The sequence below is a fragment of the Chitinophaga sp. 180180018-3 genome (assembly GCF_037893185.1).
Classification (GTDB): domain Bacteria; phylum Bacteroidota; class Bacteroidia; order Chitinophagales; family Chitinophagaceae; genus Chitinophaga.
Genome location: NZ_CP140772.1, coordinates 634384 through 692054 on the forward strand (window position 1 = coordinate 634384; position 57671 = coordinate 692054).

A 57671-nucleotide genomic window follows, 5' to 3' on the forward strand; every position below is an offset into this window, starting at 1 on the left:
AAGGAGCTGAAAACCAAGCCTACTCAACACTCTGTGCGCCTGCTGAGCGAATACGGTGTACATCCGGATATCATCGTTTGCCGTACAGAAGAACCGTTGTACCGCGATCTAAAGAGAAAGATTGCACTTTTCTGTAATGTACAGGTGGATGCAGTGATTGAAGCGAATGATGTGCCTACCATCTACGAAGTGCCGCTGGAAATGATGCGCGAGAAACTGGATGTTTCCGTGTTGAAAAGACTGAACCTGCCGGTGGAAAAAGAACCGGAGCTGATAAAATGGCGCGAATTCCTCGATAAACTGAAGTACCCGAAATCCAAGGTGACGATCGGTCTTATCGGTAAATATGTGGAATTGCAGGATGCTTATAAATCAATCCTGGAATCTTTCATCCATGCAGGCGCACAAAATGAATGCAAAGTAGTGGTGCAGAATATCCACTCTGAACATATTACTCCTGAAAATGTGGCGGAAAAACTGAAGAATCTGGATGGCCTGCTCGTTGCTCCGGGCTTCGGCCACCGTGGTATTGAAGGAAAGATTGTATCTATCCGGTATGCCCGTGAAAATCAGCTGCCATTCTTCGGAATCTGCCTGGGTATGCAGATGAGCGTTGTGGAATATGCCCGTAATGTGCTGGGATGGAAAGATGCCCACTCCGTGGAAATGAATCCTGATACCTCTCATCCGGTGATCAACCTGATGGAAGAGCAGAAGAAAATAACTGCCAAAGGAGGTACCATGCGTCTGGGGGCTTATGCCTGCGAACTTACTCCGGGATCAAAAGCAGCGGAAATCTACGGTAATACGTCTATCAGCGAAAGGCACCGCCACCGCTACGAGTTTAACAACGATTATATCCGCCAGTTTGAAGAAGCCGGCCTGGTACTTTCGGGTAAGAACCCGGAAAGCGGGCTGGTGGAAATCATCGAGCTGCCAGGGCATCCTTTCTTTGTAGGTGTTCAATTCCACCCCGAGCTGAAAAGCACAGTGGAAAGCCCTGCACCGGTATTCGTGTCCTTCGTGAAAGCCGCCAAGCAATATGCTGAAAGCAAAAACGGTAAGGCGAAAGTGGAAGAGAAAATTGCGCAGTAAGTTATATATTTTATTTTTGTATGATATCAGGGGAGATGAAAGCATATCACATTGCTTGCTTCTCCCTTGATCATTTGAAAAATCCATTCTGATTATCAAGTTGGTATATATATTCATTGCCAAACTATCACTTTAACCGCATTTAACAGTGGTTTCACCTAAAAAGCATGGTCAATTCATAAAATCATGCTTACCTTTGCTGCCTAAATTTTAATTGCATTTCATGGATAGAAATTCGGTCATTGGGTTTTTACTGTTGGGTGTACTACTGGTAGGATATATATTCTTTAACCAGAAACAACAGGCACAAGCCGCAAGAGAAAAAGCCAGGCAAGATTCCATCGCAGAACTGAATAAGCCTAAAACCCCGGTAATGGACACTGCGAGCCTTACAGGCACCACGCCTGGGGCCACGCTGGATTCAGCTCACCAGGCATTGCTGAACGGAGAATTTGGTGTATTTGCTGCAGCTGCCACCGGCAACGTACAAAATACGGTACTGGAAAACGACGTGGTAAAGATCACCTTTACCAATAAAGGTGGCCAGCCTGCCACAGTGCAACTGAAACAATATAAAACATATGATGGCGCTCCACTTATGCTGACAGCAGGTTCTTTCAACCGCCTGTCGATAGAAGTGCCTGCCAGCGTTACTAAAGTGCTGAACAGCTCCGACCTGTTCTTTTCCGCTGCCCAACCCCAGGAACTGGCCGGTGGCGTAAAATCAATCACTTACCGTCTTAATTCCAATAACCCGGCTGTTTACCTGGAATTTGTCTATTCCCTGAAACCCGGCAGCTATGTGGTGGATTATAACATTCATGCCGTTGGTCTGCAGAATATCCTGCCCGGTAATCAGACTTACCTGAACCTTTCCTGGAACAGCCAGGAAGATAAGCAGGAGCACGACATGCAGAACGAGCGCATGAACAACCAGGTGCACTATATGTACGAAGGTGGCAAACATGATTACTTTACCCTGAACCGTACCAGCCACGAAAAACTGGATAATAAACTGAAATGGCTGAGCGTAAAGCAACAGTTCTTCAATACCACGCTGATTGCTAAGAAGGAGCCTTTCATCAACGCAGATGTAAATACCAAAGTGCCTGAAAGCCCGAATATCGTAGGACAGACTTTCAGCACCATCCAGGTTCCGTACAACCGCACCAACGATTTCTCCTTCCCGGTTGAAATCTATTACGGCCCTAACCACTATAAAACGCTTAAATCCTTCGATATAGGTCTGCAGAAGATCATCCCGCTGGGTACTGGTATCTTCGCATTTGTGAAGTATGTGAATATCTTCATCATTATCCCGGTGTTCAACTTCCTGAGCGGATTTATCCACAACTACGGTATCATCATCATCCTGCTCACCATCTTCATTCGCCTGCTGATAGCTCCTTTCACTTACCAGAGCTACGTTTCCCAGGCTAAGATGAAAGTACTGAAACCTGAGATCGATGAGCTGAAAGCTAAATACGGCGATGATCAGCAGGGATTTGGTATGGAACAGATGAAATTATTCAAGAGCGCCGGTGTAAACCCGCTGGGAGGCTGTTTACCTGCGTTGCTGCAGCTGCCTATCCTGGTAGCGATGTATAGTTTCTTCCCGTCTTCCATCGAGCTGCGTCAGGAAAGCTTCTTGTGGGCAAAAGATCTGTCGACTTACGATTCCATCTTCAACCTGCCATTCAACATTCCATTCTATGGCAATCACGTGAGCCTTTTCACCATCCTGATGACCATCACCAGCCTGATTCTGGCATTCTACAACCGTGGCATGACTGATCAGAGTAATCCGGTAATGAAGTATATGCCTTACATGATGCCTATCATGCTGCTGGGTATCTTCAACCGCCTTGCTGCTGCGTTGACTTTCTACTACTTCCTGTCCAACGTGATCAGTATCCTGTTGCAGTGGGTGATTCAGAAATTTATCATCAACCACGACAAGATCCACGCACAGATCCAGGAGAATAAGAAAAAGCCTAAGACTAAATCCAAATGGCAGGAAAAGCTGGAGGAAGTTCAGAAGCGGCAACAAGACATGCAACAGCAAAAAAGAAAGTAGGATTAATACAATCTGAACAATTCAATCATATTTTTTAGCAGAAGGTTTCCCTGAAGGGAAGCCTTCTCTATTTTTGGGCGGATATGAAAAGATGGATATTATTGGTGGGTGCAGCGGTTACCATCACAGCTGCACAGGCACAGGATACCATTCCTGATGCAGCGAGGATACAGGGAATAGTGAATTACCTGGCATCCGACAAGCTGAAAGGAAGAGGTACCGCAGAAAAAGGAGGAACACTGGCCAGTCGCTATGTGGCAAAACAATTTAAAAAGCTGGGGCTCCGGAAATTGAATGACAACAGCTATTTCCAGGATTTTACATTCGACAGGAAAGAGCATCGGAATATTCCCAGCCGGAATGTGATCGGCTTTCTGGATAACGGAGCCGCCCGTACAATCATTATCGGCGCGCATTATGATCACCTGGGTACTGCCGCTTTATTCGACGGCAAATACCCCATAGGAGAAATCCACAACGGGGCCGACGACAACGCTTCCGGCGTAGCCGGCCTGCTGGAACTGGCCCGTCATTATGTGAAGAACAAACAAAAGGAACCGTTTAATTTTCTCTTTATCGCTTTTGGGGGAGAAGAGCTGGGCCTGCAGGGTTCTAAATATTACACCGCCCATCCACTGATTCCGCTCAGCAAGATCCATTTCATGCTGAACATGGATATGATTGGCCGTTATAATCCCGAACGTGGTATTGGCATCGGCGGTTACGGCAGCGCGGAAGAATGGCCTGTTGTTTTTAAAGACGTACAACAGCCTGGCATCAAATTCTTCACAGATGCCGCCGGGAAAGGCGCCTCCGATCATCACAACTTTTATGTGAGCGGTGTGCCCGTTTTGTTCTTTCATACCGGTGGCCACGATGATTACCATAAACCCACCGATGATGCGCCCAAGCTGCAGGCGAAAGCCGAAGCTGAAATATTACAGCTTGAAATACAACTGGTGAATAAGGCGATGGCGTATCCGGTGTTGAAATACAGGGGAGAGAATTAAGAATAGAGAAAGAAGAATTAAGAAATAGCGTGAAGGCCTTAGCGATTGATATATCTGCTAAGGCCTTCACGCTATTTCTTAATTCTTCTTTCTCTATTCTTAATTCATTATTTGCTCTACTTCATAAACCGGGCTAAACAAATACATCCGTTTCGACGAAACCTCCTCACACCGGTACCGCTTCCTGATTTTTTCTCCGCGGCGGAATATACGGCCGTCTTTCGTTCTGAAGAGGCCATCCTGCGGGATCTGTTCTACAAAGAAGTGATTTTCCTTTTGCCGGTCATATCTTTTCAGCACACGCATGAGATTTTCATCGGCACAGGAGCTGGCGGCCGGATTGGCCATGCTTTGCCTGATAGCCGTTTCCACATCGGGCGGCAGCAGCTGGTTACCTACAAAGGCACGTAGTATCCAGGAGAATTCCTGTTTCCATTCCTTTCCGTGTGAGGGCACCTGGTTAGCGTACTTGTTGAAGGTAGTCAGGTGCGCAAATTCATGCAGCAGCGTAAGCAGGAACGCGTACTTGTTAAGGGAGCCATTCACGCTGATACGATGTCCCTTGCCATGCCCGTCGGGGTGACGGTAATCGCCTAAGATACTGGAACGCTCCCTTGTGATGGTGAGGTGCACTTTGAAAGTGGTCAGGTATTCCATTACCTGATCAAATGTGCCCTCGGGTAAATAGGACGCTAATGCATTTAATGGCGCCTCTTTTTTCAATCCGTTTATTTTTTTAGCCTCGTCAGCCGGAACAGGCTGATCGTTTCAAATATCGTATACACCAGGTATAATGATAATAAAAGGAAAATGGTCAGCTTGCTCACATTGGGTTTATAAATAAGCACATAGGTGGCAATACCGATGACACAAAGAAAGAGTTTACTGAGGGTTGAGCCGTAAACCGACCGGATAAAGGCATTGTGGTTAGCGGATGCCAGGCCCTTGCGGCTCATCAGGTAAGATACCAGGGAAATAATAGCCATAATCAGGTTACCGGCCATCAGCACATATACATGCGTGCCGAGGTCCAGTAACCTGGGTTTGAATATGATAATAAGTCCGTTTAAGATGCCGAATACAGCAAATAATCGTATAAAAAATCTGTCACTCATTACGTCGGGTGTCTTTAATAATTTGCCACAAAAGTATGGCTAATGCAATTAAAGAAAAAATGATCAGGAATACCGGAAACCGCCAGCCAATACGCTGGTCCAGTTTATAGCCGGCAAATACACCTAACCCAAGCGTGACCATCATCTGGAAGGCCAGCCCGGCGTAACGCACCAACAGGTTGTTACGGTTATTCGGCTTCCTGGAGGACTGATTTTCCATGTTTCTGATTGTCTGCAGACTGCTCATCCATATAGCAACGGCCATTGAATTTCGCTGTCGGCTCCATTTCAAAATGAGCGGTGTATACATCGCCTTTTACCAGGGCATTACCCTTCAGGAACAACAGGTCGTCTACTTTAATAATACCGGTTACTTTACCCAGTACGTCGGCACTCTGGCACACCAGGTCGCCAACAATTTCACCTTCAGGACCTACCACAATTTTGGCTTTTGTAGATACCAGGCCAGTTACCTGCCCGTCGATACGGATATCGCCTTCACACACAATATCACCCTGGATAGTAGTACCATTGCCGATAATATTAACGGTAGAAGTTGGCAGCATGGTCTGTTTGTCGCCTTTGGATTTGTGACTGCTATTAAACATAGGGAGTAAGGTTTTTCAAGTTTAGTGATGTAATATAAATAAAATATTAAATATTTTAAGATTTGTCGAGATATTACCTTATCCAACTACACACACGTCCACTTGTCTCTTTTAATAGTTAATTAAATTAATGGTGTTTGTTAATAGGTACTGTTGTCTACGGCAGGAACTTTCAGCTTCGTTGTGTCAAGTTTTCCCGTGAAATCGCCGTTGATTACCTGCTTGATGTTATTCAGGTACTGATCCCGGGCATTGATGGCTGTTTCCAGTGAATCCGCCCGCATTTTGAGATGTATGAATTCCTTACGTTGCTTCAGGTCGCCATAGCCGGGTATATAATAACGTAAGGGCGTAAATACTACCGTTGCCACGGTGATAGCCACCAATAATACAAAAAGGGTACTGAAAGCGATATACACACTCATCCGGGAGAGTTTGAATGAGGTGACTTCTTCGTAGGTGTCGTCATTCATAATTACCAACCGGTATTTATGACTGAGCTTTTCCAGGTTTCGCTTTCTGTTTTTGTTCCCCTTCTTGGCCATGTTTAGAGTGCTTCTTAAAAGATTGGTTCTTTTAAGGCGGGCTAAAGTTAATCAATATTGCAAAATTGAAAAACGGGTTTTGCTGTTTGCCGCCAGAATATGTATTTTTAATCTGAAAACCAATATTTTAAAATCTCTGTGAAACAGGAAAAAGCCTCATGCAGGCGTTACCGCCGGTAGGAGATCAATTATTTTATCCTAACTTTAAAATATTTTTTCAAACAATAAGTTATATATATTTAGCCTATACACCCTGGCATCCATGAATTGCATCAAACTGCTACATAAATATCTGGGAATTATTGTATTGTCATTTTGCCTGGGGTTAACAACCGTCCGTGCGCAGATAAGGCCACGAAATCAGCAGCAACAACAGACAAATTCTCAGGCTCAGACCCCGAATCAGCAACAAAGACCTGTTGCCAAGCCGCTGTTTAAACCAAAAGAACCACGTATACAGGACCGCCGTCCTCCTTCTGAGGTGATGCTCGAAAAAAAGAAATGGACCTGGAAACGGAAATTCTTCCAGAACATGGCCACCCGGTTCAACTACTACTATCACGCAAAAGTGAAACTCGATCGGGTAGTAAGAACAGCTAACCGCGACGGGCAGGATAACTACAATACCCTGTTGCCATTTTATCCTTTCAGTTTACAGAGTCAGGGCTTCAGCAAAGGAGAGCTGGATTCAGTGATAGATAAAACCAATATGGCCATTCAGCTGCACGATCCGCGCGGCAAGTGGATCGACGACTGCTTCCTGCTCATGGGAAGGGCATACTTCTATGAGGGCGATCTGGATAACGCCAACAAGACTTTTCAATATGTTAATATCCACTTCGCTCCGAAACAAAAATCTGAATATAAAACGGTAGTAGGTGCACGCACCAACGACCAGATTTCCATAGCTACTCCTGAAAAAAGAAAAGGATTCTTCGGCCGCCTGAAGCACACGAGAGCACGTAACGACGCCTTCCTGTGGCGGGCCAGAACATTGCTTGAATTGAAGGAATATGATGAGGTACAATCACTCCTCGCTGTGCTGAATACGGATCCTAATTTCCCGCACCGCCTCGACGGCGACCTTGCAGAAGTACGCGCTTACAGCAACTATTCCCAGAAAAGATATCCCGAAACGATTGAACCGTTAAAGCTGGCCATCGAAAAAAGCAACAGCAAAATTGCCCGCACCAGGATGGCTTATATACTCGGACAGTTGTACCTGCAGCAACAGCATCCCGATTCCGCCCTGGATGAATTCCGCCGGGTGATCAGCATGAAGCCTGATCCCATGATGGATTTCCAGGCGAGATTGCAGATTGCCAGAACCAATGCAAAGGTGACCGGCGATCCTACCGCCAGCATAGCCGGTTTGAAGCATATGCTGAAGAAAGAAAAATTCTTCAAATTCCGGGATGGTATCCTGTTTACCATGGGCGCTCTGATGTACCCCAAGGATCCGGAAACTGCTGTGAACTACATGAAACAGTCGCTGAAGGTGCCCAGCAATAACCTTATGCAGCGTACGCTGACCTATAAAGGATTGGCTGATATTTACTATGATCAGCGGAATTATCCTGATGCCAAGAAATATTACGACAGCACCGCCGGTATCATGACAAAAGACTTCGAGGACTTCGCCACAGTGAATACCCGCAAGACGGTGTTGACCGAAGTGGTAGCCCGGCTGGAAATCATTCACCGGGAAGACAGCCTCCAGAAGATCGTGGCCATGGCTCCATCAGACAGAAACATCTTCCTGTCTAAAATGGCGGCAAATATCCGCAATGAAGCTGCTGAAAAGAAAAAGAAAGAAAAGAGAGAGGCTGATAATTTAGCCGGATACAGTGGCAACGGCCTTTCTATGAGTGGCTCCGGCTCTTATGCTCCACAGGAAGAAAAAGGGGAGTGGTATTTCTATAACCCGGCCAGCAAATCAGCAGGTTTTTCCGAATTCAAACGGCGCTGGGGAAATCGCCCGGTAGCAGATAATTGGCGCCGCAGCCAGAATGGTGTGGTAAATGCCACTAACAACACACCGGTTGAAATACCCCAGGAAGCTGGTCGTACCGCAGGCGGAGGCCCCCTGGTACATGTACCGCCGGATAGTGTTACCGCTGAGTCGCTCGCAGCAGGACTTCCACTGGCTCCCGAAAAACTGACTGCTTCCCAGCAGGCGCTGAAGGAAGCGTGGTTTGATCTGGGTAAGCTTTATCACGATAAACTCGACAATTATCCGCTGGCAATAGAAACATACGACTCTTTGCTGATCCTTTTCCCGGATCATCCGCGCAAGCCGGAAGTACTGTATTCTCTTTATGTCTGGCATAGCAAACTGAATCACCTTCAACAGGCAAACCAGTATAAAAACCTGGTGTTGAACCAGTATGGCAATACCAATTTTGCAGATATCATACGCTCCGGCGGCCTGAAAGATGTGGGCGCAGACAAGAAGAAAAGTATCAGCCAGGCGTATGATGCCGCTTATACCGCTTATCACGACGGCCGTTACGATGAGGCTATGGCGCTGAAAAAGCAGGCCGACAGCACTTTCGGTATCAATTTCCTGCAGCCGAAATTCGATCTGCTGGAGGCTATGCTGATCATCAAGGCCGATACGATGTTTGATAAGGAAAATGATACCTTGCAATTATCGCGCAAAGCCGTACAACACGTCATTTCCAAATATGCAGCTGATGAAGGGGTGCTGGCCAAGGCTCAGTCCCTGATGGAAGCACTCAATCACCGGAAGGAATTGTCGGCGTACCTGGCGAAGCTGGAGATCAGCAAACGAGATGTAAACAATGCCCTGGTAGATGAAGATGTGTCTATGCGCTATCCCTGGCAGAACCCGCAGCCGGTGCTGGCTGACAGGCTTGGTACTGCTAAAACAAAGGTGGATTCAACAAAGATTGCTACTGGTGTAAATGGATCACTGCCAGGCCCGATTGCTACCATTGCGCCTCCGCCCAAGCCGGTAACCCCGTATAAGATTTCTGCTGATAATCCGTATTTCGTGGTGCTCTCTTTCCAGCGGGTATCGAAAGAACTGATGGATGAGGGCCTGAACCAGTTTGCCAGATATAATGCCGCTAAACACGCTACGGAAAAAATTGAAGTGGGCAGTTTTGTGCTGACGCCTAATGATGTGATGCTGATTTTCAGGCTTTTCCCGAATGAAGATAAGGCCCTGTCTTATTTTGATGAAATACGGGACGAGGCGGCAACGAATATTATACCCCGCATCAGGCCCAGCGAATATAATTTCTTTGTTATCTCAAGGGATAATTTTATCCTCTTAAACAGCACTAAAGATCTGAACGGTTATCGTAAATTTTTCACAGATAATTATGTGACACAATAGCCGTTTTTTTGGAATTTTAAATAGCTTTGTCGGTCAAACTGTTATAAACAGGCTTGTTTATTGCTGTTAACTTTATTGAAAAAAATATATATATCGCCAACAGATAGTAATATATTGCTGTCCGTAAAGGACCGGCAAAACAAATTATATAGCGCATGAAAAAATCGGTGAAACTATTGTGGAGTGTGGCTTTCGGGATACTGGGGTTACTTGTTGTCTTTGTTTTACTCATCAATTTCCGGATAATCGGCAGTATGCCTTCCATGGAGGAGCTGGAAAACCCGCGTGCAGCACTGGCAGCAGAAGTAATCGCCGATGACGGTACCATACTGGGTAAATACTACCAGGTAGACCGTTCCAGCAGTGATTTCAATGAGATCTCCAAAAATGTGATCAATGCGCTGATTGCTACAGAAGAAACGAGATTCTACTATAACTCAGGTATCGATCCCAAGGCAACCTTCGCTATTCCTTTTTACCTGCTGGTGGGCAAAAAGAGGGGATCCAGTACCATCACCCAGCAGCTGGCATTGAACCTTCAGTCCGACGCACAGGGTAAACAACGTGCTAATAATCCCGTCTCAAGGGCCTTTCAGAAAATACAGGAATGGATCATTGCCGTTAAACTGGAACGGAACTTTACCAAACAGGAAATCCTGACGCTGTATTTAAACACCGTTGCTTTCGGAGATAACGTGTATGGCATTGAGAATGGTGCCAGAACTTTTTTCAGTAAAGATGCCGGCCATTTATCGATAGAAGAGGCAGCAGTACTGGTGGGGATGCTGAAAGGTAATACCATTTACAACCCTCGCCGTAACCCGCAAAATGCGCTGAACCGCCGTAATACGGTGATAGATAATATGCAGGCGGCTAATTTTATTACTGCCGGAGAAGCTGCAATGGCTAAAAGTAAACCTATTGTACTGCATTATAATAAGATAGACCACAACAAGGGATTGGCGCCTTACTTCAGGGAAGTGTTGAGAGATGAGTTGAAGTCCTGGTGTAAGGACCACAAGAAATCCGATGGTTCAGAATACAATCTTTATCGCGATGGCCTGAAAATTTATACCACCATCAATCCCCGTATGCAGCTGTATGCAGAAGAAGCAGTGGCGAAGCACCTGGCGGTATTACAGAAGTCATTGTCGGCGCAGGGCGATGTGAAAACCGGGAACGTATGGAAGAAATGGCCGAAATTCCTGGACCAGTATATGAAGGAATCAGACAGGTATAAAGCGCTGAAAGACGATGATGCTTCAGATTCTACGATCGCGCTGGTTTTCAACACGCCGGTGCGTATGAAAGTATTTGGCTGGAAAAGCGCTACAGAACCGGATCTGAACGAAATAGACACGGTAATGACCCCGCTGGATTCCATTAAATACACCCGCGCCATCTTACAGGCAGGGTTTATGGCCATGGATCCGGAAAGTGGTGAGGTAAAAGCCTGGGTAGGCGGACCGGATTTCCGATATTTCAAAAACGACCACGTAGCCAAGACGCGTCGTCAGGTGGGTTCTACATTCAAGCCTTTCCTGTATTGCTTTGCCATCATGAATGGTATGTCGCCTAATACAGTATTACCGAATGAACCGATTTCCATCAACGGGTGGACGCCTCATAACTCTGAAGGTACTACTGGTGGAACTATCACGATGGCCGGAGCGCTGGCCAAGTCGTTGAACCTGGTGGCAGCTTACCTGATCAAGCAGATAGGGGCGAAGCCATTTGCAGATTTTGCGAAAAATAAAGTAGGTTTTACGAGCGATATCCCGGCTTACCCTGCCATTGCGCTGGGAGCCGTAGAGCTTTCGCTGTATGAGCTGATGCAGGGCTATACCATGTTCCCGGGCAGAGGAATCAACACTAAGCCAATCTACATTACACGTATAGAAGACAGGAACGGAAATATACTGGAAACATTTGCGCCAGTGAAACGTGAAGTGATCAGCGAACGGGAGGCATATACTATGGTAAAAATGATGGAAGGTGTGGTTGCCCCGGGAGGTACCGGAGCGCGTATGCGTTCCCGTTTTAATATTCCGGGAGAGATAGCCGGTAAAACAGGTACCACCAATGATAATACGGATGGCTGGTTTATGGGATATACGCCCAAGCTGCTGGCTGGTGCCTGGGTGGGATGTGAAAACAACTTCATTCACTTCAGTACTACGGCGCTGGGTCAGGGTGCTAACACAGGCCTCCCGATCTGGGCTTATTTTATGCAGAAGGTATATGCAGATCCTACGCTGAAAATCAACTCCAGCGACCATTTCCTGACGCCGCCCAATATGAACAGCGACGATATTTACCTGAACTACGATTCCAACTTAACGCCCGACGCACAATCTGATAACGTAGGTAACGGTTCTGCTGATGACTACGGCTCCGGAAACGCCAGTGATTACGCCACTCCGGGTACCGATAAGCAGGAACAACCAGCTCCTGCACAGAAGCCAAAGGAAAATAAAGAAAAGGACAAGGAAGAACCGAAGCCTGCTCCTAAGGCTACCATGCCACCGCCAGTGAAGAAAGAAAATTAAGGATATAGTATTAAGAAATAGCGAGAAGGCCTTAGCAATTAATTACTAATTGCTAAGGCCTTCTCGCTATTTCTTAATACTATATCCTTAATACTTATGCACTCACTGCTTTGTTTACCAGTGCAGCTGCTTCACTCAGGAGAATCGCAGACTGTACTTTCAGACCGCTTTCTTCGATCAGGGCTTTGGCTTCAGCAGCGTTGGTTCCCTGTAAGCGTACAATGATCGGAACAGTGATGTTGCCAATAGATTTATAGGCATCGATAACACCCTGTGCAACCCTGTCGCAACGTACGATACCACCGAAGATATTGATGAGGATTGCTTTTACTTTAGGATCTTTCAGGATGATACGGAAACCAGCTTCCACAGTTTGTGCGTTGGCAGTACCGCCTACGTCCAGGAAGTTAGCAGGTTCACCGCCGCTCAGTTTGATCATATCCATAGTAGCCATGGCAAGGCCGGCTCCATTTACCATACAACCTACGTTACCATCCAGTTTTACGAAGTTCAGGTTGTATTTACCAGCTTCTACTTCTGTAGGATCTTCTTCAGAGATATCGCGGAGTGCTTCCAGATCAGGATGACGCATCAGGGAGTTGTCGTCCAGGTTAACCTTGGCATCAACAGCAATTACTTTATCGTCGCTGGTTTTGAACAGTGGGTTGATTTCAAGCATACTGCAATCCAGGCCTACATATGCATTATACAGGTTGGTAACAAACTTCACCATGTTTTTGAATGCTTCACCGCTCAGTCCCAGGTTGAACGCGATGTTACGCGCCTGGAAAGGCTGGAGCATCATGTTAGGCTTCACCCACTCTTTAAATATTTTTTCAGGCGTGCTATGTGCTACTTCTTCGATATCCATACCTCCTTCAGTGGAGTACATGATAACGTTCTGACCTTTGGAGCGGTCGAGCAGAATAGACAGGTAAAACTCCTTTACAGGATTAGCACCCGGATAGTATACATCCTGTGCCACCAGTACTTTATTCACCAGTTTTCCTGCTTCTCCGGTTTGGATGGTCACCAGGGTGCCGCCCAGTATATTACCAGCGATGGTTTTAATTTCTTCAGCATTTTTTCCTACGGCCACACCTCTCTGTTCTGTACCACGGATCTTACCTTTTCCGCGTCCACCCGCATGTATCTGCGCCTTTACAACGGCAAACTCATTACCAAATTGCACTTTCAGCTGCTTGTATGCTTCGGCAGCCGCTTCAGGGGTGTCCACCGGGATACCTTCCTGTACCGGTACATTATATTTTTTCAACAGTTCTTTAGCCTGGTACTCGTGTAAGTTCATCGGAATAAAATTTGCCGCTAAAATAGGTCATTATGTTTTAAATATAAAACTGCAGTCATTTGTGAATTAAAAAATAACTTTGCGCGGGTTTGTTTTTTAAATCCGACATTTAATTAATGTATAAACAGATGAGCGAACTAACAGCAAAGATTGCAGCGGCAGGTGAATATATCAGTAAACACTGGCAGGAGAAGCCGGTGGCTGGTATTATCCTGGGCAGCGGTCTTGGGAACCTGGCCGGAGATATCGAAGACAGGATTGAGATTCCATACAACCAGATACCGCATTTCCCGGAATCCACAGTAGAAGGGCATTCCGGAAAGCTGATCCTCGGCCGGATGCAGGGTAAGCCTGTAGTGGCCATGGCAGGGCGCTTTCATTATTACGAAGGATTTTCGATGCAGCAGGTAACCTTCCCCATCCGGGTGATGAAGGCCCTTGGCATTCATACGTTGTTCATTTCCAACGCGGCAGGAGGAATGAATCCGGCCTTCCACGTAGGAGATCTGATGATTATACGGGACCATATCAACCTGCAGCCGGAACATCCGCTGCGTGGTAAAAATGAAGATACACTGGGCCCGCGCTTCCCCGACATGAGTGAGCCTTATGCCAGATCTCTGATCCGGGTAGCGCAGAAAATAGCAGCGGATAACAATATTTCCCTGCATACGGGCGTATATGTAGGCGTTCAGGGCCCGACTTTCGAAACCAGGGCTGAGTATAAATACATGCATATTATCGGCGGCGATGCGGTGGGTATGAGCACTGTACCTGAAGTAATTGTAGCCATACATGCCGGTTTGAAGGTGTTTGCCATGAGTGTGATTACGGATATTGGTATCCGTGAGGAAGAGAATGTGATCACACATGATGAAGTACTGGCAGCTGCCAAGGCGGCGGAACCCAAACTGACATTGATCTTTAGCGAATTAATCCGGCAACTATAACACGCTTTTGTTTCTTTCGGATGAGACAACTTTTTATTTTCATAACCCTCCTGTTACTGGGCGGGAATCAATTGATGGCCCAATTTAATACAGGGCGCTTATCCGGTATGGGCGGAGGCGGCGGGGGCAGCAGCAAAATGCAGCGCGATACGGGTAAACATGTGCATGAGCCGGATACCATTACCGTTTCTTACAGGGTACTCGGTGAACCTACCGACTACCGCCTGGATTCGTCTGTAAACGATTTCCAGACAAACTACCTGAGGGTGCCACCTACTTATGCTACATTAGGTAACGTAGGTAGCGCCGCTTATAACATGGTATATACGCCCATCATGAAAGCCGGCTTCGACGCAGGTTTCCATGCTTACGATATTTATTCCAATTCCCATAAGGATGCCCGCTTTTATCACAGCAGTCGCCCGTATACAGAGTTGCAATACCTCGTTGGCAGTAAGCAGGAACAGATAATCGGCGTTTCTCATACCCAGAATCGCACGGAGCGGTTCAATTTTGCCCTGGATTATCGAAAGATCAATTCGCCGGGGTACTATCGCAGTCAGAATACCAACCACGATATCTACCGTGTAACGGCCCGCTATCAGAGCAAGAACAAGCGCGCCAATACTTACATGAGCTTTTATTACAATAAGATCAATGGCGGAGAGAATGGTGGTATAAAGAATGAATCCTATATGTCTGACAACGATTACAAGCAGCGGAAAAATATTCCGGTAAATCTTGGCGGCAATATTTCCACGGTGTATAATTTCTTTGGAGGCACCATCCCGGTAAAAACGAGTTACGGGGAAACAGGCTTCCTTATTCAGCAGCAGTACGACTGGGGAAACGGAAAAACCATTCACGTGAATGATACCACGGATTATTACCAGTATGATCCTTTTTTCCGGGTGCAATACACGTTTAACTACGAAAGTGACACCTATCAGTTCATCGATACACAGGCCGATACATCTGCTTTTTATCCCAGTCATTACAACTTTGGCACCAATACAGTCGATACTGTAATGGCGAAACATAAATGGAAGATTATCTCCAACGACCTTTCGCTGATACAGTTTCCGGTGCGTGGTAACCTGGGCCACTTTATCAGTGCAGGAGCCAGGTTTGAAAGCATGACCGGTACTTTCCTCGATGCGAATGTACATTTTTCCAACCTCGTATTACACGGGGAGTACCGCAATAAAACCCGCGATAAGAAATGGGATTTCTCTGCCAAAGGTGAGTTTTACCTCGTAGGCCAGAATATCGGTGACTATAGCGTACAGGGTATGTTAAAAAGATATATTAATGATCTGTTGGGAGATGTACGTCTGTCTGTTAATAACGTAAACCGCGAACCATCGTACGTTTACAAGTATTTCAACAGCAACCACGATGCCTGGTACAATACCAGCCTGGCTAAAGAAAATACTACGCAGCTCCAGTTTGCGACCGATAATAAAAAGCTGAAGTATACACTGGCAGTGAATTACTTCATCTTTACCAATTTCACTTATCTGAAAGACTATTACCACAGCGCCCAGTATACTTCGCTCTTCAACTTGTTGCAGATCACCTTCAGTAAGAAATTCTCAATAGCGCCGTTTGCATGGTATGTAGATCTTGCGTTCCAGCAGGTACACGGCAACGGGCCACTGAATGTGCCCGCCTTCTGGACCCGCAACCGTTTTGCCTTTGAGAAACGGCTGTATACCAATCTTAACCTGGTAACAGGTCTGGAAATGAGGTATAATACCAGCTACTACGCAGATGATTACTCCCCGCTGATGGGGCAGTTCATATACCAGAACGCCAAAAAAATTAACAATCCATTACCTGATATCGCTGCTTTTGCCGATTTCCGTATCAAATCTTTTTCAGCCTACATCAGGGCAGAAAATCTGAATACTTTCCTGGCTAAAAATAATTACGGCGCTCCGCTGTACCCGTATAACAACTTTGCGTTCAGGGTGGGGCTGAGGTGGTGGTTTATTAACTAATTAAGAATCGGGAATGTAGAATTAAGAATGAAAGCGGAGATAGTAAACGCGAAGAACAAATTCGCTGCTATCTTCGCTTTCATTCTTAATTCTACATTCCCAATTCTTAATTTCTTATCTTTGTAGCAACCATGAAAAGAATCCTTGCCATATTTTTCGCCTTGCTATACACTACTTTAACAAGTGGTGTAGCGGTGAACGTGCATTATTGCATGGGAAAGCTGGCAGGCATTGAGTGGCAGGAAACACCTGATGGCTTTTGTCAGAAATGCAAAAAGCCGGCAAAAGGGATGGACTGCTGCAAAAATGAATTTAAGTTCTGTAAGGTAACCGAGTCGCATCAGGCGGCTAAAACGCTGCAGCCAAACTTTTCACTGTACCAGGCTGATTTGCAGCTGCCCGTCAGAGAATTGCCCACCCCGGTTATCGCAGTAACAGATGCCCCCATTGGTGGTTATCCACATGACCCTCCGGATATTTCAGATACCCCTATTTTCCTCAAGAACTGTACATTCCTGATCTGATGCAACATAGGCGTGCTTTTACCATGAAGCACCTTACTTTATGTTGTCTTTTTAATTATATTATTATTTAATATTACAGATCATGAAAACGATATCCATTATCATATTGGCATTGGGGCTTACTTTTGGCGCCCAGGCCCAGTTTAAGAAAGCCAGCGTACAGGCAACCGGCCTGACCTGCGCCATGTGTTCCAAAGCTACCTATGAATCCCTGCAGTCGCTGCCATTTGTTGAAAAAATAGAAACCGACCTGGATAACACCACTTTTGTACTGACGTTTAAACAAGGCGTGCCAGTGGTAATTGATGATATTAAGAAGAAAGTGGAAGATGCGGGCTTTTCCGTCGGTAAACTTGTAATGACTGCCAGCTTTAACAGCGTGGAGGTGAAGAATGATGCACACGTGGCTTTTGCGGGAAATACACTGCATTTTATGCATGTAAAGCAGCAGCAATTATCGGGCGATAGGGATATCACCGTTATCGATAAAGACTTCGTATCCGCTAAGCAGTTCAAAAAATATAGTACTGAAACCGCCATGCCCTGCTATAAAACCGGCATGATGGGCGACTGCTGCAAAACCGACGGCGCTGTTACCTCTAAAAGGATTTATCACGTTACTATTTAAAGCCAGCCGTGATGAAGAGAATTTTAATGATAGCAGCGGTTTGCTGTACCATCAGTGGTTTGGCATCGGCCCAGGAACTGTACGTTAACACCGAACCGGCCAGTAACATGCCGGCTCATTCAATGGGATTCAGGCTTACCAACAGGTTTTTCAACATGGAGCATTCCGGGGAGAACGGCGTCCGGTTTGAGCCGGAAGTAATGTGGGGTGTCAATAAAAAGCTGATGATACACCTGGCGGGATATGCTTCCAATATGATGCAGCCCACGTTCCGTGCCGAAGGCGCCAGTGTGTATGCCAAATACCGCTTCCTTTCCCTGGATCAGCAACATGCCCATTTCAGGATGGCTGCCTATATAAAGGGCGCGCTGATCGATAATCCGTATTACCCGGTTATGCCGGCAGGAACACATCCCAGGCGGCCTTATAACAACCGGGAACTGGATCTGGATGGCAGCACATCCGGGGTAAACGGAGGAATCATTGCTACTCAATTGTTACATAAGCTGGCCCTTTCCACTACGTTAGGGTATAACCGTTATATGAATAATGTGAAAGATAATATCCCGGACGACTTCTCCCGAAATTCGGTTAATTATAGTCTTTCTGCAGGGTATTTGCTGCTACCGGTAAAGTATAAGAGCTTTCAGCAAACCAACCTGAACCTGTATGTGGAACTATTGGGAAAAACGAATACTGATGCGGCCGGAAAAGGATCCTACCTGGATATTGCTCCTGCGCTGCAGCTGATCTTTAACAGCACCACCAGGCTGGATTTGTCGTACCGCGCCCAACTGGCAGGCGATATGCCGAGGAATACGTTCAATTCTTTTCTGATCAGAGTGGAACATAATATTTTTAATATCAAAAAATAACAAATGCCTGTAACGGATCTGTATATAAAAAACATGGTATGCCCCCGCTGTATCAAAGTAGTAACTGAAGCTATAGAAGCGCAGCACCTGCAGGTAAAGGATATACAGCTGGGTAAAGCAACCGTGGAAGGAACGGTGGATGACACCCAAATACAACAGCTGGCACAAGCCCTGCAAAAGGAAGGGTTTACACTGATAGATGATAAAAAACAGCAATTGATCAACGGTATCAAGAGCATCATTGTGCAAACAGTTCATCATTCTGAGCTGGATGAAATGAGGGAAAATTTTTCTACCTTACTGTCCGGAAAACTACAGAAAGACTATCACTACCTCAGCAACCTGTTTTCAGAATCGGAAGGCACTACCATCGAGCAATATATTATTCAGCAGAAAATAGAGAAAGTAAAAGAATTACTGGTATATAACGAGCTGAGTTTAAGTGAGATTAGCTATAAGCTGGGATACAGCAGTGTAGCGCATCTTTCTGCACAATTCAAAAAAGTTACCGGTCTTACACCCAGTCAGTTTAAACAATTAAAAGCTCCCGGGCGTATATCTATAGACAAGCTGTAGTACACCTTGCCAGCAAAAGTTAGTTGTTTTAGTTTTAGTTTTAAAAAGAGGCTGCTGCACACCGTAGCCTCTTTTTCCAAAAACAGATGATCATGAAAAAAGTGCTAACAGGTATATTGAAATTTTTGCAATCGTTGTTTATGAAGAAAGACTGCTGTCGCTGATGCTGCGTATTTTCACAGTTAAATAATTTCTGCACAGTATTTGTAAATCCCTATCTTTACCATAGCGATTTACTTTAGATGAAGAAAAGAATTTTAACTATTAGTTTGTTGTGCGGATCTGGAGTATGCTTATTGTTAGCCTGTACCAATAGTAAAAAGAAGCATACCGCCCCAAAACAAAAACAGATTGTAACCAACATCAGGCAACTGGATGAAGTGGTAACCGAAAGTATCACTGAAAGACTATCAGTATTGAAAGACAATGAAGGAGAGATGGAAGATAGCATTCCCGCCTTCAGGCCTTCAGCCATCCAGGAATTTTATGGAAAAGAAAAGCCGGTAAGTCATTGGTCTAAAAATGGTGTGGCCAGTGAAGTGGCGGATTCCATGTTGTATCTGATACAACATGCGGATGATGCCGGGCTACCAGCTAACCGTTATCATGAGCCGGCACTGACTGCTGCATGGCAACAGATGAATAGCGATGCCAATGCAAAAAAAGATGCTGCACTTTGGGCAAAGGTAGATGTACTGCTGACAGATGGCTTTATGAAAATGGCTTCTGATCTGCACTATGGCATTGCTCCCAGAGACAGCGTAACCCTTCGAAAAGATTCTGTATTTACCGACGCGCAACTGGTTGCAAAACTGCAGCAGGCCCTGAATGAAAAGAATGTTACCGGTATGTTGCATTCACTGGAGCCTACACATGCAGGATACCTTGCATTGAAAGAAGGTATACAATCGTTTAAAGAGAAATACCGGGATTATCGCTGGGATACACTACCGCTGAATTATACGGATACTGCGGTTTTCAGGCAATTGGTAGTAAACCGCCTGGTACAAAGCGGGCATCTGGACACCGCCGGAAGGGCAATAGATACTGCGCTGATAAAGAGCAGCATCAAAGCATTCCAGAAGGAGTTCAATATCTATCCCGATGGTGTTGCCGTAAAGAGAACAGTAATAGCATTGAACCGGTCTATGCACGACTGGATTATGCAGGCAGGCATTAACCTCGACAGGTGGCGCAAACTGCCTGACTCCATGCCGGTACGTTATATCATGGTAAACCTGCCGGGTTATACCCTGCGGGTAATCGATAGTGGAGAAGTAAGGTTGGAATCGAAGGTGATTGTGGGAGCGCCACGTACACGTACGCCATTGCTGAATTCCTATATGACGAATTTCCTCCTGTTCCCTTATTGGAGAGTACCGTACAGCATCGTATTTAAAGAGATGTTGCCGGCAATCCAAAAGAATGTGGGCTACCTCGCGTCTAAAAACCTGGAGGTAATAGACCGGAACGGAGAAGTGGTAGATCCGCATACGATCGACTGGCACAAGCTTAGCAAAGGCCATTTTCCGTACGTATTGCGGCAGATGGATGGAGAGGATAATTCATTGGGCGTAATGAAATTCAACTTCCGGAATAAATACAGCGTATATCTGCACGATACCAACAACCGTGGCCTGTTTAAGAACTCTATGCGTGCCATGAGTCATGGTTGCGTAAGAGTACAGCAATGGGACAGCCTTGCGAAGTTCCTTGTATCCGCAGATTCCATTGGCCATAAAGCCGATAGTATCCCGGTATGGCTGGCCAGAGAAGAGAAACGACAGGTGGATTTGCCCAGGCATATCCCCATTTATCTTCGCTATTTCACAGCAGAAGGGCAGAAGGGCAACCTGGTGTTCTTTGATGATATTTATGGAGAAGATAAAGTGATCAGGAAGAAATTAGGAATTGGTAATTAAGCATTAAGAAATAAAGCGAAGACCCTGGCGAAATAATTATGAAGTGCCCCCAAAAAGTTAGACACTTTATGGGGGCATTTTTATGGATAAGCGAATCAAATACAGTTTAGCACAAAAGCAAATAGCAGTTAAGTCCGTACTGTCAGGTCATGACACATTTAGCTCAGCTGCCCGCAAGATCGGAGGCACCGATACCACAATTCACCGTTGGGTCAATCTTTATAAGCTTCATGGACAAGCAGGATTACAGCAGCGCCCAGGTAATTATACAGGAACATTTAAATTCCAGGTGCTCCAGTATATGTTTGAAAAGGGGTTATCTTTAATGCAAACAGCCATGATTTTTGGTATTACCCAGGATAATATAGTTGGTCGATGGCTTAAAAAGTATGAACGAGAGGGAGCTGCCGGGTTGTTAAAAGAGACAAGAGGCCGAAAAAGTTCGACGATGACAAAAAAATCGAAAAAGAGTAAAAAACCAGTAACAGATCCAACACAGGCCAAACTAGCGGCTTTAGAGGCAGAGCTGTTGTATTTGCGGGCGGAGAATGCCTACCTAAAAAAGTTGGATGCCTTAATTCAGGAAGAAAAAGCCGCTCAGGATCAAAACAAGCGGCAAGAGCCATCAGAGAATTAAGGCCGCATTATTCATTGGAGTTACTGCTGAAGGTGGCAGGGATGGCTCGAAGTACTTATTATTACTATCTCAAACAAGTGTCAGTACCTGATAAACATGCCATATTAAAAGGAGCAATAACAGCGCTTTACCATCAGCATAAAGGTAGATATGGCTACAGACGCATAACAGCAGCATTGAGGCGATCAGGCAGGGAAATTAATCACAAGACAGTACTGAAAATGATGAGGGCCTGTAATTTGAAAAGCCTGGTCAGGGTAAAAAAATACAGATCTTATAAAGGGCAGCAGGGCAGAATCGCGCCCAATCTGCTAAAGAGGGATTTTAAAGCAGAGAAGCCCTGCCAAAAATGGGTTACAGATGTAACCATGTTTATGGTAGGAGATCAAAAGCTCTATCTTTCTCCTATAATGGATCTGTACAATGGGGAAATAGTAAGTTATAGTCTATCGGAACGCTCCACCTTTCAGCCAATCATTGATATGCTTCAAAATGCCTTCCCCAGGCTGCCTACCGATAGCAAACTGATATTACACTCTGATCAGGGATGGCAATACCAGATGAAACAATATCAAAAGATGCTGATTGACTGCAATATCGAGCAGAGCATGTCTGGAAAAGGTAATTGTTTGGACAATGCTGCTATGGAGAGTTTCTTTAGTGTCCTAAAAACAGAGTTGTTCTATCTTGAAAAATTTGACTCTATTACAGTCTTAAAACAGCAGATTGAAGAATATATTGGCTACTACAATAACGATAGAATCAAACTAAAATTAAATGGCCTGAGCCCTGTAAATTACCGAACTCAGGCCATTTAACTTAATCTCTTTAATTTTAAAAAACGTCTAACCTTTTGGGTTCACTCCAATTACAAGTCGCCAGGGTCTTCGCTTTATTTCTTAATGCTTAATTACCAATTCTTACTTCTGCAGCTTTGCTTTCAGCGCAGCATCCAGTGCATCGAGGAACTCTTCTGTATACAGGTAATGTTTACCGTGTTCTACTTTGTTTCCGTGGATACAAACCGCGAGATCTTTGGTCATTTTGCCGCTTTCAACAGTTTCGATACAAACCTGCTCCAGTGCGTGGCAGAAGTCGATCAGTGCCTGGTTGCTATCCAGCTTACCACGGAATTCCAGACCGCGGGTCCATGCGAAAATAGAAGCGATAGGGTTGGTGGAAGTAGGCTTACCAGCCTGGTGATCGCGATAGTGGCGGGTTACAGTACCGTGTGCAGCTTCGGCCTCCATTGTTTTACCATCGGGAGTAATGAGGGTAGAAGTCATCAGGCCGAGGGAACCGAAACCTTGTGCAACAGTGTCGGACTGTACGTCGCCGTCGTAGTTTTTACAAGCCCATACGAAGTTTCCGTGCCATTTCAGTGCGCTGGCAACCATGTCATCGATGAGGCGGTGCTCGTAGGTTAAGCCGTTAGCATCGAACTGTGCTTTGAATTCCTGCTGATAGATTTCTTCAAAAATATCTTTAAAACGACCATCGTATTTTTTCAGGATGGTGTTTTTGGTGCTCAGGTACAGTGGCCATTTTTTCATCAGCGCCTGGTTGAAGCAGGCACGTGCAAAGCCTTTGATAGATTCGTCGGTATTGTACATCGCGAGGGCAACACCATCTCCTTTGAAGTTATATACTTCATGTTCGATCACTTCACCATTCTCTCCTTCGAATTTAATAGTCAGTTTGCCTTTGCCTTTGGTAACGAAGTCAGTAGCGCGGTACTGATCGCCGAAAGCATGACGGCCTATGCAGATGGGGGCAGTCCAGTTAGGAACGAGACGGGGCACATTACTCATAACGATAGGCTCGCGGAATACAGTACCATCCAGAATATTACGGATAGTTCCGTTCGGAGACTTCCACATTTGTTTCAGGTTGAATTCCTTTACACGTGCTTCATCCGGAGTAATGGTAGCGCATTTGATACCAACACCAACTTCTTTGATAGCATTGGCTGCATCGATAGTCACCTGGTCGTTGGTCGCATCGCGATGCTCCATGCCCAGATCAAAATATTTGATATTAACATCCAGGTATGGAAGTATCAGTTTGTCCTTGATGAATTTCCAGATGATCCGTGTCATCTCATCACCATCCAGTTCTACCACCGGATTAGCAACTTTAATTTTTTCTGCCATTTCGGGTTTTTTAAAAATTAGATTAAAAGCACAAATAGCTGTTAGCTATTATTGGGCTATATCCGTTTCGGGATAATCATGAAAAATACAAATAGCTGTGAAAAAAACAAAATAGGTTTTGACCAAACAAAATACAGCGAAGATTATATATTGTTTTAATACTATATAATCTTCGCTGCATTTACTAAAAGCTGGCAGTTAGTGGCTGGCAGTTACCATTTGTTTTATCACTTCATCCGCAAATTCGCTGGTTTTTACCAGGGTAGCATCATCCATCAGGTTGTAGAAATCGATGGTGACACGTTTGCGCATGATAGCTGTGCTGAGGCCGTGGGTAATGATTGCAGCCGCTTCTTTCCAGCCCATGTATTCCAGCATCATGACACCACTGAGGATCACTGATGAAGGGTTCATGGTGTTGGTGTTTGCGAAACGGGGAGCAGTACCGTGCGTAGCTTCGAAAACAGCATGACCGGTTTTGTAGTTGATGTTGGCGCCAGGGGCAATACCAATACCGCCTACGGCAGCAGCCAATGCATCGGAGATATAATCGCCATTCAGGTTCAGCGTGGCTACTACGGAGTAGTCTTGCGGCGCGAGCAATATCTGTTGCAGGAAGTTATCAGCGATAACATCCTTGATCAGCAGTTTGCCGTGTGCTGTTGCTACTTTCAGTTCTTTATTGGCTTCTTCTTCACCCAGTGCCTTCTTGGTTTTTTCCCAATGCTCCCAGGTATATACTTTGTCACCAAACTCTCTTTCAGCGAGTGTATAGCCCCAGTTTTTGAAACCACCTTCGGTGAACTTCATGATGTTACCTTTGTGAACGAGGGTAACAGAAGGGCGTTTATGTTCGAGCGCATAAAGGATAGCTGCGCGTACCAGCCGCTCAGTACCTTCGATGGATACCGGTTTGATGCCCAGAGAAGTAGTTTCAGGGAACCTGATCTGCTTAACGCCCATTTCATTCTGGAGGAAATCGAGCAGTTTTTTTGCTTCCGGTGTACCAGTCATGTACTCTATACCCGCATAGATGTCTTCCGTATTTTCGCGGAAAATCACCATGTCTACTTTCTCCGGATGTTTCACAGGAGAAGGTACCTTGTTGAACCAACGTACAGGTCTTACGCAGGCGTACAGGTCCAGTTCCTGGCGCATGGCCACATTAAGAGAACGGATACCACCTCCAACGGGGGTAGACAGCGGGCCTTTGATGGATACCAGGTACTCTTTCAGTGCATCCAGCGTTTCCTTCGGCAGCCATTCGCCTGTTTGCTGGAAGGCTTTTTCACCTGCCAGTACTTCTTTCCATTCAATTTTCCGATCACCACCATAGGCTTTTTCCACAGCTGCGTCGAATACACGAACACTGGCTCTCCAGATGTCGGGACCAATTCCGTCGCCTTCTATAAATGGGATGATGGGTTGTGCAGGGACCTGTAACAGGCCATTGTTCATCGATATTTTTTCTGCCGGCATAAAACGGTTTCTTTATGCGTTACGTAATTGTTGTAATCGCGTGCAAAGGTAACGCATTTCAGTTGAAAGCAGGGGGAAGTTTGTGTTGTTTTAAGGTGAAAATACCATCTGTATATAACTTTTTGCTTATGTTAGGATTAATGTTATTTTGCTGCTTACTTTTTACAGCAACAAAATCTTCTGACACCAGTATGAGTCCCCTCAAATATCTCGCTTTGGGCGACAGTTATACCATTGGAGAAATGGTTCCGGAATCTGATCGCTTTCCCGTACAGGCGGCAACGTTGCTCAGGCAACATGGATTCGATATAGCAACGCCCCGCATCATTGCCACCACCGGGTGGACTACCGATGAACTGGCGGCTGGTATTGAGACTGCTCATATTACAGCTATTTATGATGTAGTAACCCTGCTCATAGGAGTTAACAATCAATACCGGGGCCGTACCGTAGCGGAATATATACCGGAATTTACCGGGCTTTTACAGCAGGCCATTGCATTTGCGGGGAACAGACCAGACCGTGTGGTGGTACTGTCTATCCCGGACTGGGGAGTAACACCCTTTGCGACCGGTCGCGACCGGGAGCAGATTGCCACCGAAATAGATGCTTATAATGCGGCTAACAAGGCCGTAGCCGGGGAGTTGAAGGTATCCTACCTGGATATCACGCCATTCACACGGGAAGCGGCTCACGATAATACGTTAGTAGCGCCCGATGGATTACATCCTTCCGGTAAGGATTATCATCGCTGGGCCCTGGCGCTGGTTCCCTTGCTGGAAAAGGCACTGAAACAACATTAAACCTGTTGCAACACGCGTTGCACCACGATGAAAAATACCCTACTTTCATATCTTAAAAGAAAACCCGGACCATGGAGCGCCATATCGTTAAAATTCTGGCAGTAAATCCCGTTACGCACAACGTGCGGCAATATACCGTAGAGAAACCCCATGGGTATACCTTTATCCCTGGCCAGGCTACAGAAGTGGCCATCAATAAACCCGGCTGGGAAGAGGAAAGGCGCCCCTTTACCTTTACAGGCCTGAACAGTTGGAGAGACCTGGAATTCACGATTAAGAGCTACAACGATCACGACGGCGTGACCCGTCAGTTAGGTCAGTTAGAGGCCGGAGATGAGCTTATCCTGCACGATGTATGGGGAGCCATCCGGTATAAGGGAGAAGGCGTGTTTATTGCCGGCGGTGCAGGAGTAACCCCTTTTATTGCCATCTTCCGGGACCTCCAGCAAAATGGAATGCTGGGGAATAACCAGCTTATCTGCTCCAACAAAACATTAGGGGATATTATCCTGAAAGATGAATTTGAAATGATGCTGGGCAAGCGCTTTATAAATACGCTTACCGCCCAGGAAGTAGCGGCATATGACCATCACACCATCGATGAAGCCTATTTAAGGGAAAAAATACACGATTTCAGCCAACATTTCTATATCTGCGGTCCCGATCTTATGGTACAACAACTGAAGATGACACTGGAAAAACTGACCGGGAATGACGAGTTGGTGACGGTAGAACTCTGACGCACCATTTTCACCGGCATTTTCATGTGTTTTACCGGTAGTGCTGCTTTTTTAGCCTAAAGGCTGTTTCCCGGCAGCCAAACCCGTTCTACATTTGTATCATAAACATTAAAACAAATGAGAAACGACGATATTGATATTTCAAAAAATGAGGCTTCAAAAGAGGATACGCCAAAAAGAAAGCACCACGGTATAGGAGGGATTATTCTTGTGATCATTGGTTTGGGTCTTTTGTTAAGACGTATTAACCTTGGGGTGCCTGATTATTATTTCTCCTGGCAGACGTTGCTGATTGCCATTGGTCTGGTGGTAGGTATTAAGTCTAACTTCCGTTTTGGTGCATGGCTGGTAATGGTGCTGGTGGGTGGTATTTTTCTGGCAGCCGAGGCTTTTAAACTGCCATATAACACCGCGCAATTTATATGGCCGGTGGTGATGATCATGGTGGGTATCATGATGATCTTTAAGAGAAGTTTTCACATGGACGGCTGGAAAAAAGATTGGAAGAACAAAGACTGGAAAGACTATGCCAGTAAAAATATTCCATATGGTTCTATGATGGATTATGCCACAGGAGAAGATGTGCTGGATGCAACCGCCATTTTTGGCAGCGTCAACAAAGTGATTGTGTCAAAGAATTTCAAAGGAGGCGCGGTGACTTCCATATTTGGTGGCTCCACCCTGAATTTCATGAAAGCAGATATTGACGGCATGGCCATATTGGATGTAACAGCCGTTATGGGCGGTTGTGAACTGATTGTGCCGGCCAACTGGAAAGTGCAGATGGATTTAACCACCATCATGGGTGGTGTGGAAGATAAACGCTTTATGGAAGCACAGCCCACCGGTCCGGAAAAGATCCTGAAAATAACCGGCGCCTGTGTGATGGGCGGTGTAGAAGTAAAAAGCTATTGATTATAAACCCTTATTAAGAAGATTCGACTTTATCTTATTCCAACTATTTTAAATCATATTTTATGCATTGGTTTGTTGCGAAAGTAGTTTATCAGATCATCTGTGGCCAGGGTAATCATACCCCGCAGTTTGATGAACAATTAAGACTGATTAGCGCCGTTTCCAAAAAAGATGCTTGTGAGAAAGCCCGTGAGATAGGTATGCAGGAACAGTATGCCTTCAGGAATCAACAGCAGGAACTGGTACAATGGAAGTTCATCAATGTACCTGAAATATATACCCTCGATCAGCTGACAGATGGTATGGAGCTTTATTCCCGCATAGAAGAGCCCGGAGATCCCAACTCTTATATTGCGTGGTTGCAAATGAAATCTGCGCAGCTGCAGGGACAGCAATACATAGAACTTAACGTATAACAGATAAACAGCGCCACTGGTGAAACAAATAATTACAGGTACCGTCTGGTTGATTTTTCTTGCAAGTGTTGCCTTCTGGATGTTATTGTATGGCGGCCTGCTCTGGTACTGGTTCGATATTTCGCTGTGGAAAGCGCTGCTGGATAGTACCGTACATGCGGTGTTGCTGGGAGCCGCCGGGATTGTGATCAGCCGGAACGTAGCATATTACCGGCCTGCGGATGGATCCATGAAGTATGGGTATGTGGTAGCGGTGAGTTTTGCGTTATCCATTTTCTGGGTTTGTTTGAGCCGCTGGATACTGATGAGTGCTGTTACCGATGATCCGGCATATATCCATTGGTTAAACAATGCCATCCCGATTCACGCCTTCGTGGGCTGGATCCTGATTGCAGGAATAGGATTCAGAAGCCAGATGTGGTATGATGCGGAAGAACAACAGGCCAGTCGCGCGAGGAAAGAAGCTACTGAGAAGATTGCGCGGGAAGCCGAGCTCTTTAAATTAAGGCAACAGCTGCAGCCACATTTTCTGTTCAACAGCCTGAACTCTATCAATGCGCTGATTGTGTTGCGTCCGAAAGAAGCCAGGGAAATGGTTCTGAAACTTTCTGATTTTCTGAGAGGATCACTGAAGCGGGAAGATGAGCAATGGATCACGCTCGATGAAGAACTGAATTACCTGCAGTTATACCTGGATATAGAGAAGGTTCGTTTTGGACATCGTTTAACCACCGACGTTATACCTGAAGAGGGCACCGGAAAACTGATGATGCCGCCTATGCTGCTGCAGCCGGTTGTGGAAAACGCTATCAAGTTCGGGTTGTACGATACTACCGGTGATATTACCATCGGCATAAAGGCCTGGGAAAAAGACAACATGCTGTTTATTTCTATACAAAACCCGTTTGATACAGCGTTACAGCAACAGCCCAATAAAGGTACCGGTTTTGGATTAAACTCCATACAGCGCAGGCTTTACCTGCTTTTCGCACGGCAGGATCTGCTGGAAACCAGTGTCAGTGAAAATATATTTACAACTATTATTAAAGTACCACAAACGCATGATAAAAGCAGTAATAATTGATGACGAACCATTAGCCCGGGAAGTAGTGAAGGAGTACCTGCTGAACTTTCCGCAAATCCAGGTAGTACAGGAATGCAATGATGGATTCGATGGACTGAAAGCTATTCAACAGCATCAGCCGGATATCATTTTTCTGGATATACAGATGCCAAAGATCACTGGTTTTGAAATGCTGGAGCTGGTGGAAAGCATGCCTGCTGTTATCTTTACAACCGCTTTTGAAGAGCACGCCATCCGGGCTTTTGAAGTGCACGCAGTGGATTATCTGCTGAAGCCTTTTTCTGCCGACAGGTTTAATAAAGCGGTGCAGAAATGGCTGGATGAATTTCAGACACGCACTGCTGTTGCTGCTACCGCTGCTTTGCTGGAAACTGCTTCCAGTACACCGGTTCAAAGCAATCGGGTGGTGATAAAACTAAACGGAAAAATCAAGATCATCCCGGTACAGGATATTCATTACCTCGAGGCAGCAGATGATTATGTGAAGATCGTTACCCAGGAAGGCAGTTTCCTGAAAAATAAAACCATGTCTTTTTTCGAGCAAACGCTCGATCCGCAACAGTTTGCGCGGGTACACCGTTCGTATATGCTCAATGTGAACCAGGTAACGCGTATAGATCCTTACGAAAAGGAAAACCACCTGGCTATTTTGCGCAGCGGTGCGCGTGTGCTGGTTAGCAAAACCGGCTATCCTAAGCTGAAAGCCGCACTGGGACTATAATACAATCACTCATCATATATTAGAGCTGGAACAGCTGTTCCAGCTTTTCTTTTTTAAGTATCTTCTGCACCTGTATACCGGTAGCGACTATACGATTCCCACACTTTGCTTCGTATTCACAGGTGATCTCATTTTTTCGTATCTCCGTTACCGTTGCAATGAAATCGACCTGGCTGCCTGCCACCGCCGGAGAAACATGATCCACTGTAAGCCTGATGCCGATGCCCTCTTCCGAAGCTTCCTTCATATCCAGTACAAACAGCCGGCAGCACCATTCCGCATCCCTTGCCAGCGCAAAAGTGGCATACACCGGATGTACGTTGCCGTTATCGAAAGTGGCGCAATCTTCCTGCCGCACAATGCGGCTGAATTGCCTGGTGTTGCCGGGATGTACATTGTCTAACATAACAATTGGTTTGCCGGTGATGAATGAACGATGTGTTACTTATTGTACAACCAGTACCGGAATTTTGACCTGGTGTCTTACCTGGTTGGCTGTTTCGCCGTACAGCCAGTCTTTGAATCCTTTGTGCCCGTGGCCGCCAAGTACCAGGAAGTCAGCTTTTTCCTCCTGCACAATCCTGGCTATTTCCTTTGATCTCCTGCGGAAACCGAGTACTCCTTTTGCGTGGATGTTGCGGCTCTTCAGCAATGCAATGTAAGTATCCAGCTGGGCCTGATCCCTGCGTGTCTCCAGGTCATCGGAATCTTTACCGAAGTATTTTGCCGAGGCGCTTTCCACGATATGTATCAGGATGTATTGCGTGTGTTCGTTACCGTGAGCGATGGCGTTGGTGATAATCTCTTTGTCTTTATGGCTGAAATCGAGTGCCATGGCTATGCAGCGGTAAACTGGTTTTTCCATTTCTCCCAATGACACCTGTGCGGTGTGTATGCCGGCAGCGGCATCTTCCCGGTAGCGGCGGCGAAGCGGGTATATGATAGTGATGAGCAGCAGGATGACGAAGCCGGCGCAACCGGCAATGATAAGGCCATCTACCCAGATATTTCCTGTACCGGACATATATTCGAAGGCTTCAGAGAATACCATACGCAAGTTAAGATACACCAGCAAAATAGTCACTGCCCAGCTGAATATTTTAGTGATGGTACCGATAGCAAAGCTACCCATGGTTTTCTTATCGCTTACAAAATGGATCAGCGGAATAATAGCGAAGCCCAGTTGCAGGCTCAATAGCACCTGGCTGAATACGAGCAGGGCACCTACTTCTTTGTCGCCCGCAATGAGGATAGTCAGCAGGGCCGGCACAATAGCCAGCAGCCTTGTCAGCAGGCGGCGCAACCAGGGATTGATGCGGAGACGCAGGTATCCTTCCATAACGATCTGGCCGGCGAGTGTACCGGTAACCGTAGAGCTTTGTCCGGCCGCGATCAGTGCAATGGCGAACAGGAATGGCGCCAGTTTGCTGCCCAGCAGCTGATCCAGCAGTTTATGTGCATCCTGGATCTCGGCCACATCGGTGCGTCCGCTTTTGAAGAACACGGCTGCGGCCAGTATCAGGATAGCGGCGTTTACAAGAAATGCCAGGTTCAGGGCGATGGTGCTATCGAGGAAATTCATTTTGATAGCCTGGCGAATGCCGGCATCGTCGCGCCTGATCTTGCGGGTTTGAACCAGAGCAGAATGCAGGTACAGGTTATGCGGCATCACAGTGGCGCCAATAATGCCAATCGCGATATAGAGGGCGTTATTATCGGGGATAGTAGGAATAAGTCCTTTTGCCACTTCGCTCACCTGTGGCTTTACCAGTAACAGTTCTATCAGGAATGAGGCGCCTATCACTGCCACCAGTGCGATGATGAAGCCTTCCATTTTACGGATGCCGTAGCGTTGCAGCACCAGCAGCAGGAGGGTGTCCAGCACGGTGAGGCTAACGCCCCATATGAGCGGTAGTCCGGTGAGCAGTTGTATACCAATAGCCATACCCAGTACTTCGGCCAGGTCGGTAGCAGCAATGGCTATTTCGGCCAGTATGTACAGTATGAAGTTGATGCCGGCGGGGTAGGTTTCGCGGTTGGCCTGTGCCAGGTCGCGCCCCCTGACAATGCCGAGGCGTGCGCTGAGGCTTTGCAGCAACAGGGCCATCAGGTTGCTCATCAGCAGCACCCAGATCAGTTTGTAGCCGTATTGGCTGCCCCCGGCGAGGTCTGTAGCCCAGTTGCCCGGATCCATATAACCCACACTCACCAGGTAGGCCGGCCCCAGGAAGGCAAATATTTTCTTCCATTTCGATTTTCCGTGGGTCTCAACGCTCTGATGTACCTCACTTAATGATGCAGCTTGTATATGTTCCATACTCATGATGATCGTACCAATTCCTTATTCATAAATATCATTGCACCGGCCTTACCATAATGTGTTTCGCTACCTGTTCACTGATGGTAATAGGAGGCTGTTGCCTGACTTTGATCTCAATAGAGTTGTCGTATTCGTAGTGGGCGATGATCTCCAGCTGAGTGCCCAGTTTGATATGCTTGGCATTGAGAAAGGCCAGCAGAGTGGTGGACTGGTCGGTGACAGCCGTGACCACCAGACGCTTTGCGTTGGCCTGATCTAACGATGTCTGAGGCCGGGGTTTTGCCAGTTTGCCGTTGGCATCCGGAATAGGGTCGCCATGCGGATCGATCAGCGGGTTACCGAGATAATCACTCAGGCGGTTGATCAGTTTTTCACTGCGCACATGTTCCAGTTCCTCTGCCAGCTCGTGTACCTCTTCCCAGCTGAACGATAGCTTATCGACCAGGAAGCATTCCCATAGACGGTGACGCCTGACTACCTGTAAGGCGGTTTTCCTGCCTTCGGGAGATAGGGTAATGCCCTGGTATTTCTCGTATTCGATCAGTTTCTTTTCCTTCAACTTTTTGGCCATGTCGGTTACCGAAGCAGGTTTTGTATCCAGTTCATATGCCAGCGCATTGGTAGTTACCGCTGCATCGCCTTCCTGTAACTTATAAATAGCCTTTATATAATTCTCTTCCGCAACTGATAAATTCATGTTATCTAAAATATTATTTAGACAAATCTAAATAATTTATCTGAACTTTTCACCGCTCCGGTATGTTTTTTGATTTTTAGCGCGCCCATATAAAAATTATATATAATTTTCGCCCAGAATTAATTTGTCGAATGAAGCGTCTCCTTTTAGTTTTACTGTCAATTGGTGTCTTAGCAGCCTGTAAATCAAAGAAAAAGCATGGCCACGGTAGTGAAGAACCGATGACCCTTGAAGAATTTCAGGCATTATTTACACCTGGTTCCCTGCCTTATAAGCTGACACCAGATACCCTGCAACTCAAACTGGCCGATTCGCTGGCGCTGGATACCGGGGCTATGCGGTTTTTAACGGATACGTTAACAAAGCACGACTTCAGCAGAAGCGAGCGGGTGAAGATTTTCCCTTTACAGCGTATTCCCGGCAGTACGGTGAATTATATGCTGGTGAAAGCAGTGGGGAGGGACCAAACAGTTGGTTATCTCTGTATGATGAATAAAAAAGGTAAGTACCTGAACCGTATTCGTGTAGCCAGTACCGTTGGAGATGATGGAGAGCAGACATCGTTGCAGATAGATAATAAAAATGTGGTGAAAGTAACAAACGAGCGCAAACTGACAGCCAGTCGCAGTGCGTTGAAGGAGGATTTTTATGGTGTTAATCCTGATGGAACGGTAACACTGATCATGACTAACAGCAACGGCCCTACGAATGCTAATCAGATATTCAATCCCATAGACACGTTGCCGCGTAAGAATAAGTTTTCGGGTGATTATACTTCCGGAGATATGAGCATTGTTTCTGTGCGGGATGGCGATAAAGATGATCCTAAATCCTTCCTCTTTTTCATCTCCTTCTCCAAAGATAACGGCAGCTGCAAAGGAGAACTGAGCGGCAAGGGGCATTTCCTGGCTGGTAACAGGGGAGAGTACAAAGACAAAGAATCTTCCTGCGGTATCAGTTTTCAGTTTTCGGCCGGCAAAGTGAGCATTCATGAGATAGGCGGCTGTGGTGCTTACCGTGGTGTTAAGTGTTTCTTTGAAGGTGGTTTTGTGAAGAAAGCAGAGAAGAAAGCTGAAAAGAAGAAAAAGAAATAGGCATCCTAAAAATAGTTATCAACAAGCCGGTGTTCAGCCGGCTTGTTGTATTTTGGGGCGGTAACTTTTCTGTACATTATTAAGGAAGAATATATATAATTGCAAAAAGCAATAAGCCCGAAACTGGTTTCGAAGGTAATTTTGCATTCATTGAAAAGCTGCTACAGTCAACCGTTTGAGTGGCATGCCCTGGAGTTGTTTATCATCTTCCTGATTGCTTTTTTTAAAAAATATTTGGTAGAATAAAAATAGTTTATACCTTTGCGATCCAATCGAACGAAAGGAACGATAGGTAAAACAAGAGAGGGAGTTTAGCTCAGCTGGTTCAGAGCATCTGCCTTACAAGCAGAGGGTCGATGGTTCGAATCCGTCAACTCCCACATCAGGAAAGTTTGAAATATTTTAAAGATCTTTAAGGGAGTTTAGCTCAGCTGGTTCAGAGCATCTGCCTTACAAGCAGAGGGTCGATGGTTCGAATCCGTCAACTCCCACACTTGAAAATAACGTTTAAAGATCTTTAGGGAGTTTAGCTCAGCTGGTTCAGAGCATCTGCCTTACAAGCAGAGGGTCGATGGTTCGAATCCGTCAACTCCCACAGGAATAAAAAAGGCTCGCGTTTTCGCGAGCCTTTTTTATTTATACCAATTAGAAATTATTTCCTGAATAGTTTCCTCACAGCTTTACCCAATTTCGCCAGGTTGGCAATCTGTTCCTGGATAGGTGCAAGGGTAAGATCTTCCGGTTGTACGCCAGCTTCGAGCGCTTCAAATTCACGTTGTTCAGGGTAGAGGAGTATGACATTATTTTGTTTGAAATGACGTTCCAGCTTGGCCGGTATGTTATCGAGGTAAGCGTTGTAGGAGAGAGTGCTCTTCCGCGCGGTAACTACTACCAGCAGGTCGTCGCGGGTGATCTCTCTCGACAGGATGAGGAAATCCTCAATGGTATCGAACTGGCGGAAGGTGAGATCCACGCTCATCTTCGATTTTTCGGCGAAGGCCGCTGTAATCACCTGTGTTTTCCGGTTACAATATACGACCATACGGGCGCCTGCCTGTTTGGCCAGCATGAACATTTTTTGCAGGTAATGAAGGAACCCAAGTTCGTATTCGGCGTTGGGTGGCATTACCAGTACCATTTTCTTGGTGGCGCTAAGCGGGAAATGAAAATTACATACATAGATGGTTTCCCATACCCTTTGCAGTACGTTTTCGAGTGTGGTACCGAAGATGCTGCCCAGCCAACGATCGGTGGCGCTGGTTTTGTCGGTCCAGCCGAGGATTACATCGCTGACCAGCAGTTCTTTGGTTGCCCGGGTGATGCCGTCAGAAACGTTCAGGTCTATGCGGGTAACCACCTGTACATCGCTTTCAGTGGCTGCAGCATGGATGACTGCTTTCTCCATCATTTTTCCGGTAAGATGGATCTTCTCCTTAGCTTCTTCATTGTCCTGCACTACCGCCAGCGGGTAAATAGGAGTGGCGGCATTGGTATCTTTGATCATTACCGCGAAATCGAGCAGTGCTTCTATTTTTTCCGGGTTGGAAACCGGTACCAGTATGCGTTCGGGCTGGTCCGGTACTTCCGGTTTGTTCTCTGCTTCCTGTATAGCCAGGCGGCGGCCGGCGCTCTGGGTAACGAAAGAGCCAACGAGGCAGGTGATGAGGATGAGGATCACTGTGCCGTTAAGCACATGCTCATCTACGATGCCCATGTTGTATCCGATGAGGATTACGGCGATAGTAGCGGCCGCATGAGCGCTGCTAAGGCCGAAAATGACGTTTCGTTGTGTGGCACTGTAGCGGAAGCTGAGCTGGGTAAAGAAGGCGGCCAGCCATTTGCTGCTGAGTGCCATCAGGGTCAGCGCGCCGGCTATGATCAGCGCATCGGGACCTTTGAGCAGCACCCGCAGATCTACCAGCATGCCCACACTAATCAGGAAAAAAGGAATGAATATGGCATTGCCTACAAATTCGATCCTGTTCATCAACGGTGATGTATGTGGTATCAGCTGATTGAGCGCCAATCCCGCCAGGAAGGCGCCAATAATGCCTTCTACTCCCGCCAGTTCGGCGAGGAAGGCGGATGCAAACACCAGCGCCAGTACAAATATGAAGTGGGAGGTTTTGTCGTCTTTTATCTTCTTGAAAAACCATCTGCCCAACATGGGCATCAGCCAAAGGATAATAGTGGCAAAAATAACCATGGAAATACCCAGCCGCACCCAGAAATAGGTGTTCAGGTTACCGGCCTGCGCACCGGTAATAATGGCCAGAATCAGCAACACAGCGGTATCTGTGATAATAGTACCCCCCACGGCCACCGTCACTGCTTCATTTTTGGTAATGCCCAGGCGGCTTGCCAGCGGGTAGGCTACGAGTGTATGGGTAGCAAACATGCTGGAAACCAGCAGGGTAGCCATAAAATTAAAGTGCAGCACATAGGTGCATACCACAAAGCCCATTCCCAGCGGTATAAAAAATGTGAAGGCGCCGAATACCATACTCCGGTACCGGTTCTTCAGAAATTCAGTCATATCCAGCTCCAACCCGGCCAGGAACATAATGTACAATAAACCAGCCTTTGCAAACAGATCGATGCTCCCTTTTTCTATGATCTTAAAACCATGATCACCTATGAGCATGCCCGCAATGATCAGCCCGATAATACTCGGTATCCTCAATTTACGTAACAGAATAGGCGCCAGTAATATTATAAATAATACCAGCGAGAAGATCGGTACGGGATCTTTCAGTGGCAGGTTAATATCCATTAATAAAACCAGTCCTTTCATTATAACCATTTTAGTGTGATTGGATATGCTCCAAAATCAGTAACTCCTAACTTAAATATGGATAAATTAACGAATAATCCATGTAATTTTGTGAAAAGCTTTTATTAAACATGACTGATCATACCCATACCAAAGGATTACCGGAGGAAGAGGAAGATGTGCTGGTGGCTGAAGATGAGCAATTTCCGTTCAGCCTGGTAGTCTGGAATGATGATGTAAATACGTTCGATTGGGTTATATCCTCTCTGATGGAAGTATGTGGGCACACTCATGAGCAGGCTGAACAGTGTGCACTCATTATTCATTTTAATGGTAAGTATGCAGTGAAACAGGGTGAGTATATCAAACTAAGGCCCCAATGTGAGGCCCTGCTGGAAAGAGGACTGAGCGCTACCATTGAAGAAATGGCTGGCAGCTGATCATTGGTTATGACAGTGTTCCGACTTAATAAAAAACTGATTTTCCCTCCTGTAGAATTCTCGGAGCCGGACGGATTGCTGGCAGTTGGCGGCGATCTGTCAGTAGAGCGGTTACTGCTGGCTTACAGCTCAGGTATATTTCCCTGGTACGACGAACCTCCTATTCTGTGGTGGAGCCCTGATCCCCGCTTTGTGCTATTTCCCGATGAACTGAAAGTATCTGCCAGTATGAAACAGGTACTCAGAAAAAAACAATTTCGTATATCCTTCAACGAAGATTTTGCCGGTGTAATTGCCCGTTGCGGCAGTATTCCAAGGGGTGGTCAAACCGGTACCTGGATCACAGCAGAAATGCAGGAAGCTTATATACGTTTGCATAAAGCCGGTTATGCCATGTCGGTAGAATGCTGGCTGGGTGAGCAATTGGTGGGTGGCCTGTATGGTGTTAAAAAAGATCATATCTTTTTTGGCGAGTCGATGTTTGCTGAAGTCAGCAATGCCTCCAAAGCTGCTTTTATCACCTTCGTGCAAACCTATGGGCATGAACTGAAAATGATCGATTGCCAGGTACATACACTGCATCTGGCTTCTCTGGGAGCTACTTTTATCAGTAGAGAAGAATTTCTGGAGATCATCGGTTTTTCGTAACTTCTCGTCGTTTCTGTCTCTTTTATATAATAACTCCAATACTGGCACAAAAATTTAAACCATGAAAAAGCTATTGTTTTTCTTCTCGGTTCTTGCATTGTCGGCTTTCACAGACAAAATTGCAAGAGATGACAGGTCGTTTTTAGTTGAACAGCTGCAACAAACAAAGGACAGGCTCCTTAAAGATGTGAGCGGGTTGTCTGATGCTCAGCTGGAATACAAAACAGCTCCTGATCGCTGGTCTGTTATCGAATGTGTGGAGCACATTACCCTCATCGAAAAAGCCATCACAGATGGTGAGCAGCAATTGGTACAAGTGGCGCCTAATCCTGAAAGAAAAAAGGATATTAAAACAACTGACGAGCAAATCCTGAAGAATGTGGAAGACAGAAGCCATAAGGTAAAGGCTCCTGAATTCGGAATACCCAGGCATAATTATGCTTCCAACGCGGAATGCATTAAGAATTTTACCACACAGCGGGATAAGCTGATTGAATATGTTACCAATACAAACGACAACCTGCGCGACCATATCACGGATCATCCTATTCTTGGGCCAATAGATGCTTATCAGTTGTTGTTGCTGGATGCAGCGCACACGAACAGGCATACGCAGCAGCTGGAGGAAGTAATGGCCGCTCCGGGATTTCCGAAGCAATAATCAGTATCAGCGCAGTTCCCAATCGATCAGCTGATTATGCCACTCCTGGCGGTAAGGAGTGGTTACCTTGATATAATTATCAGTGTAGCCCTCCATCATACCATCTTTACCGAGAGATTCGAACAGCACCTCGCGGGTTTCGTTAAGGTGTTGTTCATTGAAATATTGTTGTTTCTTATGACTAAGATTGCGTAATATCTTATTCCGTTCGTTGCGGATATGAACGGGTACTACTGGTTTTATATCCAGTGCGGTGGTATTAGCACGCTCGGAGTAGGTAAACACGTGGAGATAGGTAACATCGAGGCCATGCAGGAAATCGTAGGTTTCGTGAAAGTGGGCATCGCTCTCGGAAGGAAAGCCCACAATAACGTCTACGCCGATAGCGCAATGAGGCATCTTTTCCTTAATGAGCGCTACTTTTTCGGCATACAGTTCACGACGGTACCTGCGCCGCATGAGGCCCAGTATTTCATTACTGCCGCTTTGCAGCGGAATATGGAAGTGCGGCATGAATCGCTGGCTGGCAGCCACAAACTCAATGATCTCGTTGCTGAGCAGATTGGGTTCTATAGAAGAGATGCGATAGCGGGAAATACCTGCTACCTGGTCCAGTGCCTGTGCCAGTTCGAAAAAGGTTTCTTCTTTTTTCTTGCCACCTTCAAAGCCTTTACCAAAGTCGCCCAGGTTGATGCCCGTCAGCACAATTTCCTTTACGCCTGCAGCGGCCAGCTGATGGGCTTTTTCTACCACATTGGCAACACTGTCGCTGCGGCTTTTGCCTCTGGCCATCGGGATAGTACAGAATGAACAGGTATAATCACATCCGTCCTGTACCTTCAGGAAGGTACGGGTGCGATCGTTAGCTGAATGGGAGGCATGGAAAGTATTAACTTCTTCGATATCACAGGAACAGATCTTTGCATTATTGCCCTTGGTCAGGGTTTTCAAATGTTCGGTGATATTGAATTTTTCAGCAGCCCCCAGCACGAGATCCACTCCTTCAATGGAGGCAATTTCCTGTGGTTTCAGCTGGGCATAACAACCGGTAATCACGACCATACTTTCCGGGGCGCGGCGTTGTATGCGCCTTACCAGCATACGGCATTCCTTATCGGCGTTGTCGGTAACAGAGCAGGTGTTGATAACATATACATCCGCCCGGCCTTCGAAATCCGTTTTAACAAAACCATCCTGTTCCAGTAACCTGCTCAGCGAGGAGGTCTCTGAAAAATTCAGCTTACAGCCGAGTGTATGAAATGCTACTGTTTTTACCTGTTCCATAAAGGGAGGCAAAGTTAGGAACTTTTTATGTCATAGTTCGGTAAGGAATTTTAACTAATTTGCGCCCCATTGTGTCGCTATATGAAGTCCGTACAAAAATACCTGCCGGTTTTACTACTTGCCCTGCTGCTGCTTGCTGGCTGGCAGCAAAAATGGTGGAAAAGCAATTCCACTTCTCCGACTCCCGGCGGGAGCCCGGTTGTTACCGGCAACAATGTTAACTCCGCAAATCCTTCCGGGAAAGACGAGGTCATCAACAGGCACGCCCACCTGGAGTATACAAAGCATGCTATTTGTCGCATGGGGTGCCGTCATGTGACGGAGGCTGAGGTGCAGGAAATTCTTGCCAAAGGCGCCATTAACCCGGAAAAGTCGAATCCCAACGATCAGCCTTGTCCTACTTACGCCCTCGAAGGGTACTCCAGCGAGGGGCAGCACCTGCGGATTGTTTTTGCACCATGTGACCGGGAAAATGCCAAAGTAATCACCTGTATAGATCTCGACAAGGACTGGACCTGTCATTGTGAATAGGCATGTACCATACCCACAAAATCCGCACAATTAGTAATTTTCTTCGTAGTTTTCCGCCTTAATTAATCACCAGAGGCGTTTATGAATTTTTTACTGAAACCGTTGCGTGTTATTTATGTGATATACGCCGCTGTAACCTTTCTTGGCATTATGTTTCTCATATTACCACCTATATTTCTGGCCTCTTTACTAGGCAGGCAGAAAGGGGGAAATATTATATTCTATTTTCTGCGTTTCTGGGCGCATGCTTGGTTTCCGCTGGTGGGCATGTGGGTAAGCCGCAAGTATTTGTGTGAGCGGGATAAAGAGCCTTGTATTTATGTAGTAAACCATCGTTCTTACCTGGATGCTGCCATTGCAGTAAAGGTGATGAGGCTTCCGTTCCGTCCGCTTGGTAAGATAGAAATGTCGAAGATTCCATTCTTCGGTTTCATTTATAAAAATTCGGTAGTAGCAGTAGACCGCTCCAATGCGGCTGCCCGTGCGCGCAGTGTGAGGGAGATGATGACGGCGTTAAAGGCCGGTATCTCCATACTCGTGTTCCCGGAAGGTACTACCAATGAAAGCGATCAACCGCTGCGCCCCTTTCATAATGGCGCATTCCGTATGGCCATAGAGCTGCAGATGCCTATAAAACCCGTATTATATCTCGATGCGGGAGAACGGCTACCGCATAAAGGCCCTATGCACATTTCCCCCGGGAAATGCCGGGTTGTGTTCCTGCCGCCAGTGTCGGTGAAAGGAATGACCCTCGATGATATCAATACCCTGAAACAACAGGTGCATGATATCATGGATACTGAGTTACGCAAATACAAAAAATATCCAGCCCTGCAACCAATAGGATGAAGTACGCAGATGTAATATTGCCATTGGCGTTACCTAAAAATTATACTTACGCTGTGCCTGAAAACATGGCCGCCACCCTGCAGGTGGGCAGCCGTGTAGCAGTGCAGCTGGGTAAGCAGAAAAAGTATGCAGGTATCGTAAAAGCTATCCATGAGCAGGCGCCTTTGTATAAAACAAAGCCACTGCTGGATATGCTGGATGCCAACCCTATCGTATATCCTACACAGTTAGCCTTCTGGAACTGGATAGCTTCCTATTACATGTGCACAGAGGGAGAAGTGCTGAATGCCGCACTCCCGGCGCATCTCAAGCTTTCCAGTGAAACCCTGCTGTTATTCAACGATGCCTTTGGAGATGATTTTACTTCACTGGACGATGATGAATATCTCATCGCAGAAGCATTGCATATACGAAAGGAACTGCGTATCGAGGAAGTACAACTGATCCTCGACAAATCGGAAGTATATTCCGTTATCAAGAAACTGATTGAGAAGAAAGTATTGCTGGTATATGAGGAGCTGAAAGAAGTATATAAAGAGAAGAAAGAAAGCTATGTGCAGCTCCACGCCGAATACCAGCAGGATGAACAGCTGGAAGCGCTTTTCAATGAGCTGGGCAGAGCGCCTAAGCAAATGGAGCTGCTGCTGGCCTATCTGCATCTGCTGAAAACACAGGGAACAGTGTTGCAGCAAGAGTTGCTGAAGAAATCAGGCGCAACTACTGCACAGCTGAAAGGACTGGTCGACAAAGGAATTCTCTGGATTGAGAAACGTACTGTTGATCGCATTCCTACCGGTAAGGTAGATGCGCAGATCGATTTCAGCCTCAGCCCGGCGCAGGAAACAGCCCTGGCGGAAGTACGCCGGCATTTTACCGAAAAGCAGGTGACACTGCTGCATGGGGTTACCTCATCCGGTAAAACACAGGTGTATGTGAAACTGATGGAGGAATGCCTGGCTACAGGCAAGCAGGTATTGTATCTGCTGCCGGAAATAGGACTTACGGCCCAGGTAATCCGTCGCCTGCAAAAGCATTTTGGCAGCAGCATTGGTATTTATCATTCCCGCTTCAATAACAACGAACGGGTGGAAATATGGAACAAGGTGAAGTCTGGCGAGATCAGGATCATACTGGGCGCACGTTCCAGCCTGTTGCTTCCTTTCCGGGATCTTGGGCTTATTATACTCGACGAAGAACACGATACTTCTTATAAACAGCAGGATCCTGCTCCCCGTTATCATGCGCGGGATGCTGCCATTTATTATGCCGGCCTGTTCAAGGCCAGGGTATTGCTGGGTTCCGCCACGCCTTCGCTGGAATCGTATTTTAATGCCCAACAGGGAAAATATGGCCTTGTTGAGTTGAAAGAACGCTTCGGTGGTATCGAAATGCCCGCCATCGAGATCGTGGACATCAGGAAGGAAATGGCGGAAAAAACAATGGACGGCCATTTCACCACTGCATTAAAGGATGCCATTAGTCAGAACATCGCAGATGGCAAGCAGGTAATCCTTTTCCAGAACCGCCGCGGTTATGCTCCGTTTCTGTTGTGTACCACCTGTGGCTGGATCCCACATTGCAAGCAATGTGATGTTTCACTCACGTATCACCGGCATCAGGATAAGCTGCATTGTCATTATTGCGGCACCCGTTATCCGTATGTGCATACCTGCGCTGCCTGTGGCTCTCAGACGATAGAACCTAAGAGCTTCGGTACCGAGAAAATAGAAGACGATCTGCAGGTAATATTTCCCGAGGCACGCATTGCCCGGATGGATGTGGATACGGTAAGGAATAAAGACAGCCATAATAAACTGATTCAGTTGCTGGAAGACCGCAGCATTGATATTCTCGTAGGAACCCAGATGGTAGTGAAGGGATTGGATTTTGAGAATGTGAACCTGGTAGGTATTCTCAGTGCTGATAACCTCCTGGGGTTTCCGGATTTCCGCGTAAACGAGCGCGCGTTCCAGATGATGGAGCAGGTAAGCGGTCGTGCCGGGCGCAAACACGGCACGGGTAAAGTATTAATACAGGCAAACAATACGCGGCATCCGATATTGCATTATGTAATGGCGCACGACTATAAAGCCATGTATGAGGCGGAGATCGCGGAGCGTAAGGAATTTGGTTACCCGCCTTTTTTCCGGTTGCTGAAATTAACTATCCGTCATAAAGATCAGATGGTAGCCGAACAGGCCGCCCGGATACTGGCCAGCTGGCTGCAACCGCATATTGGTGCACAATTGGTTGGGCCTGCGGCGCCGCTGGTGGCGAGGGTGCGCAACAATTACCTGCAGGAAATGCTGATCAAATTGCCCCGGGAAGCGAAGCTCATTGCACATATCAAACAGGTATTGCAGGAGTTTATTATACAGCTGAGAGCGGAGAAACGCTTCCGCACTGTAGCAATCATTCCGGATGTAGACGGCGTATAGGCGTTATTGTTTTACCAATATCAGATCCTGTAACTGAAGTACCTGCAGCCTTTTAAGCATCTTACCGAAAGTAGCCTTGGCGCTGCCTGTATAGTTTTCCTGACGATACCATTCGAGCGTAAAAATAGTCAGCTGATTCCCATTTTGCTCACACCTTATTTTGAATCCAATGGATGGAGAATTACCGTCGGTGATATCTGCCGAAAAATCCTCTTTATTCGCTACTTTATAACCGTCGGGAATGGTGATGTGTATCCGTTTTTCCTGGTAGTACGGGAAAGTGATCTGTACTGGCAGATCCGCTGGAGGAAGCGGTATGTCTACAGGCATGGTGCCTCCCAATAGCTGACCGAGGTGGAAGACCATACTGTTGTTTTTATTTTCAACGAGAGATGGAGTATTCAGCGTGCTGTTCAGGATCACGGGCTTATCGAGCGTCTGGTTATTAAACACTTCATTTTGTGTAGTAACGTTTACAGGCTTTCTCATTGCAGGCTCAAAAGGCAACAGGGAATTGTATATCCTGAATTTCGCCTCAGTAGCACCTCCAGCCTTGCCAAAGGCATCCTTTACATTACAGGCCGGAAAACCTCCGAACGATTGTTTCACGTCCCATACAGGGTCGCTGACTGATTTAAGTGTAGCATCCAGTGTAATGTTACTGAGCGTATACGCAGGAACCGGTGTTTCAATGAAATCGGTCAACACACGGCTTTGTTCATTTACAAGCGTATCGCGGCAACGTATGGCGGTCAAACCAGACCATAACGGCGGATAACACGGAAAGCGTGTATCCATATCCGTTGGTGCCAACGACTGTTGTACTGTCGGAAAGTACAGCAGGGTATGTTTAGGCAGCTGGTAATTAATCAGCTGGCTGTCGATCGGAAGGTTATCGCGTGAGGAAGTGAAGAGTACCTGCGTTGGTATATTCAGTATATAGTAAGCAGCATTCAGCAACCGGGTCATACCAATCTTATCGGCCCTTCCGGAACGCAGGATAGTGCTGATGTCAGCGGTTTCTCCGGTTTCCATGGAAGGTACCAGCTGGTAGTTGGATTTTATATATTGTTCCACCAGGTAAATCATCTGGGGAACCGGGAGGCGATACTTTACAAACGGCCATTTTTGTATTTCCTTTTCCAGTTGTTTGTATTCTGCTTTGGAGACAGCTACCAGCGGTATATAATTATTTTCAGCGAACTGTTGCCAGTTCATGCGGGTAGTATCTTTGCCTTCTACAGCCTGTTGCAATGCGAAATCGATTCGTTTAAGCTGAGGCAGTACATAATACAGGCTGTTGTTGGGATAGGCCGGAAGATGGTTCATATGCAGCTGGTAGTAGCGGATTTCGCCGGCGGTGCTGTCTTTCAGCGGCGGTACGCCATGGCTGCTTTTGAATCTGAATGTCAGTGTTTTGGGCGCAATCAGGGTGAAGCTTACCTGGTTGCAGGGGATTTCCGACTGGAGGAAGTCGTTGCCGGAGTAATCGTATCTGACTTTGAGGCTCAGTTCATATTCCACCTGGCTGCCTTGTTCCAGCGCGAGGTTATTCACAATGATGGCTTTATTATCATCATTCAGGTCTATCATTCTTACCTCGTTATTGAGGTCAACTGTTTCGCCGCCCGGTTTGATCACACGTATGCGGAGGCCCCGGAGGCCTTCATTGGCATCGAATCCCATGACGAGCCGGGTGAGACTGTCGGCCCCGGCTTTGGTATTGATCCGGATTTTCTTGTATATCGTCCGGTAGTGCGACCAGCCCATTTGCGGATTCTTATCGCCTTTGCTGATATTGAAATCCCTTGATATCCTGTAATCCAGTATGGTATATGGTTCGTTGGAAGAAGGGAGTGTTTGCGGGTGTGGTTGTCCGTTCCGGGATTCCGGAAGATGGCTGTTACCTTGCGCCAGCATAGATAACGGAAGTATTGCAATACCTGCAACAGCCAGAAGGAGGATCCAATTTTTCATATGGGTTAAAGATAAGACGCAAAACCGGATTTTCACGAGGCGCCCATCAGCTGGATGGCGTCTGATTCATAGATGCTCACTCCGCCAATGGCTTCTTTGGCGGCAATCATCATGGCATTGGCAACGGTGGCTGCCTTTATGCCCCTGTATTTTTTCCATTTGCCCTGCAGCAGGAAATAGAAAAGGAGGATCAGGTATTTACTGATCCATTCGCCAGGTCTGAATTCCTGCCGTTGTCCGAGGAGGAAAGATGGTCTGAAAATAGCTAAGCTTTGGAATTTTATATCCTGAACAGCCACTTCCATTTCTCCTTTGGTGCGCAGGTAAAAATTGCGGGATCGTTCATTGGCTCCGATGGAGGAGATCACGAGGAACTGGGAAACGCCCTGTGTATAGGCAATGGTGGCGCATCTTACGGGGATGGCATAATCCACCGCCCGGAAATTTTCCTGGGAGCCAGCTTTTTTGATAGTAGTGCCGATACAGCAAAACAGTATATCTCCCTGGAGCACTGAGGCAAGGGCTGCTTCATCATCAAAATCCACGATAATGCTTTCCAGCTTAGGACGGGCGTGGGCCCAGGGTTGCCGAACCAGTACTTTTACCTTACTGAATGCCGGATCCTGAAGCAAAGCCGCCACCAGGTGGGTGCCTGTTAGTCCGGTAGCACCAATAACAATCGCAGTTTTACTCATGTAAATGGATTATGGAATTTCTAAATGATTTGCGGCTATCTTTGCTAACCATAAAATTACGCTATTATGCAGGTATCAGAAAATGTTCTGCTCAAATCATATAATACTTTCGGTATAGAGGCTGTGGCACGCTATTTTGCACCGTTTTCCGATGCAGACGAGTTGCTGGCACTGACAGCAGAACAGCAGGCTTCCGGCCTGCCCCACATGATACTGGGAGGAGGGAGCAATATCCTTTTCACCAAGGATTTCAACGGCTGGGTATTAAAGAATGAGATCAAAGGGATCAGTATCATCGGAGAAGATAACGACTACGTATATGTGAAAGCCGGCGCAGGGGAGAACTGGCATGGCTTTGTACAATATTGCATTGGGCAGCAGCTGGCCGGTCTCGAAAATTTGTCGCTGATCCCCGGCAATGTGGGCGCCAGCCCCATGCAGAATATAGGGGCATATGGAGTAGAGATCAAAGATGTGTTTCATGAACTAACAGCCCTGCACCTGCACGACAAGCAGGTAGTAACTTTCCGGAACAGCGATTGCCACTTTGGCTACCGCGAAAGTGTATTTAAAAGAGCATACCGTAATCAGTTTGCGATACTGTCGGTCACCTACCGGCTCAGCAGGCAGCCGCACTTCAATACCAGCTATGGCGCTATCAACGAAGAGCTGCAGCGCATGAATGTGCAGGAGCTGTCGATCCAGGCTATCAGCCAGGCGGTGATCAATATCCGGAGCTCTAAGTTGCCCGACCCGGCAAAGATTGGCAATGCCGGCAGTTTCTTCAAGAATCCGACCATTGGTAAAGCACAATATGAAGCGCTGCGCGCCACCTTCCCGCAGATCGTTGCCTACCCGGTAGCAGACGATCATTTCAAGCTGGCTGCCGGCTGGCTGATAGAACAATGCGGCTGGAAGGGCTTCCGCCGCGGAGATGCAGGTGTACATGCCCGCCAGGCATTAGTGCTGGTAAATTACGGCCACGCCCATGGCAATGAAATATATGCACTCTCCCAGGAAATACTGGAAAGTGTAAAAGAGAAATTCGGAGTAGACCTGGAAAGAGAGGTGAATATAGCATAGCTACTAACCACTGTTCCTGATATGCGCAATTATTTTCTGCGCATGATCGCGCGAGTTTTCTATAAACCATACATGGGTGTTCATCCCGCCGCACACAACGCCCGCCAGATAAATACGGGGCATGTTGGTTTCCATTGTAGCCGGGTTGTAAGCCGGCAACTTCAGGTCATCGGCAGAGAGGGCGATCCCTGTTTTTTCCAGTAGTCCGAAATTGGGCTGGTAACCTGTCATGGCAATGACGAAATTGTTTGGAATGGTGACTATTCCTTCAGGAGTAGCGATATCAACTTCTTTTTCGCGGATGGCTTGCAGGGAAGAATGAAAGTATGCTCTGATGGAGCCTTCTTTGATCCTGTTTTCTATATCCGGTTTTACCCAGTATTTCACTCTCGATCCGATACCTTCCTGGCGAATGACCATTGTGACCCTGGCGCCTTTGCGGTAGGTTTCCAGTGCTGCGTCTACAGCAGAGTTATGGGCGCCCACTACCACTACATCCTGTGTGGAGTAGAAGTGTGGATCTTTGTAATAATGCGTCACTTTCGGGAGATGCTCCCCGGGGATATTGAGCATGTTGGGAATATCATAAAAGCCGGTGGCAATCACTACATGCCTGGCATGATATAATCCCTTGTTGGTCGTAATCTTGTATTCACCGGCGTTGGGAGTGATCTGTTCTACTGTTTCAAACAGTTTTATACTGAGCAGGTTGGAGGTAGCTACCCTACGGTAATATTCCAGTGCTTCCGGCCTGGTAGGCTTGGGATTGATGGAAACAAACGGAACATTGCCTATTTCCAGTCGTTCGGAAGTGGAAAAGAAGGTCATATACAGCGGGTAGTTATAAAGAGAATTTACCACACAGCCTTTTTCCACAATCACATAGGTTAGCCCGGCTCTCTGGGCTTCCAGACCGCAGGCAAGCCCGATGGGGCCTCCACCTACGATCAGTACATCAAATGCAGCGTTCATACGATCATCTTTTTTTACAGCGCTGCCATATAATCCAGCAGGCGGTACATGGTTTCATTATTCTGAGCCAGCAGGTTTATATGCTGACGTATCTTTTCTTCCGTTTGTACAAAAGGGCCGCCGGCGGCAATACTGCCGGCACAATGGGCGATCATTTCCAACAGGCCTTCGGCAGTCAGTTCCATATGGAACTGCAGTGCGATTACGCGATCTTTCCAGACAAAGGCCTGGTGGCTGCATGCGGCCGATGCAGCGAAGCGTGTAGCGCCCGCGGGTATATCGAAAGTATCGCCATGAAAATGAAAAGTATTGAAATGATTGGGCAATACCTGTTGCAGCGGGGCAGCACCACCCTGGAAACTGACATCCAGCGGAAACCAGCCTATTTCCGGTTGTGTATGCGGGTATACATTGGCATCCAGCGCCGCAGCAGTGAGCTGCGCGCCGAGGCAGATGCCCAGTACTTTTTTCCCCTGCAGGATGGCTTCCCGGATGAGTGTTATTTCAGTGGTCAGCCAGGGGTATTTCGCCTGCTCATACACGCCCATAGGGCCACCCATCACAATAAGCCAGTCGGCCGCTTCCAGGGAAGCCGTATCAGTACTTTCGTACCAGCGGGTAAAGGTCACGTTGTGCCCTTTGGTGGTTGCCCAGTTGGCTATGCAGCCTAATCCTTCGAAAGGTACATGTTGAAAGCAATGAATATGCATAAGCGGTACGGTCGAAATAATGTACCGAAGATACGGCTGCTATTTTATTTCTGCTCTTGCAATTCTGAAATATTCATAGCCCTTCATGTGTTTGCTCTTTTCACCGAAGTACCGTGCGCGGTAGGCGGAGGCTCCGCCATCATAGTGCAGTTGTATGTTGTGGGCGTTGAGGTAGGCATGCAATGTTTCCGGAACGATTCCGAAGTCCCAGTTTTCACCGTGGCGGCGCAGCCGGCGGTCTATACTGGTAAAGCCATAGAACGCTTCCGGATTGTCGAGTACCGCTTTTTCTGCATAGGTAAAGATGAATTGTGTACCCGGCCGGAAAGTTCTGATATGATGGAATATCGCTTCTCCCACTTTGGCTTCCTGCCAGGTAGTTACTCCCTCCCAAAGAAATAACGTTTTGTAATGTTCCTGGTAAAACAGCTGTGGTATTACATCTGAGATCAGCTGCGTATTCATATCGAACTGCACATAATCTACATGAACAACCGGCAGGCCGCTGAGGGATGCCAGTATTTTACGTTTCGTCATCTGTAGTGCCGGATGATCCATCTCCACGAAATGCACCGGTACACCGATGTTCAGCCGGTGAGCCCTGGTATCAAAGGTGGCATTGAGAATAATAACCTGATTGATGCCTTGTGTTTGAACTGCATGTATGATCATGTCGTCTATCATCCTCGTTCCGGCAATACCGGCAGTAAACGAACCAGGCCAGCGGAATTGTATACAGGCAGTCACAATATTACGGATCAGCCGAATGCTGCAACAGGCAATGATGGCCTGATAAAGGGCCGGCAGAAAAGCTGCTGCAAATGGATCATAAAGCAGGCGCTCTGCAGGTGGCCTGGTACTTTCAATGGCGCGAAAAGCAGCCATATAGGTACCGGATTTCGTGGCGGGTAAACGACTCATGAATTACGTATAGTCATGTAAGTTAGCAGATACTACACTGTGACAATGCTGGCTGTTGACAAGACTCTTAATACAATCAAATTTATGCAAAAATGATAATAGGGTTATCATGGGATTTTCCCCGGTAAGCTATACCAGACAACAGATGGCCAGCAGGGTACCGGCACTGATCATCACCCAGAGTAACACACCGTGTATCAATGGTTTGCGACCTATACCCCGGAGTGCACTTCTACTGAGATTGGTACCTATCAGGAACAGGGTAAGGGATAAACCTGTTTTGGCGCTTTTTACGAGGAAAGGACCGGCCTGCGTTAGCAGCGGAATATGTGGATGTACCAGCAGTACGACTACAAACAAGCCTATAAACCAGGGAATCCTGATTTTCCCACCGTCGGTTTTGAAAAGCAGTGTGGTAATGAAGGCCACCGGGATGATCCATAATGCGCGTGACAGTTTCACTGTGGTGGCGATTTGCAGGGCTTCATCGCCGTATTTGCCGGCGGCGCCTATTACAGAACTGGTATCGTGAATGGCGATGGCGCTCCATAGTCCGAATTGTTGCTGGCTGAGATGCAGCAGATGTCCGGCAAACGGGAATATAAACAGGGCCAGGGCATTCAGCAGAAAGATGATGCCCAGGGCTACGGACACCTGTTTCTCTTCGGCTTTCATCACCGGTGCTATTGCTGCAATAGCGCTACCACCGCAGATAGCGGTGCCGCAGGAAATAAGATGAGCCGTTTTTTTATCTATCCCCAACAGGCGGCCCATCACAGCGCCGGTGAGTAAGGTACCGGCAATCGCGGCTATCGTGAACCAGAAACCTTCCTTTCCTGCACGCAGCGCACTATGCACGTCCATGCCAAATCCCATCCCAATGATAGCAAACTGCAGCAGCCAGTGGGTAAGGCGTGGTGTAACGGCAGTGAATGGATTACCGGTAGTCTGCGCGATCGCGATCCCCAGCAGCAGCGCTACCGGCGCAGGAACTACCGGCAGCAGGGTAATGGCTCCTGCACCGAGGAAGATAAGCTTTTGTGTATGTTGCGGCAACCACGTGGGTGCTGTTTTTTCTTGTTGCATAACGAAACGATTGATGATGGGCACAAAGTTCCGTTCTCCTGCCGCCGGAGTCAAATGCTTATATGTAATAGGTGATAACCAGAGGTTATGGGTTTAATCAACAGAAACTATGAACTTGTTGAACTTGGTGGCAAAATCTTCTTTCAGGCTTTTATCAATACCGTCCATGTAATTCACGGTAAAGCCACGCTGCAGGCGGCGTGAGCTGCCTCCTTCCAATGCCAGCGGGCGTGCATGCAGGATGCCAATCAGCTGTTTCGACTGAAAGATTAACGCTACCCGGTACAGCGGACTGGGATCATCAATACCACTTTCGTAGTTGAAGTACATGACATAGGGTTTGAGCGTGGTTTCTTCTTCCAGGCGAAAGTTTTGAATGAAGGGCTCCATATCAGCAAAACTGCGGCCACCGTGTTGTTTCATGAAGCTGCAAAGGGCCGGCTCAATGATGGAACCGTTGCGGATGTTTTTCTTCCCGGTATAACCACTGATGGTAGCCCACATTTTTTCTCCGTTTGTAGCTACAGGCAGCTTGATGTCGCGCTGCAGTGTTCCTGCAGCTACGCCATTCACCTGGATCTTACGGCCTTTGCGAAAAACCGGTTTGATGTATTCATCTTTCGTAATATCAAAATCAATACTTACCGGGTACCAATCTTTCTGTGCAGGCGCACAACGAAGCGGGATGTAATCCTGCAGCGTTACCAACGGATCACCTCCCGGGCGGGTATATACGGTGGCGGTACCATTAATCCTTTCGCCCACCACAGGTGCGGCAGACGAGCTGGTATTTTTGACGGTGTTTGATTTATGAGCGTGATTATTGTTGACTTTAGATACAGCAGCTGCAATATTTTCTTCGTTATCGTAATGACCGGATTGGTTTTTCAGATTACACGATGCCAGCAATGCTGCCAGCAACAGGCCAGGTAGTATTTTATTGAAATGCATACGCTAAAGTTACGGATTTATGGATGAAAGGCGGTCTTTCATCCACTCCGCAGCTGTACAAAGATTGGGCCTGGAATTCAGTATGGATAAAGGTATCGGCTATATGAAGGAGGAATATCTTCCGGAGTGGCTCACTTTTTTTTGCCATCAATCTTTTCATCATCTTCCCAATCTTCACTGTCATCCCAGTCATCGTCGTCATCATCCCAGTCTTCGTCCTCTTCTACAAGGAGACTTTGTTCAGATCCCGGTTCGATATTATTATCGCGCCAGTAAGCCACGATTTCACCGGCTTTTTGCTGCACCGGCTGAAAGTCGCTGATAGTACTGCCTTCGAATTCAATCTCGACGCCTGGCATTGCTTTGATGGAGTTGAAGCAATCCTGGAGGAGGGTGATATTGGAGGGATCGTTACGGAGTGCGCTATACGAAAGGCGGATAGCGTCGAAGGGACCGCTGTTGTGAAACACTTCCTCGCCGTTGAGCATAGGAAAAAGCCATACAAGTACGTCGTCGCCGGTTTCCTCGCTGTTAAGGATACCGAAGAAGTCGTCGAGCTGCTCAAAGCCCAGTGGCGCTAATTGTGCAAAAGCTTTATTTCTGGCAGGGAACTTAGGATGCTCTTCACCGGTGATCAGAAATAGTTCACCAAATCTGGGCTTGTCCTTAGCAGCAAACCTGAAATCAATGAGGATGTCGCTTTCCATTGATGGTTATTCTGTTTTCGCTGTAATATAATGCTTAATGTTTTGTTCATACCACCCTGTCTGAAAATAAAGATCCCTGACAAGTGGAATTCCGGCAAATTATGTTGATTTGTAATTTATAACAAATTAAAAAAATCGATCTCTCAATTTGTTATCTTTTCCTGCCGGAATTTTTGCTTATCAGGGATCGTGATCACATATGGGTGGTCACCGGTGATTACATAAAGTGGTAACGCACGAATGCTTCCATTGCTGCGTACTTCTGTAAGCCCAGTTTGTCGTACAGATCAGCAGTGTTAGCGTTGCGGTCTTCCGCGCGTTGCCAGAATTCGCGCAGATCTGTTCCCTGGAACGGAACTACGTCTTTCTGGCTCTGGTGGATGAAGATACCGAGGCGTTTCTGCATCACCTGGTCAGGACTCATAGGCACTGCCATTTCGATTTCATGGATATCCCATTCCTGCCATGCGCCTTTGTAGAGCCATACCCAACAGTCTTTAGCCCAGTCTTCATTTTTCACGATGTCGAGCGCAGCGAAAATGATGTCGAGGCAAACCTTGTGTGTACCGTGCGGATCTGCGAGGTCGCCGGCGCAGAAGATCTGTTGTGGTTTCAGTTTACGGAGCAGTTCCACGGTGAGTGCAACGTCTTCAGGACCCATTGGTTTCTTTTCTACCAGTCCGGTTTCATAGAAAGGCAGGTTCATGAAGTGTGCGTTTTCTTCCGGGATACCTACATAACGGCAGGTAGCTTTTGCTTCGCAACGACGGATCAGGCCTTTGATAGCGCGGATCTCCTGGGTATCTTTCTGGCTTGGTTTCTTGGTCCGGATAAAGGCTTTTGCTTCATCCAGGATCAGCGAGCTTTTGCTTTTATCGATATCGAACATGCCTTCGAAACCTACGGCAAAGTCGATGAAGCGCAGCACGAACTCGTCAGTAACAGCAATGTTGCCGGAAGTCTGATAAGCTACGTGTACGTCGTGCCCCTGTTCATGCAGGCGGATAAAGGTACCGCCCATGGAAATGATATCATCGTCCGGGTGCGGAGAGAAGATCAGTGCGCGTTTTTTGGCAGGCTCGGAACGCTCCGGATGTTTAGGCAGCTGTGGACCAGGTTTTCCGCCGGGCCAGCCGGTGATGGTATCACGGATACCGTTGAATTCCTTGATATTAAGTTCGTATGCAGAACCATATTGAACGATCAGGTCGTTGAGACCATTTTCATTATAGTCCTTATCAGTGAGCATCAGAATGGGCTTGTTCAGCTTCAGTGCCAGCCCGGTCACTGCTTTACGGATCAGTTTCGGCGTCCATTCGCAGTCGCCTGTGAGCCAGGGCTCTTTGAAGCGGGTGAGGTCAGCAGCCGCCTGCTCATCGATAATAAACTGGCAGTTAGGGTGCTGTTGCAGCAGCGATGCAGGTACCTGGTCGGTGCTGTGGCCTTCTACAGAGCGGCGTACAATCTTTGATTTGTGGGAACCCCAGGCCATCAGCAATATGCGTTTTGCTTTGAAGATGCTGCTGAGACCCATGGTGATGGCGAGGCGTGGTACCTGGCTCATATTCGGGAACTCGTAGGCATTAGCAAGACGGGTGCTGTTGTCCAGTGTAACCAGACGGGTATGGGAGTTGATGTTGGCGCCCGGCTCGTTGAAGCCGATATGGCCGTTGTTACCAATGCCCAGTACCTGTATATCGATGCCACCTAAGCTATCTATGCGTTTGTCGTATTCTTCGCAGTATTTTTTTATCTGGTCTTTCGGAATTGTTCCGTCAGGAATAAAAAACTGTCCTTCGGGGATATCAACATGATTGAACAGATGCTCTCTCATAAAGCGGTTGTAGCTCTGTAAAGCGTCTTGTTCTATAGGATAATATTCATCCAGGTTAAATGTGATTACATTTTTGAAGCTCAGTCCTTCTTCTTTATGAAGACGAACCAGTTCTGCATACAAGTACTTGGGAGTAGAGCCAGTGGCCAATCCCAGTATGGCTTTTTGGCCTGCAGCTTCCTTTTCGCGGATCAGTGCAGCAATTTCCTGTGCTACTGCTTTGGAACCCTCTTTGGCAGAAGGGTGTATTTCCACAGCAATTTGTTCAAAGCTGTCGATCAGTTCGATTTCCTGATGATTAATCGTCATTTGTAAACGTTTTTGATTAGATGCGGTTTAAAAACGAGCCGGAAAATTAAAGAAATTACTGCTAATGCGTGTTATTATTTAGCAAAATTTAAATGATATTTCCTTTATCCTTCATGAACCATTTAATATATAATCCTGTAACTATGTTTAGTACTCAGCGGTTGAATGCTATAAAGAAGTCATCTCAAGAAAACCGTTCCGGTACAAGCCGGAACGGTTTTCTTATCTTAATCAATAATGAACTCATCTGCAAACAACCAGGCAGGACTTCCGGCGCCCGCAGCACCTGCGGGGATGGTACCGAAATTCTGCATTTTTACTTTCACAAATTTTCCTCTTACCTGTTGTAAGGTTCCTCTGATGCGGTTAATGCCATTCTGGGTAAAAGTTGTTTGTTTATATACCTCTTTGTAAGTTTTGCCATCTTCAGAAACAGCAAATACTACTTCCTTCGGAGGATAGATCCAATCGCCTTTTGCATTGATAATATTGATGCCAACGCCATGAATATCCTGCACGCTGTCCAGTTCCACTACTGCTTCCATACCGGTGCCTTTGAAGCCAAACCATTCGTTGTCGCTATAGGAAGCGTTGCCTTCTATGCCATTTACCAGCACAAAGGTGCTTTCCGGATGATGGCTTTTATCCGCTTCCGGTGTCATGGTAACTTTTTTGGCCAGTCCTTTGTGAAAGCGGAAAGTCTGATTGTATTCATTGCCGAATGGTTTGCCATCGAGGAATACCTGCGCCCTTACAGTGCCTGTTTTAGCGATCTGAATGGGTTGGGTATAAGGAGTCGACTGAGGGGTAGGAGCGGTACTATCGGTAGAGAAAAATATCCTGGCGTTGTCGAGAATGCTGCTGAGCGTGAGTGTTACAGCACCTTTGCCGTTGCCGGCTATCTTTCCTTTTACTTCAAATACATGCTTGGCGTAATTTACTTTCTTCAGGTCGAGGCGTTTCACATGCCATTTAAGGCGCCCGGCGAAGTTGTCGTAATTGCGTTTGTCTTTGGGAGACCAAACCACTTCGGCCAGCGCTGCTGCACGTGGATAGGCCATATACTCCAGGTAGTCGGTGTTGCCGATATATTCGGTCCACAGGTTGGCCTGTGCGCCTTTGATGTATTGGGCTTCATCTTTGTTCAGTTCAGCCGGCACTGGTTCGTAGGAATAGACCTGGCTCACAGGTAGGAATCCGCCGATGGCCAATGGTTCATTGGCAGATCTTGACTGGTAATGATCGAAGTAGCAATAATCGCCTGGTGTCATGATCACATTGTGATGTTGCTTCGCCGCGGCGATGCCGCCTTCTACGCCTCTCCAGCTCATTACGCTGGCATTAGGAGCGAGGCCGCCTTCCAGGATTTCATCCCAGCCTATGATCTGGCGTCCTTTGCTGTTCAGGTATTTTTCCATGCGCTGAATGAAGTAGCTCTGCAGTGCATGCGCATCTTTGAGGCCTTCCTGCTTCATGCGGGCCTGGCATTTCGGGCATTTCTCCCAACGCACTTTCGGGCATTCATCGCCACCGATGTGAATATACTTGCTGGGGAACAATGCCATTACTTCATCCAGCACATCCTGCAGGAAGAGGTAAACGCTGTCGTTACCGGCGCAGTACACATCGTCATATACGCCCCAGCGTGTGCCTACTTCATATGGGCCACCGGTGCAACCCAGGTTAGGATACGCTGCCAGTACGGCGAGGGAGTGGCCAGGCATTTCAATTTCAGGGATGATGGTAACGAAACGGTCGGCTGCATACTTTACCACATCTTTGATCTGGTCTTGTGTATAATAGCCACCATAAGGTTTGCCATCGAATTTGTTATCTGCATATTTGCCGGCCATGGTTTCTTTCCTTTTAGAAGAAATTTCCTGCAGGCGCGGATATTTCTTGATTTCAATGCGCCAGCCCTGGTCTTCGGTCAGATGCCAGTGGAAGGTGTTGAACTTATGCATGGCCAGCAGGTCGATATACTTCTTGACGAATTCAACGGAGAAGAAGTGCCTGCCTACATCGAGATGCATACCGCGATAGGGAAAGCGGGGCGCATCGGTGATATTGACGCCTGGAATATATAATGCGGCTGTTTTCTCAACCGGCAGCAGCTGTATCAGGGTTTGTATACCGTAGAAAGTACCGCTGCTGCTGTTACCGTTGATGGCAACATGTTGATGATCTGCAATTAGCGTATAACCTTCTCCGTTAGTAGAATCACTTCCTGAATGCAATATAATCGCATTCTTATCGCCCTTATCCTGGATAGCGAGTTCGTATCCGGTCAGCTCTCTGAGCCAGGTATTAAACAGGGCAGCAGTTTTTTTGTCGCTTTCATTCGTAGCAATGATCACTGTTTTTTTATCCAGCAGGAATGAGTCGGCGGTTTCGCTGATGCTGGCTGGTAAAGGAATGATACTTACCCGTCCTTTCGGTGCGCCGGCTTTTTCGCCGGTATTGCAGCTCCAGAGGCCGGCTGTAGTCAGCGCAAGGCCGGAAAGCAGGCAGAGGTGAAGAAAGGTTTTTAGAGACATATGTGTTTTTTAGCTGCCAGCCTTTAGCTTTTAGCTGTTAGCTGGCGTTTTGTTGG

50 protein-coding genes, 3 tRNA genes and 1 pseudogene (1 of these 54 running past the window's edge) are annotated in these 57671 nt (G+C 46.8%); 31 read left to right on the forward strand and 23 right to left on the reverse strand.

Annotated elements, in window-relative coordinates; translation table 11 throughout:
- The 3 genes from UNH61_RS02535 to UNH61_RS02545 all read left to right on the forward strand — a co-directional run.
- On the forward strand, positions 1-1095 hold the 3' portion of the coding sequence (locus tag UNH61_RS02535) for a CTP synthase (protein WP_326990539.1). 552 nt of this gene lie to the left of the window's left edge; 1095 of the gene's 1647 nt are visible here — the last part of the coding sequence; its start codon lies beyond the left edge, outside the window; its stop codon occupies positions 1093-1095.
- 223 nt (positions 1096-1318) lie between these two features.
- Positions 1319-3172 carry a membrane protein insertase YidC gene (gene yidC / locus UNH61_RS02540; RefSeq protein WP_326990540.1) on the forward strand — a complete coding sequence of 618 codons (1854 nt, stop codon included), beginning with the start codon at positions 1319-1321 and terminating at the stop codon, positions 3170-3172.
- Between the two features lie 83 nt (positions 3173-3255).
- Entirely contained in the window at positions 3256-4182 is a 927-nt protein-coding gene (locus UNH61_RS02545; protein WP_326990541.1) for a M20/M25/M40 family metallo-hydrolase, read from the forward strand.
- A 99-nt stretch (positions 4183-4281) separates the two neighbouring features.
- Here UNH61_RS02545 and UNH61_RS02550 read toward each other — a convergent pair whose 3' ends face one another.
- The 5 genes from UNH61_RS02550 to UNH61_RS02570 form a co-directional block, all read right to left on the reverse strand.
- Complete coding sequence (locus tag UNH61_RS02550; RefSeq protein ID WP_326990542.1) at positions 4282-4905, reverse strand: SprT-like domain-containing protein; 624 nt, start codon at positions 4903-4905, stop codon at positions 4282-4284.
- A gap of 5 nt (positions 4906-4910) precedes the next feature.
- The gene (locus UNH61_RS02555; protein ID WP_326990543.1) at positions 4911-5297 is read right to left on the reverse strand and encodes a hypothetical protein; all 387 of its coding nucleotides are present in this window, start codon (positions 5295-5297) and stop codon (positions 4911-4913) included.
- Positions 5290-5517, reverse strand: a complete 228-nt coding sequence (locus tag UNH61_RS02560) for an AtpZ/AtpI family protein (RefSeq protein ID WP_326990544.1) — start codon at positions 5515-5517, stop codon at positions 5290-5292. The genes UNH61_RS02555 and UNH61_RS02560 overlap by 8 nt, the downstream gene beginning before the upstream one ends.
- Positions 5486-5905: a polymer-forming cytoskeletal protein gene (locus UNH61_RS02565; RefSeq protein WP_326990545.1), complete on the reverse strand. Its 420-nt coding sequence runs from the start codon at positions 5903-5905 to the stop codon at positions 5486-5488. The genes UNH61_RS02560 and UNH61_RS02565 overlap by 32 nt, the downstream gene beginning before the upstream one ends.
- Positions 5906-6045: 140 nt before the next feature.
- Positions 6046-6450: a hypothetical protein gene (locus UNH61_RS02570; RefSeq protein WP_326990546.1), complete on the reverse strand. Its 405-nt coding sequence runs from the start codon at positions 6448-6450 to the stop codon at positions 6046-6048.
- 262 nt (positions 6451-6712) lie between these two features.
- Between UNH61_RS02570 and UNH61_RS02575 the strand changes: the two genes are divergently transcribed.
- On the forward strand, positions 6713-9814 hold the full coding sequence (locus UNH61_RS02575) for a hypothetical protein (protein WP_326990547.1): 3102 nt from the start codon (positions 6713-6715) through the stop codon (positions 9812-9814).
- Between the two features lie 155 nt (positions 9815-9969).
- Entirely contained in the window at positions 9970-12363 is a 2394-nt protein-coding gene (locus UNH61_RS02580) for a transglycosylase domain-containing protein (protein ID WP_326990548.1), read from the forward strand.
- A gap of 94 nt (positions 12364-12457) precedes the next feature.
- Here UNH61_RS02580 and sucC read toward each other — a convergent pair whose 3' ends face one another.
- Positions 12458-13672 (reverse strand): ADP-forming succinate--CoA ligase subunit beta, encoded by a 1215-nt coding sequence (sucC, locus tag UNH61_RS02585; RefSeq protein WP_326990549.1) that lies wholly within the window; start codon positions 13670-13672, stop codon positions 12458-12460.
- A 128-nt stretch (positions 13673-13800) separates the two neighbouring features.
- Here sucC and UNH61_RS02590 point away from each other — a divergent pair, with 128 nt between their 5' ends.
- From UNH61_RS02590 to UNH61_RS02630, 9 genes are all read left to right on the forward strand, one after another.
- Positions 13801-14622, forward strand: coding sequence for a purine-nucleoside phosphorylase (locus UNH61_RS02590; RefSeq protein ID WP_326990550.1), 822 nt, complete (start codon positions 13801-13803; stop codon positions 14620-14622).
- Positions 14623-14642: 20 nt separating this feature from the next.
- Positions 14643-16625 (forward strand): putative porin, encoded by a 1983-nt coding sequence (locus UNH61_RS02595; protein ID WP_326990551.1) that lies wholly within the window; start codon positions 14643-14645, stop codon positions 16623-16625.
- 131 nt (positions 16626-16756) lie between these two features.
- Positions 16757-17149 (forward strand): hypothetical protein, encoded by a 393-nt coding sequence (locus UNH61_RS02600; RefSeq protein ID WP_326990552.1) that lies wholly within the window; start codon positions 16757-16759, stop codon positions 17147-17149.
- 82 nt (positions 17150-17231) lie between these two features.
- Positions 17232-17777 carry a heavy-metal-associated domain-containing protein gene (locus UNH61_RS02605; RefSeq protein ID WP_326990553.1) on the forward strand — a complete coding sequence of 182 codons (546 nt, stop codon included), beginning with the start codon at positions 17232-17234 and terminating at the stop codon, positions 17775-17777.
- Positions 17778-17788: 11 nt separating this feature from the next.
- Positions 17789-18652, forward strand: a complete 864-nt coding sequence (locus UNH61_RS02610; protein WP_326990554.1) for a hypothetical protein — start codon at positions 17789-17791, stop codon at positions 18650-18652.
- A gap of 3 nt (positions 18653-18655) precedes the next feature.
- Positions 18656-19228 carry an AraC family transcriptional regulator gene (locus UNH61_RS02615; protein WP_326990555.1) on the forward strand — a complete coding sequence of 191 codons (573 nt, stop codon included), beginning with the start codon at positions 18656-18658 and terminating at the stop codon, positions 19226-19228.
- Positions 19229-19470: 242 nt separating this feature from the next.
- On the forward strand, positions 19471-21150 hold the full coding sequence (locus tag UNH61_RS02620) for a L,D-transpeptidase family protein (RefSeq protein WP_326990556.1): 1680 nt from the start codon (positions 19471-19473) through the stop codon (positions 21148-21150).
- Positions 21151-21232: 82 nt separating this feature from the next.
- Positions 21233-21787: a helix-turn-helix domain-containing protein gene (locus UNH61_RS02625; RefSeq protein WP_326990557.1), complete on the forward strand. Its 555-nt coding sequence runs from the start codon at positions 21233-21235 to the stop codon at positions 21785-21787.
- A gap of 14 nt (positions 21788-21801) precedes the next feature.
- Positions 21802-22605 (forward strand): IS3 family transposase, encoded by an 804-nt coding sequence (locus UNH61_RS02630; protein WP_326990558.1) that lies wholly within the window; start codon positions 21802-21804, stop codon positions 22603-22605.
- Positions 22606-22707: 102 nt separating this feature from the next.
- Here the strand turns inward: UNH61_RS02630 and UNH61_RS02635 are convergent, their stop codons facing one another.
- On the reverse strand, positions 22708-23940 hold the full coding sequence (locus UNH61_RS02635) for an NADP-dependent isocitrate dehydrogenase (RefSeq protein ID WP_326990559.1): 1233 nt from the start codon (positions 23938-23940) through the stop codon (positions 22708-22710).
- Between the two features lie 198 nt (positions 23941-24138).
- The gene (gene icd, locus UNH61_RS02640) at positions 24139-25419 is read right to left on the reverse strand and encodes an NADP-dependent isocitrate dehydrogenase (protein WP_326990560.1); all 1281 of its coding nucleotides are present in this window, start codon (positions 25417-25419) and stop codon (positions 24139-24141) included.
- Between the two features lie 191 nt (positions 25420-25610).
- Between icd and UNH61_RS02645 the strand changes: the two genes are divergently transcribed.
- The 6 genes from UNH61_RS02645 to UNH61_RS02670 all read left to right on the forward strand — a co-directional run bounded on the left by UNH61_RS02645 (position 25611) and on the right by UNH61_RS02670 (position 30098).
- Positions 25611-26222, forward strand: a complete 612-nt coding sequence (locus UNH61_RS02645) for an SGNH/GDSL hydrolase family protein (protein ID WP_326990561.1) — start codon at positions 25611-25613, stop codon at positions 26220-26222.
- Between the two features lie 71 nt (positions 26223-26293).
- Positions 26294-26962 (forward strand): flavodoxin reductase, encoded by a 669-nt coding sequence (locus UNH61_RS02650; RefSeq protein ID WP_326990562.1) that lies wholly within the window; start codon positions 26294-26296, stop codon positions 26960-26962.
- A gap of 117 nt (positions 26963-27079) precedes the next feature.
- Positions 27080-27877, forward strand: a complete 798-nt coding sequence (locus UNH61_RS02655) for a hypothetical protein (RefSeq protein ID WP_326990563.1) — start codon at positions 27080-27082, stop codon at positions 27875-27877.
- A gap of 62 nt (positions 27878-27939) precedes the next feature.
- Positions 27940-28293 carry a DUF4288 domain-containing protein gene (locus UNH61_RS02660; RefSeq protein ID WP_326990564.1) on the forward strand — a complete coding sequence of 118 codons (354 nt, stop codon included), beginning with the start codon at positions 27940-27942 and terminating at the stop codon, positions 28291-28293.
- A gap of 19 nt (positions 28294-28312) precedes the next feature.
- The gene (locus UNH61_RS02665) at positions 28313-29377 is read left to right on the forward strand and encodes a histidine kinase (RefSeq protein ID WP_326990565.1); all 1065 of its coding nucleotides are present in this window, start codon (positions 28313-28315) and stop codon (positions 29375-29377) included.
- Positions 29355-30098 carry a LytTR family transcriptional regulator DNA-binding domain-containing protein gene (locus UNH61_RS02670; RefSeq protein WP_326990566.1) on the forward strand — a complete coding sequence of 248 codons (744 nt, stop codon included), beginning with the start codon at positions 29355-29357 and terminating at the stop codon, positions 30096-30098. Before UNH61_RS02665 ends, UNH61_RS02670 begins: the two co-directional genes overlap by 23 nt.
- A 19-nt stretch (positions 30099-30117) precedes the next feature.
- On the opposite strand, the gene UNH61_RS02675 is transcribed toward UNH61_RS02670, so the two are convergent.
- From UNH61_RS02675 to UNH61_RS02685, 3 genes are read right to left on the reverse strand one after another with little or no spacing between them, the layout of a single operon-like run.
- Positions 30118-30504: a hypothetical protein gene (locus UNH61_RS02675; protein WP_326990567.1), complete on the reverse strand. Its 387-nt coding sequence runs from the start codon at positions 30502-30504 to the stop codon at positions 30118-30120.
- A gap of 39 nt (positions 30505-30543) precedes the next feature.
- A complete protein-coding gene (locus UNH61_RS02680; protein ID WP_326990568.1) occupies positions 30544-32415 on the reverse strand; it encodes an Nramp family divalent metal transporter in 1872 nt (623 codons plus the stop codon).
- A gap of 37 nt (positions 32416-32452) precedes the next feature.
- Positions 32453-33115: a metal-dependent transcriptional regulator gene (locus tag UNH61_RS02685; protein ID WP_326990569.1), complete on the reverse strand. Its 663-nt coding sequence runs from the start codon at positions 33113-33115 to the stop codon at positions 32453-32455.
- A 131-nt stretch (positions 33116-33246) separates the two neighbouring features.
- Between UNH61_RS02685 and UNH61_RS02690 the strand changes: the two genes are divergently transcribed.
- The 4 genes from UNH61_RS02690 (at position 33247) to UNH61_RS02705 (ending at position 34804) form a co-directional block, all read left to right on the forward strand.
- Positions 33247-34209 carry a hypothetical protein gene (locus UNH61_RS02690; RefSeq protein WP_326990570.1) on the forward strand — a complete coding sequence of 321 codons (963 nt, stop codon included), beginning with the start codon at positions 33247-33249 and terminating at the stop codon, positions 34207-34209.
- A gap of 305 nt (positions 34210-34514) precedes the next feature.
- Positions 34515-34589 (forward strand) — tRNA-Val (locus UNH61_RS02695).
- Positions 34590-34625: 36 nt separating this feature from the next.
- Positions 34626-34700 (forward strand) — tRNA-Val (locus tag UNH61_RS02700).
- Positions 34701-34729: 29 nt separating this feature from the next.
- A tRNA-Val gene (locus UNH61_RS02705) sits at positions 34730-34804 on the forward strand.
- A gap of 57 nt (positions 34805-34861) precedes the next feature.
- On the opposite strand, the gene UNH61_RS02710 is transcribed toward UNH61_RS02705, so the two are convergent.
- Entirely contained in the window at positions 34862-37003 is a 2142-nt protein-coding gene (locus UNH61_RS02710; protein WP_326990571.1) for a cation:proton antiporter, read from the reverse strand.
- 110 nt (positions 37004-37113) lie between these two features.
- Between UNH61_RS02710 and UNH61_RS02715 the strand changes: the two genes are divergently transcribed.
- From UNH61_RS02715 to UNH61_RS02725, 3 genes are all read left to right on the forward strand, one after another.
- Positions 37114-37422 (forward strand): ATP-dependent Clp protease adaptor ClpS, encoded by a 309-nt coding sequence (locus UNH61_RS02715; RefSeq protein ID WP_326990572.1) that lies wholly within the window; start codon positions 37114-37116, stop codon positions 37420-37422.
- Positions 37423-37431: 9 nt separating this feature from the next.
- The gene (aat, locus tag UNH61_RS02720; RefSeq protein ID WP_326990573.1) at positions 37432-38070 is read left to right on the forward strand and encodes a leucyl/phenylalanyl-tRNA--protein transferase; all 639 of its coding nucleotides are present in this window, start codon (positions 37432-37434) and stop codon (positions 38068-38070) included.
- 61 nt (positions 38071-38131) lie between these two features.
- Complete coding sequence (locus tag UNH61_RS02725) at positions 38132-38731, forward strand: DinB family protein (protein ID WP_326990574.1); 600 nt, start codon at positions 38132-38134, stop codon at positions 38729-38731.
- Between the two features lie 6 nt (positions 38732-38737).
- Here UNH61_RS02725 and mtaB read toward each other — a convergent pair whose 3' ends face one another.
- Positions 38738-40015, reverse strand: coding sequence for a tRNA (N(6)-L-threonylcarbamoyladenosine(37)-C(2))-methylthiotransferase MtaB (gene mtaB, locus UNH61_RS02730; protein ID WP_326990575.1), 1278 nt, complete (start codon positions 40013-40015; stop codon positions 38738-38740).
- A gap of 81 nt (positions 40016-40096) precedes the next feature.
- Between mtaB and UNH61_RS02735 the strand changes: the two genes are divergently transcribed.
- The 3 genes from UNH61_RS02735 to priA all read left to right on the forward strand — a co-directional run bounded on the left by UNH61_RS02735 (position 40097) and on the right by priA (position 43833).
- The gene (locus UNH61_RS02735; RefSeq protein WP_326990576.1) at positions 40097-40546 is read left to right on the forward strand and encodes a DUF4258 domain-containing protein; all 450 of its coding nucleotides are present in this window, start codon (positions 40097-40099) and stop codon (positions 40544-40546) included.
- A gap of 81 nt (positions 40547-40627) precedes the next feature.
- A complete protein-coding gene (locus UNH61_RS02740; protein WP_326990577.1) occupies positions 40628-41395 on the forward strand; it encodes a lysophospholipid acyltransferase family protein in 768 nt (255 codons plus the stop codon).
- A complete protein-coding gene (gene priA / locus UNH61_RS02745; RefSeq protein ID WP_326990578.1) occupies positions 41392-43833 on the forward strand; it encodes a primosomal protein N' in 2442 nt (813 codons plus the stop codon). Before UNH61_RS02740 ends, priA begins: the two co-directional genes overlap by 4 nt.
- Before the next feature lie 3 nt (positions 43834-43836).
- Here the strand turns inward: priA and UNH61_RS02750 are convergent, their stop codons facing one another.
- Positions 43837-45810: a DUF3857 domain-containing protein gene (locus tag UNH61_RS02750; protein WP_326990579.1), complete on the reverse strand. Its 1974-nt coding sequence runs from the start codon at positions 45808-45810 to the stop codon at positions 43837-43839.
- Between the two features lie 32 nt (positions 45811-45842).
- Positions 45843-46505, reverse strand: coding sequence for an oxidoreductase (locus UNH61_RS02755; RefSeq protein WP_326990580.1), 663 nt, complete (start codon positions 46503-46505; stop codon positions 45843-45845).
- A 66-nt stretch (positions 46506-46571) separates the two neighbouring features.
- On the opposite strand from UNH61_RS02755, the gene murB reads away from it, so the two are divergent.
- A complete protein-coding gene (gene murB, locus UNH61_RS02760; protein ID WP_326990581.1) occupies positions 46572-47588 on the forward strand; it encodes a UDP-N-acetylmuramate dehydrogenase in 1017 nt (338 codons plus the stop codon).
- Positions 47589-47591: 3 nt separating this feature from the next.
- On the opposite strand, the gene UNH61_RS02765 is transcribed toward murB, so the two are convergent.
- From UNH61_RS02765 to UNH61_RS02800, 8 genes and pseudogenes are all read right to left on the reverse strand, one after another.
- The gene (locus UNH61_RS02765; RefSeq protein ID WP_326990582.1) at positions 47592-48560 is read right to left on the reverse strand and encodes a YpdA family putative bacillithiol disulfide reductase; all 969 of its coding nucleotides are present in this window, start codon (positions 48558-48560) and stop codon (positions 47592-47594) included.
- 14 nt (positions 48561-48574) lie between these two features.
- Positions 48575-49270: a gamma-glutamyl-gamma-aminobutyrate hydrolase family protein gene (locus UNH61_RS02770; RefSeq protein ID WP_326990583.1), complete on the reverse strand. Its 696-nt coding sequence runs from the start codon at positions 49268-49270 to the stop codon at positions 48575-48577.
- A 39-nt stretch (positions 49271-49309) separates the two neighbouring features.
- A complete protein-coding gene (locus tag UNH61_RS02775) occupies positions 49310-50191 on the reverse strand; it encodes an SAM-dependent methyltransferase (RefSeq protein WP_326990584.1) in 882 nt (293 codons plus the stop codon).
- A gap of 129 nt (positions 50192-50320) precedes the next feature.
- Positions 50321-51277, reverse strand: a complete 957-nt coding sequence (locus tag UNH61_RS02780) for a putative sulfate exporter family transporter (RefSeq protein WP_326990585.1) — start codon at positions 51275-51277, stop codon at positions 50321-50323.
- 93 nt (positions 51278-51370) lie between these two features.
- Positions 51371-52228 carry a hypothetical protein gene (locus UNH61_RS02785; RefSeq protein WP_326990586.1) on the reverse strand — a complete coding sequence of 286 codons (858 nt, stop codon included), beginning with the start codon at positions 52226-52228 and terminating at the stop codon, positions 51371-51373.
- A 131-nt stretch (positions 52229-52359) separates the two neighbouring features.
- Positions 52360-52935, reverse strand: a complete 576-nt coding sequence (locus UNH61_RS02790) for a hypothetical protein (protein WP_326990587.1) — start codon at positions 52933-52935, stop codon at positions 52360-52362.
- Positions 52936-53152: 217 nt separating this feature from the next.
- Positions 53153-55084, reverse strand: a pseudogene (nagB, locus tag UNH61_RS02795) (glucosamine-6-phosphate deaminase); the annotation flags it as partial.
- 221 nt (positions 55085-55305) lie between these two features.
- Positions 55306-57615, reverse strand: a complete 2310-nt coding sequence (locus UNH61_RS02800; RefSeq protein WP_326990588.1) for a family 20 glycosylhydrolase — start codon at positions 57613-57615, stop codon at positions 55306-55308.
- Positions 57616-57671 lie beyond the last annotated feature (56 nt).

What these genes read in the sequence shown, in the direction of transcription:
- yidC (WP_326990540.1), top strand. Translation starts at nt 1,319, where the DNA reads ATGGATAGAAATTCGGTCATTGGGTTTTTACTGTTGGGTGTACTACTG.
- UNH61_RS02545 (WP_326990541.1), top strand. Translation starts at nt 3,256, where the DNA reads ATGAAAAGATGGATATTATTGGTGGGTGCAGCGGTTACCATCACAGCT.
- UNH61_RS02555 (WP_326990543.1), bottom strand. Translation starts at nt 5,297, where the DNA reads ATGAGTGACAGATTTTTTATACGATTATTTGCTGTATTCGGCATCTTA.
- UNH61_RS02560 (WP_326990544.1), bottom strand. Translation starts at nt 5,517, where the DNA reads ATGGAAAATCAGTCCTCCAGGAAGCCGAATAACCGTAACAACCTGTTG.
- UNH61_RS02565 (WP_326990545.1), bottom strand. Translation starts at nt 5,905, where the DNA reads ATGTTTAATAGCAGTCACAAATCCAAAGGCGACAAACAGACCATGCTG.
- UNH61_RS02570 (WP_326990546.1), bottom strand. Translation starts at nt 6,450, where the DNA reads ATGGCCAAGAAGGGGAACAAAAACAGAAAGCGAAACCTGGAAAAGCTC.
- UNH61_RS02575 (WP_326990547.1), top strand. Translation starts at nt 6,713, where the DNA reads ATGAATTGCATCAAACTGCTACATAAATATCTGGGAATTATTGTATTG.
- UNH61_RS02580 (WP_326990548.1), top strand. Translation starts at nt 9,970, where the DNA reads ATGAAAAAATCGGTGAAACTATTGTGGAGTGTGGCTTTCGGGATACTG.
- sucC (WP_326990549.1), bottom strand. Translation starts at nt 13,672, where the DNA reads ATGAACTTACACGAGTACCAGGCTAAAGAACTGTTGAAAAAATATAAT.
- UNH61_RS02590 (WP_326990550.1), top strand. Translation starts at nt 13,801, where the DNA reads ATGAGCGAACTAACAGCAAAGATTGCAGCGGCAGGTGAATATATCAGT.
- UNH61_RS02595 (WP_326990551.1), top strand. Translation starts at nt 14,643, where the DNA reads ATGAGACAACTTTTTATTTTCATAACCCTCCTGTTACTGGGCGGGAAT.
- UNH61_RS02600 (WP_326990552.1), top strand. Translation starts at nt 16,757, where the DNA reads ATGAAAAGAATCCTTGCCATATTTTTCGCCTTGCTATACACTACTTTA.
- UNH61_RS02605 (WP_326990553.1), top strand. Translation starts at nt 17,232, where the DNA reads ATGAAAACGATATCCATTATCATATTGGCATTGGGGCTTACTTTTGGC.
- UNH61_RS02610 (WP_326990554.1), top strand. Translation starts at nt 17,789, where the DNA reads ATGAAGAGAATTTTAATGATAGCAGCGGTTTGCTGTACCATCAGTGGT.
- UNH61_RS02615 (WP_326990555.1), top strand. Translation starts at nt 18,656, where the DNA reads ATGCCTGTAACGGATCTGTATATAAAAAACATGGTATGCCCCCGCTGT.
- UNH61_RS02620 (WP_326990556.1), top strand. Translation starts at nt 19,471, where the DNA reads ATGAAGAAAAGAATTTTAACTATTAGTTTGTTGTGCGGATCTGGAGTA.
- UNH61_RS02625 (WP_326990557.1), top strand. Translation starts at nt 21,233, where the DNA reads ATGGATAAGCGAATCAAATACAGTTTAGCACAAAAGCAAATAGCAGTT.
- UNH61_RS02635 (WP_326990559.1), bottom strand. Translation starts at nt 23,940, where the DNA reads ATGGCAGAAAAAATTAAAGTTGCTAATCCGGTGGTAGAACTGGATGGT.
- icd (WP_326990560.1), bottom strand. Translation starts at nt 25,419, where the DNA reads ATGCCGGCAGAAAAAATATCGATGAACAATGGCCTGTTACAGGTCCCT.
- UNH61_RS02645 (WP_326990561.1), top strand. Translation starts at nt 25,611, where the DNA reads ATGAGTCCCCTCAAATATCTCGCTTTGGGCGACAGTTATACCATTGGA.
- UNH61_RS02650 (WP_326990562.1), top strand. Translation starts at nt 26,294, where the DNA reads ATGGAGCGCCATATCGTTAAAATTCTGGCAGTAAATCCCGTTACGCAC.
- UNH61_RS02655 (WP_326990563.1), top strand. Translation starts at nt 27,080, where the DNA reads ATGAGAAACGACGATATTGATATTTCAAAAAATGAGGCTTCAAAAGAG.
- UNH61_RS02660 (WP_326990564.1), top strand. Translation starts at nt 27,940, where the DNA reads ATGCATTGGTTTGTTGCGAAAGTAGTTTATCAGATCATCTGTGGCCAG.
- UNH61_RS02670 (WP_326990566.1), top strand. Translation starts at nt 29,355, where the DNA reads ATGATAAAAGCAGTAATAATTGATGACGAACCATTAGCCCGGGAAGTA.
- UNH61_RS02675 (WP_326990567.1), bottom strand. Translation starts at nt 30,504, where the DNA reads ATGTTAGACAATGTACATCCCGGCAACACCAGGCAATTCAGCCGCATT.
- UNH61_RS02680 (WP_326990568.1), bottom strand. Translation starts at nt 32,415, where the DNA reads ATGGAACATATACAAGCTGCATCATTAAGTGAGGTACATCAGAGCGTT.
- UNH61_RS02685 (WP_326990569.1), bottom strand. Translation starts at nt 33,115, where the DNA reads ATGAATTTATCAGTTGCGGAAGAGAATTATATAAAGGCTATTTATAAG.
- UNH61_RS02690 (WP_326990570.1), top strand. Translation starts at nt 33,247, where the DNA reads ATGAAGCGTCTCCTTTTAGTTTTACTGTCAATTGGTGTCTTAGCAGCC.
- UNH61_RS02710 (WP_326990571.1), bottom strand. Translation starts at nt 37,003, where the DNA reads ATGAAAGGACTGGTTTTATTAATGGATATTAACCTGCCACTGAAAGAT.
- UNH61_RS02715 (WP_326990572.1), top strand. Translation starts at nt 37,114, where the DNA reads ATGACTGATCATACCCATACCAAAGGATTACCGGAGGAAGAGGAAGAT.
- aat (WP_326990573.1), top strand. Translation starts at nt 37,432, where the DNA reads ATGACAGTGTTCCGACTTAATAAAAAACTGATTTTCCCTCCTGTAGAA.
- UNH61_RS02725 (WP_326990574.1), top strand. Translation starts at nt 38,132, where the DNA reads ATGAAAAAGCTATTGTTTTTCTTCTCGGTTCTTGCATTGTCGGCTTTC.
- mtaB (WP_326990575.1), bottom strand. Translation starts at nt 40,015, where the DNA reads ATGGAACAGGTAAAAACAGTAGCATTTCATACACTCGGCTGTAAGCTG.
- UNH61_RS02735 (WP_326990576.1), top strand. Translation starts at nt 40,097, where the DNA reads ATGAAGTCCGTACAAAAATACCTGCCGGTTTTACTACTTGCCCTGCTG.
- UNH61_RS02740 (WP_326990577.1), top strand. Translation starts at nt 40,628, where the DNA reads ATGAATTTTTTACTGAAACCGTTGCGTGTTATTTATGTGATATACGCC.
- priA (WP_326990578.1), top strand. Translation starts at nt 41,392, where the DNA reads ATGAAGTACGCAGATGTAATATTGCCATTGGCGTTACCTAAAAATTAT.
- UNH61_RS02750 (WP_326990579.1), bottom strand. Translation starts at nt 45,810, where the DNA reads ATGAAAAATTGGATCCTCCTTCTGGCTGTTGCAGGTATTGCAATACTT.
- UNH61_RS02755 (WP_326990580.1), bottom strand. Translation starts at nt 46,505, where the DNA reads ATGAGTAAAACTGCGATTGTTATTGGTGCTACCGGACTAACAGGCACC.
- murB (WP_326990581.1), top strand. Translation starts at nt 46,572, where the DNA reads ATGCAGGTATCAGAAAATGTTCTGCTCAAATCATATAATACTTTCGGT.
- UNH61_RS02765 (WP_326990582.1), bottom strand. Translation starts at nt 48,560, where the DNA reads ATGAACGCTGCATTTGATGTACTGATCGTAGGTGGAGGCCCCATCGGG.
- UNH61_RS02770 (WP_326990583.1), bottom strand. Translation starts at nt 49,270, where the DNA reads ATGCATATTCATTGCTTTCAACATGTACCTTTCGAAGGATTAGGCTGC.
- UNH61_RS02775 (WP_326990584.1), bottom strand. Translation starts at nt 50,191, where the DNA reads ATGAGTCGTTTACCCGCCACGAAATCCGGTACCTATATGGCTGCTTTT.
- UNH61_RS02780 (WP_326990585.1), bottom strand. Translation starts at nt 51,277, where the DNA reads ATGCAACAAGAAAAAACAGCACCCACGTGGTTGCCGCAACATACACAA.
- UNH61_RS02785 (WP_326990586.1), bottom strand. Translation starts at nt 52,228, where the DNA reads ATGCATTTCAATAAAATACTACCTGGCCTGTTGCTGGCAGCATTGCTG.
- UNH61_RS02790 (WP_326990587.1), bottom strand. Translation starts at nt 52,935, where the DNA reads ATGGAAAGCGACATCCTCATTGATTTCAGGTTTGCTGCTAAGGACAAG.
- UNH61_RS02800 (WP_326990588.1), bottom strand. Translation starts at nt 57,615, where the DNA reads ATGTCTCTAAAAACCTTTCTTCACCTCTGCCTGCTTTCCGGCCTTGCG.